This window comes from Rhodococcus sp. MPR-R1B, assembly GCF_058793255.1.
In genome coordinates, this window is the sequence record NZ_JBXAFO010000021.1 from 1 (window position 1) to 57,671 (window position 57,671).

Annotated in this window: 52 protein-coding genes (1 of these 52 running past the window's edge); 24 read left to right on the plus strand and 28 right to left on the minus strand. The window is 61.9% G+C overall.

All coding sequences use genetic code 11. The features are described 5' to 3' along the window. Nucleotides 1-60 precede the first annotated feature (60 nt). Together AC1Q61_RS24255 and AC1Q61_RS24260 are read right to left on the minus strand one after the other, a co-directional pair. Nucleotides 61-465: a hypothetical protein gene (locus tag AC1Q61_RS24255; protein ID WP_125052926.1), complete on the minus strand. Its 405-nt coding sequence runs from the start codon at nt 463-465 to the stop codon at nt 61-63. A gap of 146 nt (nt 466-611) precedes the next feature. Beyond that, nucleotides 612-1,646, minus strand: coding sequence for a hypothetical protein (locus tag AC1Q61_RS24260; protein ID WP_125052928.1), 1,035 nt, complete (start codon nt 1,644-1,646; stop codon nt 612-614). 415 nt (nt 1,647-2,061) lie between these two features. Between AC1Q61_RS24260 and AC1Q61_RS24265 the strand changes: the two genes are divergently transcribed. After that, nucleotides 2,062-2,436 (plus strand): hypothetical protein, encoded by a 375-nt coding sequence (locus tag AC1Q61_RS24265; RefSeq protein ID WP_241199193.1) that lies wholly within the window; start codon nt 2,062-2,064, stop codon nt 2,434-2,436. 449 nt (nt 2,437-2,885) lie between these two features. On the opposite strand, the gene AC1Q61_RS24270 is transcribed toward AC1Q61_RS24265, so the two are convergent. The 15 genes from AC1Q61_RS24270 to AC1Q61_RS24340 all read right to left on the minus strand — a co-directional run bounded on the left by AC1Q61_RS24270 (nt 2,886) and on the right by AC1Q61_RS24340 (nt 20,735). Beyond that, nucleotides 2,886-3,479 (minus strand): hypothetical protein, encoded by a 594-nt coding sequence (locus AC1Q61_RS24270; RefSeq protein ID WP_125052930.1) that lies wholly within the window; start codon nt 3,477-3,479, stop codon nt 2,886-2,888. Then, nucleotides 3,476-3,790, minus strand: coding sequence for a hypothetical protein (locus tag AC1Q61_RS24275; protein WP_125052932.1), 315 nt, complete (start codon nt 3,788-3,790; stop codon nt 3,476-3,478). Before AC1Q61_RS24275 ends, AC1Q61_RS24270 begins: the two co-directional genes overlap by 4 nt. Next, complete coding sequence (locus tag AC1Q61_RS24280; RefSeq protein ID WP_125052934.1) at nt 3,787-5,544, minus strand: type IV secretory system conjugative DNA transfer family protein; 1,758 nt, start codon at nt 5,542-5,544, stop codon at nt 3,787-3,789. Before AC1Q61_RS24280 ends, AC1Q61_RS24275 begins: the two co-directional genes overlap by 4 nt. Then, nucleotides 5,541-7,061 carry an ATP/GTP-binding protein gene (locus tag AC1Q61_RS24285; RefSeq protein WP_125052936.1) on the minus strand — a complete coding sequence of 507 codons (1,521 nt, stop codon included), beginning with the start codon at nt 7,059-7,061 and terminating at the stop codon, nt 5,541-5,543. Before AC1Q61_RS24285 ends, AC1Q61_RS24280 begins: the two co-directional genes overlap by 4 nt. Before the next feature lie 17 nt (nt 7,062-7,078). After that, entirely contained in the window at nt 7,079-8,653 is a 1,575-nt protein-coding gene (locus tag AC1Q61_RS24290; RefSeq protein WP_125052938.1) for a hypothetical protein, read from the minus strand. Beyond that, entirely contained in the window at nt 8,653-10,938 is a 2,286-nt protein-coding gene (locus tag AC1Q61_RS24295) for a hypothetical protein (protein WP_125052940.1), read from the minus strand. Before AC1Q61_RS24295 ends, AC1Q61_RS24290 begins: the two co-directional genes overlap by 1 nt. Nucleotides 10,939-10,954: 16 nt before the next feature. Continuing rightward, nucleotides 10,955-11,683, minus strand: coding sequence for a DUF8175 domain-containg protein (locus AC1Q61_RS24300; RefSeq protein ID WP_125052942.1), 729 nt, complete (start codon nt 11,681-11,683; stop codon nt 10,955-10,957). A gap of 62 nt (nt 11,684-11,745) precedes the next feature. Next, complete coding sequence (locus AC1Q61_RS24305; RefSeq protein ID WP_241199194.1) at nt 11,746-12,180, minus strand: hypothetical protein; 435 nt, start codon at nt 12,178-12,180, stop codon at nt 11,746-11,748. Beyond that, nucleotides 12,177-13,547 (minus strand): MinD/ParA family ATP-binding protein, encoded by a 1,371-nt coding sequence (locus AC1Q61_RS24310; protein WP_206434864.1) that lies wholly within the window; start codon nt 13,545-13,547, stop codon nt 12,177-12,179. Before AC1Q61_RS24310 ends, AC1Q61_RS24305 begins: the two co-directional genes overlap by 4 nt. Before the next feature lie 50 nt (nt 13,548-13,597). Then, on the minus strand, nt 13,598-14,209 hold the full coding sequence (locus tag AC1Q61_RS24315; RefSeq protein WP_125052944.1) for a hypothetical protein: 612 nt from the start codon (nt 14,207-14,209) through the stop codon (nt 13,598-13,600). Continuing rightward, the gene (locus tag AC1Q61_RS24320) at nt 14,206-14,853 is read right to left on the minus strand and encodes a hypothetical protein (protein WP_124568388.1); all 648 of its coding nucleotides are present in this window, start codon (nt 14,851-14,853) and stop codon (nt 14,206-14,208) included. The genes AC1Q61_RS24315 and AC1Q61_RS24320 overlap by 4 nt, the downstream gene beginning before the upstream one ends. Before the next feature lie 80 nt (nt 14,854-14,933). Beyond that, a complete protein-coding gene (locus AC1Q61_RS24325; protein ID WP_125052946.1) occupies nt 14,934-16,577 on the minus strand; it encodes a peptidoglycan DD-metalloendopeptidase family protein in 1,644 nt (547 codons plus the stop codon). A 155-nt stretch (nt 16,578-16,732) separates the two neighbouring features. Beyond that, nucleotides 16,733-18,820 carry a cutinase family protein gene (locus tag AC1Q61_RS24330; protein WP_125052948.1) on the minus strand — a complete coding sequence of 696 codons (2,088 nt, stop codon included), beginning with the start codon at nt 18,818-18,820 and terminating at the stop codon, nt 16,733-16,735. After that, the gene (locus AC1Q61_RS24335; RefSeq protein ID WP_125052950.1) at nt 18,820-19,320 is read right to left on the minus strand and encodes a DUF8176 domain-containing protein; all 501 of its coding nucleotides are present in this window, start codon (nt 19,318-19,320) and stop codon (nt 18,820-18,822) included. The genes AC1Q61_RS24330 and AC1Q61_RS24335 overlap by 1 nt, the downstream gene beginning before the upstream one ends. 224 nt (nt 19,321-19,544) lie before the next feature. Next, entirely contained in the window at nt 19,545-20,735 is a 1,191-nt protein-coding gene (locus tag AC1Q61_RS24340) for an insoluble domain protein (protein ID WP_125052952.1), read from the minus strand. Nucleotides 20,736-21,794: 1,059 nt separating this feature from the next. Between AC1Q61_RS24340 and AC1Q61_RS24345 the strand changes: the two genes are divergently transcribed. From AC1Q61_RS24345 to AC1Q61_RS24360, 4 genes are all read left to right on the plus strand, one after another. After that, nucleotides 21,795-22,295: a helix-turn-helix transcriptional regulator gene (locus tag AC1Q61_RS24345; protein ID WP_125052954.1), complete on the plus strand. Its 501-nt coding sequence runs from the start codon at nt 21,795-21,797 to the stop codon at nt 22,293-22,295. 145 nt (nt 22,296-22,440) lie between these two features. Beyond that, nucleotides 22,441-22,641, plus strand: coding sequence for a hypothetical protein (locus tag AC1Q61_RS24350; protein ID WP_020971495.1), 201 nt, complete (start codon nt 22,441-22,443; stop codon nt 22,639-22,641). A gap of 244 nt (nt 22,642-22,885) precedes the next feature. Beyond that, nucleotides 22,886-23,026 (plus strand): hypothetical protein, encoded by a 141-nt coding sequence (locus tag AC1Q61_RS24355; RefSeq protein WP_164490639.1) that lies wholly within the window; start codon nt 22,886-22,888, stop codon nt 23,024-23,026. 5 nt (nt 23,027-23,031) lie between these two features. Beyond that, a complete protein-coding gene (locus AC1Q61_RS24360; protein WP_241199195.1) occupies nt 23,032-24,207 on the plus strand; it encodes a replication protein in 1,176 nt (391 codons plus the stop codon). 4 nt (nt 24,208-24,211) lie between these two features. On the opposite strand, the gene AC1Q61_RS24365 is transcribed toward AC1Q61_RS24360, so the two are convergent. Further along, nucleotides 24,212-25,219 (minus strand): GAF domain-containing protein, encoded by a 1,008-nt coding sequence (locus AC1Q61_RS24365; protein WP_125052956.1) that lies wholly within the window; start codon nt 25,217-25,219, stop codon nt 24,212-24,214. Between the two features lie 129 nt (nt 25,220-25,348). Next, a complete protein-coding gene (locus tag AC1Q61_RS24370; protein ID WP_125052958.1) occupies nt 25,349-26,161 on the minus strand; it encodes an SDR family NAD(P)-dependent oxidoreductase in 813 nt (270 codons plus the stop codon). 1,106 nt (nt 26,162-27,267) lie between these two features. On the opposite strand from AC1Q61_RS24370, the gene AC1Q61_RS24375 reads away from it, so the two are divergent. After that, on the plus strand, nt 27,268-28,185 hold the full coding sequence (locus tag AC1Q61_RS24375; RefSeq protein WP_019750059.1) for a ParA family protein: 918 nt from the start codon (nt 27,268-27,270) through the stop codon (nt 28,183-28,185). Nucleotides 28,186-28,250: 65 nt separating this feature from the next. After that, on the plus strand, nt 28,251-28,550 hold the full coding sequence (locus tag AC1Q61_RS24380; protein WP_371746462.1) for a ParB family protein: 300 nt from the start codon (nt 28,251-28,253) through the stop codon (nt 28,548-28,550). Nucleotides 28,551-28,637: 87 nt separating this feature from the next. On the opposite strand, the gene AC1Q61_RS24385 is transcribed toward AC1Q61_RS24380, so the two are convergent. After that, nucleotides 28,638-29,867, minus strand: coding sequence for an IS110 family RNA-guided transposase (locus AC1Q61_RS24385; protein ID WP_125052960.1), 1,230 nt, complete (start codon nt 29,865-29,867; stop codon nt 28,638-28,640). 374 nt (nt 29,868-30,241) lie between these two features. Between AC1Q61_RS24385 and AC1Q61_RS24390 the strand changes: the two genes are divergently transcribed. The 3 genes from AC1Q61_RS24390 (at nt 30,242) to AC1Q61_RS24400 (ending at nt 32,758) form a co-directional block, all read left to right on the plus strand. Further along, the gene (locus AC1Q61_RS24390) at nt 30,242-31,336 is read left to right on the plus strand and encodes a DUF2637 domain-containing protein (RefSeq protein WP_125052962.1); all 1,095 of its coding nucleotides are present in this window, start codon (nt 30,242-30,244) and stop codon (nt 31,334-31,336) included. 82 nt (nt 31,337-31,418) lie between these two features. After that, nucleotides 31,419-32,081, plus strand: a complete 663-nt coding sequence (locus AC1Q61_RS24395; RefSeq protein ID WP_125052964.1) for a TetR family transcriptional regulator — start codon at nt 31,419-31,421, stop codon at nt 32,079-32,081. Continuing rightward, nucleotides 32,078-32,758 carry a TetR family transcriptional regulator gene (locus AC1Q61_RS24400; protein WP_125052966.1) on the plus strand — a complete coding sequence of 227 codons (681 nt, stop codon included), beginning with the start codon at nt 32,078-32,080 and terminating at the stop codon, nt 32,756-32,758. The genes AC1Q61_RS24395 and AC1Q61_RS24400 overlap by 4 nt, the downstream gene beginning before the upstream one ends. Here the strand turns inward: AC1Q61_RS24400 and AC1Q61_RS24405 are convergent. From AC1Q61_RS24405 to AC1Q61_RS24415, 3 genes are all read right to left on the minus strand, one after another. Continuing rightward, on the minus strand, nt 32,721-33,023 hold the full coding sequence (locus AC1Q61_RS24405) for an SMI1/KNR4 family protein (protein ID WP_125052968.1): 303 nt from the start codon (nt 33,021-33,023) through the stop codon (nt 32,721-32,723). The two genes, AC1Q61_RS24400 and AC1Q61_RS24405, sit on opposite strands and share 38 nt — an antisense overlap. Nucleotides 33,024-33,252: 229 nt before the next feature. After that, nucleotides 33,253-34,508 (minus strand): IS3 family transposase gene (locus AC1Q61_RS24410; protein ID WP_125052970.1). Its coding sequence is split into 2 segments (ribosomal slippage): nt 33,253-34,235 and nt 34,235-34,508, totalling 1,257 coding nucleotides; the frame shifts between segments, so codons are not numbered across the junction. 232 nt (nt 34,509-34,740) lie between these two features. Beyond that, a complete protein-coding gene (locus AC1Q61_RS24415) occupies nt 34,741-35,289 on the minus strand; it encodes a recombinase family protein (RefSeq protein WP_125052972.1) in 549 nt (182 codons plus the stop codon). 120 nt (nt 35,290-35,409) lie between these two features. Here AC1Q61_RS24415 and AC1Q61_RS24420 point away from each other — a divergent pair, with 120 nt between their 5' ends. From AC1Q61_RS24420 to AC1Q61_RS24440, 5 genes are all read left to right on the plus strand, one after another. Then, the gene (locus AC1Q61_RS24420) at nt 35,410-37,092 is read left to right on the plus strand and encodes a TnsB C-terminal domain-containing protein (protein WP_054827568.1); all 1,683 of its coding nucleotides are present in this window, start codon (nt 35,410-35,412) and stop codon (nt 37,090-37,092) included. A 4-nt stretch (nt 37,093-37,096) separates the two neighbouring features. Continuing rightward, the gene (locus tag AC1Q61_RS24425) at nt 37,097-38,062 is read left to right on the plus strand and encodes a TniB family NTP-binding protein (RefSeq protein WP_054827569.1); all 966 of its coding nucleotides are present in this window, start codon (nt 37,097-37,099) and stop codon (nt 38,060-38,062) included. Next, complete coding sequence (locus tag AC1Q61_RS24430) at nt 38,059-39,297, plus strand: TniQ family protein (protein WP_256670145.1); 1,239 nt, start codon at nt 38,059-38,061, stop codon at nt 39,295-39,297. The genes AC1Q61_RS24425 and AC1Q61_RS24430 overlap by 4 nt, the downstream gene beginning before the upstream one ends. A 193-nt stretch (nt 39,298-39,490) precedes the next feature. Next, nucleotides 39,491-40,660 (plus strand): site-specific integrase, encoded by a 1,170-nt coding sequence (locus AC1Q61_RS24435; protein WP_054827592.1) that lies wholly within the window; start codon nt 39,491-39,493, stop codon nt 40,658-40,660. A gap of 8 nt (nt 40,661-40,668) precedes the next feature. Further along, nucleotides 40,669-41,772 carry a recombinase gene (locus tag AC1Q61_RS24440; protein WP_256670144.1) on the plus strand — a complete coding sequence of 368 codons (1,104 nt, stop codon included), beginning with the start codon at nt 40,669-40,671 and terminating at the stop codon, nt 41,770-41,772. Between the two features lie 139 nt (nt 41,773-41,911). On the opposite strand, the gene AC1Q61_RS24445 is transcribed toward AC1Q61_RS24440, so the two are convergent. Next, a complete protein-coding gene (locus tag AC1Q61_RS24445) occupies nt 41,912-42,943 on the minus strand; it encodes a helix-turn-helix domain-containing protein (RefSeq protein ID WP_073513087.1) in 1,032 nt (343 codons plus the stop codon). A gap of 108 nt (nt 42,944-43,051) precedes the next feature. Between AC1Q61_RS24445 and AC1Q61_RS24450 the strand changes: the two genes are divergently transcribed. The 7 genes from AC1Q61_RS24450 to AC1Q61_RS24480 all read left to right on the plus strand — a co-directional run bounded on the left by AC1Q61_RS24450 (nt 43,052) and on the right by AC1Q61_RS24480 (nt 49,774). Further along, nucleotides 43,052-43,372, plus strand: coding sequence for a 2Fe-2S iron-sulfur cluster-binding protein (locus tag AC1Q61_RS24450; protein ID WP_073513084.1), 321 nt, complete (start codon nt 43,052-43,054; stop codon nt 43,370-43,372). A 24-nt stretch (nt 43,373-43,396) separates the two neighbouring features. Beyond that, a complete protein-coding gene (locus AC1Q61_RS24455) occupies nt 43,397-44,785 on the plus strand; it encodes a cytochrome P450 (RefSeq protein ID WP_027498265.1) in 1,389 nt (462 codons plus the stop codon). Then, nucleotides 44,782-45,990 (plus strand): NAD(P)/FAD-dependent oxidoreductase, encoded by a 1,209-nt coding sequence (locus tag AC1Q61_RS24460; protein ID WP_073513082.1) that lies wholly within the window; start codon nt 44,782-44,784, stop codon nt 45,988-45,990. Before AC1Q61_RS24455 ends, AC1Q61_RS24460 begins: the two co-directional genes overlap by 4 nt. A 62-nt stretch (nt 45,991-46,052) precedes the next feature. Then, a complete protein-coding gene (locus AC1Q61_RS24465) occupies nt 46,053-46,826 on the plus strand; it encodes a transglutaminase-like domain-containing protein (RefSeq protein ID WP_073513080.1) in 774 nt (257 codons plus the stop codon). Nucleotides 46,827-47,195: 369 nt separating this feature from the next. Then, nucleotides 47,196-48,032: an SDR family oxidoreductase gene (locus AC1Q61_RS24470; RefSeq protein ID WP_073513170.1), complete on the plus strand. Its 837-nt coding sequence runs from the start codon at nt 47,196-47,198 to the stop codon at nt 48,030-48,032. A 46-nt stretch (nt 48,033-48,078) separates the two neighbouring features. Next, a complete protein-coding gene (locus AC1Q61_RS24475; protein WP_054827593.1) occupies nt 48,079-49,143 on the plus strand; it encodes a BtrH N-terminal domain-containing protein in 1,065 nt (354 codons plus the stop codon). Nucleotides 49,144-49,219: 76 nt separating this feature from the next. Further along, nucleotides 49,220-49,774 (plus strand): PaaI family thioesterase, encoded by a 555-nt coding sequence (locus tag AC1Q61_RS24480; RefSeq protein WP_073513077.1) that lies wholly within the window; start codon nt 49,220-49,222, stop codon nt 49,772-49,774. A 15-nt stretch (nt 49,775-49,789) separates the two neighbouring features. On the opposite strand, the gene AC1Q61_RS24485 is transcribed toward AC1Q61_RS24480, so the two are convergent. Further along, a complete protein-coding gene (locus AC1Q61_RS24485) occupies nt 49,790-51,343 on the minus strand; it encodes an MFS transporter (protein WP_054827582.1) in 1,554 nt (517 codons plus the stop codon). A gap of 124 nt (nt 51,344-51,467) precedes the next feature. On the opposite strand from AC1Q61_RS24485, the gene AC1Q61_RS24490 reads away from it, so the two are divergent. Continuing rightward, a complete protein-coding gene (locus tag AC1Q61_RS24490) occupies nt 51,468-52,172 on the plus strand; it encodes a TetR/AcrR family transcriptional regulator (RefSeq protein WP_054827583.1) in 705 nt (234 codons plus the stop codon). A 464-nt stretch (nt 52,173-52,636) separates the two neighbouring features. Then, the gene (locus tag AC1Q61_RS24495; RefSeq protein WP_125052816.1) at nt 52,637-52,996 is read left to right on the plus strand and encodes a histone-like nucleoid-structuring protein Lsr2; all 360 of its coding nucleotides are present in this window, start codon (nt 52,637-52,639) and stop codon (nt 52,994-52,996) included. A gap of 82 nt (nt 52,997-53,078) precedes the next feature. Here AC1Q61_RS24495 and AC1Q61_RS24500 read toward each other — a convergent pair whose 3' ends face one another. The 3 genes from AC1Q61_RS24500 to AC1Q61_RS24510 all read right to left on the minus strand — a co-directional run. After that, complete coding sequence (locus tag AC1Q61_RS24500; RefSeq protein WP_125052819.1) at nt 53,079-53,327, minus strand: hypothetical protein; 249 nt, start codon at nt 53,325-53,327, stop codon at nt 53,079-53,081. A 242-nt stretch (nt 53,328-53,569) separates the two neighbouring features. Continuing rightward, nucleotides 53,570-55,597, minus strand: a complete 2,028-nt coding sequence (locus AC1Q61_RS24505; protein ID WP_164490640.1) for a DUF262 domain-containing protein — start codon at nt 55,595-55,597, stop codon at nt 53,570-53,572. Between the two features lie 433 nt (nt 55,598-56,030). Further along, nucleotides 56,031-57,671 carry the 3' portion of a restriction endonuclease gene (locus AC1Q61_RS24510; protein ID WP_125052825.1) on the minus strand. The gene runs 1,152 nt beyond the window's last position, so the window shows 1,641 of its 2,793 coding nt (coding positions 1,153-2,793); its start codon lies beyond the right edge, outside the window; its stop codon occupies nt 56,031-56,033.

The window sequence follows — 57,671 nt, forward strand, 5'->3', positions numbered from 1 at the left end:
CAGCAGGGACTAAATCCAAGCCGGGTGGTGAATTTTCGTCCGACGATCACCGATCACTTTTCATCCGACGTTGACAGTAACGATATTCAGCCACGACAGGACCAGGAACGTGCTGGAGATGGCTACGGTCGACCATCCGCTTTGAACCTCCGTACCTTGCCACCAGATCAGTAGAACCACTCCCCACAAGGTGGGAGCACCTACCGCCAAAGTTCCGATCACCCACTTGTCACGGCGGCTGTATCTGATCTGATGAGTAGCGGCCAGTTGGTTCGCAACGACCTCAGAATGCGCGGTCAGGATTTCCTTCGCACCCTCCCCTGTAGCTTTTTCGGCAGCCAGAGCCGTCGACAACATCCGCCGACGCAATGGCGCGGCGTCGAAGGTGTCAAACAGGAGCTTCGGGAGGCTCAGCAGTGCGAATGCGCCGGCAATGAGTATCCCGACCGACTGATACCAAGGCATCGGACGATCGTAGGGGACGGCCAGGAGCAAACGAGTCGGTGTCGTGAATCGTTTAGTGAGTCATACAGCGCAGATTGAATCCTCCCGCCCTTACGGACAGAGATTCCCCGGGAGCGCAGGCGGCCAATGTGGTTGTACGAGATCGCTCAGACCGCGCGGGGTGGAGCGGGGCTCTCTTCAAGGCATTTTATGACTACGTCGACAGCTGGACCCGGGATATCGGCAGTCGTGGACCAGTCCTCCGGCGGCCAGATCAGCCGATAGGCGCGCATGTCAGCCTTCTTCGGCTTCTTGATCTTTCCGGACCTGCGGCCGGGCATCGGATCGATGACATCGATCAACCCGAATTCTTGCAACTCGTGGATCGACCCGTACGCTTCGCCAGCTAGCCCGTAGTCGCCCCATCGAACTGTTCGAGACAGCCCAATCCCCAAATCTTCGACCTGTGTCGATCGACGCCAAGGGTGACGTTGCGAGTCCATCGCGATCACAAGAAATGTGGCGAGCTCCTCCTGGGTCAGCACGAGGTGCCACCCGTAGTAGAAGAATTGTGCAGGTAGGACCAGCGCCTCCTTGCCCGCCAGCGATAGGCCGGGAACCTTGTAGTTCTTGTCTCCTCGACCGTTCTCTCGCTTCAGCTGGAAGTTCTCGAACCGATTCCGGGTGCCAGGTTTGCCGATGGCGACCAAGTTGCAATCCGCAAGTTTCCCAAGAGCCCGGGTAGCCCGGAGATTGTTCTCCTTCGACGTGGCGGCCGGGTCGAGGAGCCCGCTGAGATCGGACCACCCATCGGCGAAGTTGTTGCGCCGGTTGTTGACGACCTTTTTGCCAGGCTCATTTTCGAGGTGTGCGACGTAAAAAGCTGTCATCAGCACAGCAAGTGCGTTGCTGGGCCGATGGATCAGTTTGGTCAGCGGGGGGCGAGTCTTGAGGTCGCGTTCTCTCGTTGAGGCATAGGGCTGTGAGGAATCGCGTGGCGCCCGTCGTTTGTCCAGTCGAATAAATGACGACCGGATCCGCACCTCGGGATGATCCCCGGAATCGAGTTCGGCATACAACGCAGTGGCCCGGGTTATCGATTCCTGGCGAGCCTTCAGCTCCGCGAGCCTCTTGGCGCGCACACCCTCCAGGGTTAATCGACGACGCTCCGCGTACTTACTTTGTTCCAGGCTCTTCGCCACGGAGGCTTCTATGTCCGCGGCTGATGTCCCTATGGGGAACACACGAAGTTTCGGCATTTTCCCTCATGGGGTAGGTCGGAGCAGGGTCTCTGCTGGCAGCATATACGGATACTAGTAACTTGTTACGATACGTCCCGCCAGTAGCTACCCAATGGTTTGCCAGTAGGCACCCAATCGTCCCGCGACAACGATCTCCCGGAGAGGCTTAGATTCGCCCATGGGTAAGAAACGAGAGCGGGCCGGCCAGCGCGACATGGTCGAGTCAACATCCACTAGCGACCGTCTTCACGCATTCATAGACGAGTCGAAGCGAGGCCGCTACGCCTTGTGCGTCGCCACAGTCGCGATCGGTGATTTGAGCTCACTCCGGGTTGGGCTCAATGCTTTGCGCCCGCAGGGGCACTCTCGTATCCACATGTCAGCTGTTGGTAACAAGTACGGACCCAGAATTGTCTCCGGAGTGGCCAAGCTGGAGGCCGTATCTCGGATCTACGTCATGGATTCCCGTAAGGCAACTGATCGACAAGCACGAGATGCAACGCTCGCGGCGGCGGTCATCGACCTCGCGCAGATGCCCGTTGCAAACGTAGTCATCGAGACCTGCGAACAAGACCGAGACGATCGGCGGCTGATCCGAAGTACGCTTCCCGACCCGCCGTTCGAGTACAGATTCGACTCGCCATCGAATCCTCTTCTGTGGCTACCGGATGTCCATGCCTGGGCATGGGGACGTGGCGGAAGTGTCAAGAAGGCGATCGCATCGCGTATCACGGTCATACCGGTGACATAAAACCGTGACCCCCACCGGCGGTGGGGGTCACGGTTGAGATTGCATGGGCGCGCAAGGCTGGAAACCATAATTGAGGCTGCCCGTAAGGGTGCTTACGCCTCGGAGACCTCCTACACGAACCACTTCCTGCGGCTACTGCCCCAGGCACTCACATTATGGATAGGGTCGCGCATTAGCGCAAGTCCACGACTCAATGGAAGGTGCCTCGGATAGCCGGTGAAGTCGACTTTTCGGAGCGCTGGGCCGACGGGCCATGGCCATGTGAAGCGCGAATCGCGCAGTGAATGGTGTGCCCGCCATAGTCGCGTCACGCTGATCCCAGGCGGGACAACCAGCGGACATCGACTGTGACGGGCACGAGAAGCATCAACCACCCGCCACCCGCATTCTCGAACGGTGGGCGAGACCGCCCGAAGGGTGCGGCGGTTGATACTTCGGCTTGTGAAGGGCTATTCGGCGGGCCGATACGTTTCGGTATCGTCGTCGAATTCCCAACGGGCACCGTCGATGTCGACGGCCGTGAAATCGTCGGCGGGATCTTCCGCGGATGCCCGACCGCTGTCGATCATCTCGAGAACCTGATCCATCGTCAGCACGCTCGTCGACGAGGCTGACTCAGCTGCCGGTTCCGGTTCGGTGCGTCGGTCAGCGTCGGTAGCGATGAACTCGGCGAAGTCGTCCGCGATCTCGGGTTCGTCGGGTTCGTAGCCGCACACTCCACTGCGGCATTCCTCGAAGCCGGCCATCGTCGGGATGCGCTGAACGAGCGGCCACAGCACTTGGTAGTGCCAGGCTGCCATTCCTCCGTGGTACGGATTCTTGCTCAGCTGCTGGTACACCTCACGATGCGCCCACATCGCCGCTGTCAGCTCCTCGACGAGCGGATCGTGTTTGAACCAGCACGAGAGGATCTGATTTCCCAGGTCATAGCGCCGACGTAGATGCTCCACCCACGGGCGGAGTTCGACCCACAGTTCGGCGGCCGCGAGCCGGTCCAGGTGCAACCAATCGACAGGACCAGGGTTGTACACCGGAATACTCACCGCCCACCGCCTTCCCGAGAATCCCAGGTGGACACGGCAGCGTGCTCACCGCGCCTGCGCAACGCCTCCACCGAGGGTGTGCACAATTCGCAGGAACTGCGGTGCCGCACATCGCGGAAGCCTTCGGAGAGCGTGAAGATTCCGCCGTTGTACGTCACTTCCGGATCGCACACGATGGCGCCGGCCGGCGAAACGATGATGATCGGCCGCTCGTACACCCCGTTGGTGCTGCGAAAGATCCACAGCGCGGAGTCCCCGGAGATCCAGTGATCGGCCCGCTCCCACACCGGGGTCATCGAGTCGCCGTTCATCGGCTGCCTTTCGTGCAGAAGTCGTCGAACGCCGCCTGGTTGGCCCGCACCCGCTTGGAGAGGTCGGGAACATCCCACACCGAGGGCAGACGCACTTTCATCGGCTTCGCGTTGCGGAACATCATCAGCGCTTGGTCTTCGGGCATCTCACGGATCTCGTTGAGCGCCATCACCGGCACCGAACGCGGAGCCGAACGCGGATCGTGGCTGATGTATTCGTCACGGCTACCCATCAGCCGAGACAGTGCCGCCAACTCGCTTTCGTCACCGAGACCCGGCAAGTACATACGGGCCGGCGAATCAGTCGAGAGTCGCTGGCCGCCGATGCGGCCCCAGCGCTTCTCGTTCTGCAAGGCACTGTGCACGAGCGCCCAGATCTGGATTCCGCGGCCGCCGGAGTCGGTGATCAGGTCTGGCATGTTCGGAATCGCCGCGACGTTGTTCATTTCGTCGAGGACCATCCGTAGCGGAGGGTCGATCTTGTCGTCCGGCCTGGTCAGGCCATGCGTTTTCGCCACGTGATACAGCTCGGCGGACAGGACGGTGGTGAACGCGGCCGCCGATGCGCTGTGTCCTTCCGAGACGAGATAGACGGTGTTCTTGCCTTCGGTCATCAGCGCATGAAGATCAGCGGATTCGCTGCGAGGGACGTTGATTGCGCCCATCAATTTCGGGGACGCCAACGGCTCGAGCAACCGTGCACATGCGCTGACCACGTCGTCGGAGGAGTCGGACTTCGAGTCCAACGCCTGGCCAAGTTCGGCGTGCCAGTCCGGCAGATCCTTTTTCAGGACGTCGCGCACCAGTTTGACGTTGCGGGAGGACGCCCAGATCCGCAGGTCCATCAAGTCCTTGTTCTTGACGGCCGCGGTGTAGAGGTAGCCGCGCATGAGCATCGCGGCTTTGCCGTTCCAGTAGCCGGCGTTGCTGGTGTCGTCCATCGGCATGGCCTGGACCAGCGCTTCTGCCCGTCGTTTGGCTACTTCCGGGTCATCGCATCCATCAAGGATCGACCACCGCATCGGGTTGGCGATCGCGGTCAACCCTTCCGGGTCGAAGACCTCGACGCGGCCCACTTCGCTGCGTTCTGCCCATGTAGAGCGGAGCAGGTCACCGCGGGTCGAGGTGGCAACCACGGGGCCGACGGCGTCGGTGACACCCTTCCAGCACACGCGCCATGTTTTACCGGCGCCGGTCGGTCCGGTGCAGGTCAGCCCGTCGCGGTACTGCAAGTAGACGCCGTCACCGCCGTTGTAGAGGGTGGCGATCTTCGTGGTTTCTGTCTCGGCGGCGATGCGGCGCACCGGAACATCCTTGAGTGAGAGGCGGGTTGCTTTCGCTTTACGTACCGCAGCCTTCTCGCTGACGCCGGCGCGGGCAAGTTCGGTGCGGTCCGCGAAACCGGACTCTCGAACCCGGCGTGCAGCGCGGCGGATCGTCATCTTCGACGAGATGAACATTCCCAGCCACAGGCACAATGCCGCCAGGACGGCGATGCATCCCCACGTCAGGACCGGACCGCCCGGACGCGAGCCTTCCGGCCAGGCCAGCGCTGGATCGGCCGGATGCAGGAACAGCCCTGTGAACACGTCGAGCACTCCGTACATCCCGGATGGCAAGGCGCCGCCGGTGCCGGCGAAGACCCCGGACAGATATCCGCCTCCGACCACGCTCAGCACCACGGCGAGCGCGGTCGCGGCCAGCGGGATCAAACCCGGTGTCACTATCGGCTTGGTAGGGCGCTGTGTGGTCATGCCGCTTCTCCCTTGATGACTTCGTCCGTGTCGGTGAGCGTGATTTCGATGTCCGAACGCACATGCTGGAGCAGGATTGGATCGGCGCTGCCGTATTTGACGAGGCAGTGGCCTTTGGCGAGGGACATGATGATTTCGGTCGAGCCGGGCGGCAGGTGGTACATGCGCGCGGTTTCTTCGGCGTCTTCGACTCGGTCCTGCCCGTAGAGGAAGACGATTCCGGCTTCCTTCATCAGCGCCCGGGCAGGGGAATCGGTCGGTAGGTCGGAGATGTGGTGGAACGCCGAGCAGGTCGAGAGGCCCAGGCCGCGAGAGAGTTTCATGTTCTCGCGGAACACCTTTCCGGTCGATCCGTCCGCTACGTGCCATCCTTCCTCGACGATCAACACGGTCTGCATGTGCTGTGCGGACCGGGAAGCAAGCACGTTCGCGAGCCAGGTGTTGATCACGGTCATGATCACCCGCAACGCGGGCCCCTTGTTCGGCAGTGCGGAGACGTCGAAGTGCACGAACGGGTGCTCGAGTGCCTCGCGAACCTCCGGTGAGGTGGCGCCGTCGACGAGGCCCTTGAGGTCGCCTTCGCACAGCTTGCGCAGCGCCAGACCTGGTGTCAGGCCCCAGCGCTTGGCGTCCTCGGCCCACAGCTGCCCGAATGTCGCTCCGCTACCGGGGGTTGATTCGAGTAGTTCGTTGGCGAGCTCGCGCAGAATCGGCTCACGTCCTTCCTTCGCAGCTCGTTCGTTGACGACCTGCAATGCCAAACGCAGTGCAGCGTCTTCTTTCTCGACCAATGGGCGGCCGATGGTGTCCTCGATGACGGCGCCGACGAGCGCTTCCTGCCCGGCCGGGGCGAGGCCGTCGGTGCGTTCGATTCCGCTGGCGATCGCGGGGTCCAGGAGGTTGAGGCGGACTCCGATTCCGTCGGCGCCGCCGGCGTGGAAACGGATCGACCGAGCACCGACAGAGTCGGCAATTCCGGAGTATTCGCCGCCCTTGTTTCCTTGGCGCTTTTTGTCGATGACCACGACCTGTCGGTTCGGCAGGGCGAGTTGGCGCAGGCAGAATGCGGTTTTGATGAGCGAGGACTTCGCTTTGCCGATGTCTCCGATGACGGCGATGTTGATGTTCTCAATTTCCGTTCCGTACAGCTCGAACGGGTCGACGATCTCCATCGTCTGGCTGATCTTGTTCAGCCCCGTCATCAGGCCCTCGTGACGGACCGAGCGGCGCATCGTGGCCAGGTTCAAGGCTTCACCTTGGCGGGTGGATGTCCAGGCACCTTCGGTGCGGATCTCGTACCAACCCCACCGGTCCAGCCATTTGTTGCGCTTGGGGGGCTGGCGCCGGACGGTGATCCGATCCGAAGCGACCACGGCGTCGATCGTTGCGTCGATAGCCGCGGTTTCCTCCGGACTCTCGATCCGGACCTTCTTCTTTCCGAGCGAGGGCGCGAAAGACCATCGGCTGGTCTTCTTGTGTCCGCGTCGGTACTCGGTGCGCTGCTGTGTGTTCGTCATGAGGTGTCCTTCGCTCGCTACTTGGCGCGGGTCCACTTGGTGGCCGCGAGTCCGCGGCCGAGCGGGAGGGTCAGCAAGGAGGCGACGTCGTGGCGGTTGTCCTGCCATTCGATTTCGCCGATACCGCAGTCCGCGGCAGCCTGTTCGACGCGAGTGCACGCACGCAGGGCATCGTCTTCACCGCGTCCGGTGACCGACACCGCGAGCGAATAGATCATTCCGTGGTGGCCGCTGCCCGGTTTGAGGTCGGAGCGCCGATGCGCGGACTCTGATGATGCGACCTCCGACGATCCGTCCGTGACCTTGCCCTTTCGGCCTTCGCGGATCTGCTGTGCGCGGTCCGAAGTGACGTCTTTGACGGCGGCAGTGCGGGCGTGGGCGGCTTCGACGAAGTCCATCCGCACCATCACCGTCCGGATCGTCGGGGCGGCGGCGATCTCGTCGTCACCCGGATCCGGTTCGACACCGGTAAGCAGGTCCGCCAGCCACAACGGACCGAGTTCGACCGGTTCGATAGCTCGCGGCGGGATAGTGCCCACTCGGGTGTTCCACTTGCCGGCGACCTCGACCGATTCCTCCCGGCCGACGTAGGACGGCCAGCAGTTGTCCCACCGGACACCCTTGTGGGCATCGAGCGGGAAGCTCGGGTCCTGGCACGAGCGGATGACCGCGCAGGTGCGCTGTTCGCCGTAGACCTGCACGCGGCCCATACCCGCTCGGGTCAGCGATGCCACGGCGCGTTCGGTTTCGTCGCGGATGACCTGCGCGACACCGGCGATGGTCTCAGCACCCTTACGGCGGGCGAGCCGGGCACCTTCCATCAGCAGAGCTGTGGACTTCGGGAAGATCAACACGGCGTACGAGTAGTGCCCTTCCGAGTACGGCTCCACCCGGTCGATGAGCTGCCCGTACGAGCGGATCGCCGGAAGGATCTGCATGGCCGGATCCCCGGCGGCGATCTTGGCTTCCATCCAGGTCTCGTGCGGGGTCATGTCCGCCGGCACCGACCGATTCATCAGTTCGATTCCGCGCACGAACGAGGAGCGTTTCGCGAACCCGGCCAGAGTGCGCCCGAACGCGGCCGAGGTCACTGCCCACGCCTGGTCGCCGCGCAATCCTTCGGCGAGGCCCTGCATCGCGATCAGCACCGTGTACTGGTCGTTGTCGCCAGGTGAGCGGGTTTCCAACACGAACAGATCGTCGAGACCGGTACCGATCAGATCCACTGGTGCCGTCCGGTACAGCGGCGGCGGGTTCGACCATCCCGGGTCTACTGCCGGGTCGCCGTAGTTCGGGTCGGTCGGCGAGACCCAGACGTGCTCACCGCGTTTGCGTCGCTGCTTGTTGCGGATCGCTTTCGCTTTGCGGCTCGCGTACGACTCACGGTGGTTGATGTCTGTCGTGGACACCAGTGCCCCGAGAAGAAGCAGCACATCGAACCCGAGTACCCAGATGTTCTGTCCGACGACGAACAATAAGAACACCGCGACGATCACTGCTCCGGCCCACGCGGCGACCACTGGTTCGGGGAACGGCAACAGCCCGCGACGTGCGATTTGGCGTCCGAGGATCGCTGTACGTTGCTCACTCATCAGTTCTCTCCATCCGCATGTTCGGGCGCACTCTGCGCGGCCGATCCGGCCTTGTTCATCGCGGCCCCGGCAGCAGCGAGGGCAATCGGTGCTGCCACGACGGCAGCTCCGGCCGCCAATCCGACGGTGCTGCCCGCTGCGGCCATCAACTTCGACTCCGCTCCCCCGGACTTGCCTGCCGACTTCGCCGCGGTCGCTGCCCCACCCCCTTGGTGATTGCCGTGGCCACCGGATGCAGCAGCGTGAGTGCTCGACGCCGAACTCTCGTGCGCGGGTGAAGATCCTCCGTAGTTTCCGGCGGCGCCGCGGACCGGACCGCCTTCGATCTGACGTCCGGGAGATCCGGCAGCTTCGGAGTTGTGCGCACCGGCCCCACCGGCTCCACCGCCTGCACGTTGCTGGAACATCTGCGCGCCTGACCCGATGGTCTGTCCGGTTTGAGATCCGCCACCGCCGAAGTCCGCCGAATCGGCGGAGGTCGGCAGGATCGGCGAGTACTTGAGCATGGAGAACGGCGCCAGGCCGATGATCACGAAGCAGACCGCGATCAACGAGAGTTGGCCGAGGGATTCGAGCTTGCCGTCGTCGGCGATCGAGCCCTTCGCGGCGATGTTGATCACTGCGAAGACTGCGGCAAGGATCAGGAACATCAGCGGCTTAGAGAGCACCACTCCGATGAACATCATCACCGGTCGCAGGGCTTTCTTGCGCCAGGTCGGATGGACCCACATGCCGAAGGCGATGCCGCACACGACCGCCAGGATCGGCAATGCTGCTGCGTGCATCAAGAATCCGAAGAACATCGCCATCGCGCCGAGGAACATCAATCCGAATCCGACGATCGCGGCGATCGAGCCGCCGACGAGGGTGGAGTCGGTCAGGGACCCCAGGACCGAGGAGATGTTGCCGATGACCTCATCGGTGCTCGTCCCGATCCAGTCGACCAGTGCCAGTGACATCTCGTGCATCAGGGAGATCAGCAGTTGTGCGATGGCGGGCGCGAACATCATCAGCATGATTCCGGCCGGCATGTACCCGAACAGTGACTTGGCCAGCTCCTCACCGGTCATGCCGCCGTCGGAGGATTTGTAGATCGCCAGGATCGTCATCAGCACCAACACCAACAAACCGATACCGGTCGAGACCGCGTACACGGCGACGAATTCGGCACGGGCTGGGTCGAACTCACCGATTCCGGCCAGGCCGGTCAGCACCGAGTTGGTGGTGCTGATGGCGCTGCTTTTGAGTTTGTTCGCCCAGGAGTCGATCACGTCGGACGGGTCCTTGACGAAGTCGATGAGGTCACCGAGCGGGGCTCCGAACGTATCCCACGCCCACGTGTAGCTGTCGACGATGTATTTGCCGCCCATATAGGCCGGCGTCGCCTTCATCATCCCGCCCAGGGTCTCGCCCAGGCGATCACTGAAACTGGTGTTCTGGTCGATCCAGTTCATGGTGCCGCCGAACAGTTTTCCGACCCTGGTGTTCCATTCCGTGCAGGCGGCGACGTCTTCGCGAACCGTTGCGCGCTCGCAGTTGACGAACATCGCGTGCATACACAGAACACTCGGAACGTCCCCGCCGCCGCAAGGAGCAGTCCACGCAGCATCGGGAACCTTGTCGGCGTTCGGTTGCTTCTTCATCACCGCGAGCGAGGCCGCATCCGGTGTCGGGCTCCACTCGAATCCCCAGGTGGTCGTCGTTTTCGTTGTCCACCGGGCCAGATCGTCCGCACACGTCGGAGACGGCGGGTACATGTCCGCAGCCTCATTGAGGGGGTAGGTGTTCGGGTAGACACCCTTGAGGATCGACTCGTCGGTAATGCTCAGGGCGGCCTTCTGGTTGGCCTCCACCCCCATGTCCACACCGGACATCTGTGTACCGGCGCCGCCGGCGGCGACCAGGGCGTCGATCAGAGCCGGGTTCTTCGACATCATCACCTGCGGTGCCCACGCGGCGATCCGCTCGGATTCCTTTGCCGTCCAGTACATCAACCGGTTTTCGTTGTGCATGACCTGTGTCGAGTACTGGCCCATGTCGCCGCCTTTGTCCTTGCAGACTCCGGTGAACCACGAGGCGGATTTGAATTCGTCTGTGCCAGCGACGAATTTCTTCAGATCATCCGGAAATCCTTTGGGGAGTTCCTTGCCCGACTGAGTGGCATTCTGCACGCCGGGAGCCGGGTCGGTGTTGGGGACAGCCGTCGGCTGCGCTGCCGCCGGCAACGCCAGTCCGAGCATCGCGAACAATGCCACGACCGCGGTCAGAATTAGTTTGCGCCACATCAGTCAGGCCCCCTTTCTAGTTGACGTAGAACGTGTAGAAGCCGTTCGCGCCGGGCTTCGAGAGCGGCGAATCAGTAGCGGGGAACTGCGCATCTTCGAGGGAAGGGCCGGTGACGAACTTCCAGTCCTGGACCTTCCAGTCCCCGTCTTCCCAGACCACGGTGATCGTGTCGGTTCCATAGACGGTCAGGATGCCGACCTTGTCGCTCCCCTCACTGACCGGACTCTGGCTGACTCCCATGCCCCACACGGAGACGGTGGCCGAATCCTGGGTGAAGTCGGTGACGGTGACGATCAGCGGCACGTTGTTGACGGTCTTCCCCAAGTCGGTGCGGCCGCTCGAGACGTCGATGACGGTGTTCAGAGCGTCGGTAGCCTTCGACGAGACGGCGACTTCCCGGAGTTTCGCAGCGTCGATCCGGCCCTGGTATGTCTGCCCGTTCGCCTGGCTGAAGTTCACTGCCGCGGTCTGCGCCCCGGCCTGATCGCGGGTGTATCCGGCCGGAACGCCGTCGATCGTGGTGGTCGGTCCGTGTGCGGCGCGGATCGCGTCGGCGCCGGAATTGGAGTCATCGTCACCGCCCGAGGTGAAGATCGCCACGATACCGACGATCAGCACGAGCACACTGAACCCGATCGCCAGTTTCACCCACATCGGAAGTCCGGATGCCGGGCCGCTGCTCGGGGATCCGGTCGCGTAGGACGGGCCGCTGCCCGATCCCACCTGTGAAAAATCTTTCGCCATGATCAGATCTCTTTCTCGTTAAAAGCGTTGGAAAGCAAAGGAGTACGCAGGGGATGCGTCGGCTAGCCGCCGACGACGAAGAGAATCGCGCCGGTGATGATGCCGACCGATGCCAGGCATCCGAATGCGATACCGGCGACTTTGAAGTCCTGACCAGCGTCGGCCATTTCCGCCGGCATTCCGGCGGCCTTCATCGAGCGCATTTTGTAGATCGCCATGATGAGTTTGACCACGCTCGCACCGAGCGCAACGGCCCAGATTCCGCCGATGACGCGAACCCACACGTTGTTGAATGCAGGCCCGAAGACGCTGAGATCCGGCTTGACTCCGTCGATGGGGTTCTGGATTTGTGCGCTGGCGGCGCCGGCGGAGAGCAGGAGCACGACCGCGGTTGCGGCAAGAGTGATCGCCACAGCGGATGCCCGCCGCACTAGCGGCGCCTTCGAGTAAGTGGTAGCCGATGTTGCTGAGCCAGCCTGTGCAGTAACGGTTTTCATCGCAAACGTCCTTTCGGTGAGGTGGGTTCGGGTGTTGGTTCGCGGTATCGCTCAGGGTCGAATTCGCGGTACGCCGCGACGCGCGGCGCAGGAGCACGGCGCGGCGCTTCCGGTGGTCGACGGATCTGTTCGGGGACGTACGCGTCGGCGTATTCGGCGGCGCGGCCGTACACACTCGCGGCGAGGGAATCCGCGATCTCGGCGGCAACGTTGGTGTATGCCTCGGTCGTCGACGGCAGGAGTCGGTCGTAGACGATGCGCTCCCCTGTCGCGAATGACGGCTCGTACGGCACTCGGATGATGTTCGTGACGCCGAGTCGGCCGAACTCTTCCTCGATGTCCGCTTCCAGGCTCGGGTCCGATCCGGGCGTGACGACGGTGAGGATGATCGCCGAGCGGACCAGATGTCCGTACCCTCGATCGGCTATTCCTTCGAGCATCTGCAACGCCATCTTCGCCATGTCCCTGCGGAGCGGCAGCGGTACGACCAGCAGGTTCGAGTGCTGCACCGCCCACAGCCAGTTCGGGGCGACGGGGTTGTTGCCGGTGTCGACGAAGATCAGATTCCGATGCCGTCGCAGCACCGCCATGATGGCGGCGCATTCGTCCCAGCCGATCCCTCGATCTCGCGTGGTGGAGATGTCGGCCGCCAGGACCTCATCGTGTGTGGGCTGCAAGCGCAGGTAGCGACCCAGCTCCCCCGAGACGGCATCAGATGACGCGAGCGCGTGGGCGTTCTCGAGGACGTCCCACGGACCGAGCTCCGGATCGGTGGTGCGGGCGGCGCGGTCTCCGAGGGAACCGGTGGATTCGTTGGCATCCCACGCGACGACGCCGTGACCGCGATGCCGGCCGAAGGTGTTCGCCAGGGCAATGGTCGTCGAGGTCTTCCCGGCATCACCTTTGAGGCTGATCACCGAGACGACCATGCAACCGGGCAACGTCTGTTGAATGCGGGTGACCGATTGCCGGAACCGTACTTCCGCCGAATCCGGCTTCGGCGCCATCTTCATTCCTGCGGCAGCATTGACGCGGCCACGCCATCCCCAGGTCGCGGGGCTGTTGTCGATGTCGTTTCCCGCGCGTTCGAACCTTCGCCCGGCATATCCGACCTCGGCGAGAGGGGCTGGTTCTTCGTTCGCGGCGAGCGCGTCCTGTCCCACCGCGTACGGATCGGCGTAACCGGCGTCGACTTCGTCGAGCGCTTCGGTGTCGGTCTCGTCGACCACAGGATCAGGTTCGACGGACTCGGTCGGCGCCGGTTCCGGAGCGGGGGCAGGCTGACGGCGCAGACGTTGGCTGCGCAGATTCACCGGGATCTCGGCGTCGTAGCTGCTCTGGGTTTCGTAGGGGTCAGGAGTGCTCACGGGAGTTCCTTTCGGGGCGGGGGTGGTTCCGGGGACGTTCTTCTCGCTGGTCATAGCTTTTTGAGGTCGTCGACGGCCCACAGGCCGCCGCGGCTGACGACCAGGACGGCGACGATGACGGTGTCGACGCCGGCGATGGAGCCGTCAGCGGCGATCGCGGTCTGTTCGACCTGATACATCCGGTGCACCGCAGTCGCGGTGTCCACGGCGCCCTGGTTCGGTACAGAGCTGACCGTCGGCCAGACCTGCGCGTCCTTCGCAGCCCATTCGAGCCACTGACCGCCAGGGCTTCCGGTCGGGGTGGTCCCGGTGACGTCGCCGAGGAAGCGTTCGGTAAGCAGGTCGCCGGTGCGGGCGGCCGCGTCGTTGGGTCCGCGATCGTCAGCGGTATTCCAGGTGAACCAAGTGGTGACCACGGCGTCGGCGACGGCAGCCGGATCGCTGCGGTCCACGATGGCGACCTGTTCGGGAGCGTGTTCCGGAACGGTGGCCGCGGGCCGTGTGGGCTCGACGGCGGACGTCTCGTTCGGGGACCACTGCTGCGCCCGTGCGCCCGTCGTGGTGGACGGGCCGGTTGCGGTGCCTTCCGTGCCCGACGAGCACCCAGCCAGGGCAATAGCGACGGCAGATGCAGCGGCGACAGCGGCGAGGTGGCGTTTCACGACTCGTCCTCGATGAACAGATCCGACAACCGAATCGCCTGCCACGCCTGGTAACCAGGCTCTTCGCACCAGTCCACGGCCCGGTTGTTGTCGGTGATGTCGAGGTCGAGTGCAACACCGTGCTTGGCTGCCATGCCGGCGAGGGAGTTGCCGTCGATCTCCGGATTGGAGATGTGCAGGAGCAACCGCACCGCGGGAACGTTCGCGTCCTCACGCGCTTTGCCGGCGAGGAATATCGCCTTACCGGCTGCCGAGTCGTCTGCCGAGCGCTGGTTGCCTTCCTTGAAGACCGTGTCGTTCTTGTGAAATGTCCCGTACCAGGCAGCGTCGTCGACCGGTCCGAGTACAGCGAAGCTGCCCCGCTCGTCACCGGCGGCGAACAGTTCCACCAACGGTGCGGTGGCGGCGGCCTCGGCGATCTCGTTCTTGCGCTTGGTCGCTTCCGCGTCGCGGAGGACGTCGTAGTCGAGATCGAGTTGCTTGACCAACTCGCGCTTGACCTTCGGCCACATGCTGCGCGAGAGCAGGTTGTTGCTCTTGGCCCACGCCCGCATCGCAGAGGAGTCGCTGGTGCGCAACTCGTCAGCGGCGGCGCGCACTGCGGCGGCGGCTTGTTCCCATTCGGTGGCTGCGGATGCCGTCATTGTCGGATCTACCTTTCTTCGGGTGAAACTTCATTCCGGGGTGGTCATCGGCTTGCGATGTTCTGGTCTGGGTTGTTCTGTCAGGCAAATCGTTTCGCTGCCAATCCCGAGGACGGTGGGGTCCAGTCGGAGACCTTGACGACATCGCCCGACTGCGGAGCTTCGACGACCTTGCCGCCGCCCATCCAGATGAAGATGTGGCCGCTGTGGGGTTGGATGATGTCGCCAGGGCGCAGGTCGGCGGGGTTGGTGATCGAGGTTCCGCGAGAGTCGCCTATCTGCATCTGATCTGAATGGGCGAGGACCGTTCGGCCGCCGGTGGCTTGCGCCACTGCGTATTTCACCAATCCAGAGCAGTCGAACCCGACCTTGTTGAAGTCGCCGAAACTGTCTGCCACTCCCCCGTCGCTGATCCCCTTGGTGGGTCCGTTCTCGTCGCCGCCGCCCCAGGCATACGGGGTGCCGAGCCACCGCAGAGCGGCATCGACGACCGCCGAGCCGGTGGACGGGCCACCCGGAATCGGACCCGCCGGGGCGGACGTATCGGTGAATTCCTCGATCGCGAACTTCTGAATGTTGCTGACGTAGCCGCGTGTTTCCTCGTTCTGGCAGACCTGGCCCTGCGACAAGGTGTTTCCCGGGCCGCAGTTGTACATGGACAACGTCAGCGGAATCAGCTCACCGTGCAGGCGGCCGTCAGCCATCGCCTTTTTCGTCAGCTCGAGCATCTTGCAGTCGTAGGACGCCATCGACATCGCAGCGTCGGCCGGTGAGCGCATGTCGAGCTTTCCGTCCCCGTCCCCGTCCACGCCTTCCTGTGCAGCAGTTGAGGGAAGGAACTGTGCCGGGCCGTCCGCGCCGGAGTCGTTGTTGTGCGCGTTGACGTTGAAGCCGCTTTCCTGCTTGAACTGCCCGGCCAGCAGCGGAGCGGTGATCTCGGGGCAGGTACCGGCGGCTTTGAGGATCCACGGTTCGAACTCCGCAGGCACACTGCCCGGCTTGAGTCCCCCGCCGCCCAGGCTCGGCCCACCGCACCCGGCACCTGCCGGAAGTGGAGTGATCGCGGCAGCGTTGACGATCGCGGGAGACGGAACACCCGTACCGGGCGCGGGAGCGGGAGCGGGTCCGGACGGCTCGGCAGCACCGGCGAGCCACGGTGCGGGATCGGTCGGCGTCCCGGCGCCGTCGGGAAGTCGGCCACCCTCCCACACCTCGAAATGCAGGTGCGGGCCGGAGGAATCGGCTTCATTTCCGACAGCGGCGATCTCCTGACCGGCAGTGACCTGATCACCGGACTTGACCTTGATCGCCCCGGCCGACATGTGGCCGTAGACGGTGGAAATCCGCTTCCCGTCGACGTCGGTGTCGATGATGACCCAGTTCCCGAACCCCGACGCGGGGCCGGCCTCTGCGACGACACCGGAGGTAGCGGCATAAATCGGAGTACCGAGCGGACCGGCGAAGTCGGTCCCGCGGTGCATGGAACCACCGCGAGGACCGAAACCCGACGTCAGTTGATAGGTACCGGCCTTGAGCGGCTGCGTCGTGGTCCCCGGAGACGGTGCCACCGAACCGGTCGTAGACGAGGTGGGGAGGCAGTCGACGCTTGCTTTGGGGTTGTTGTCGGTACCGAACATGACGAAACCGAGCATCAGGACCACTGCGGCGATAACGCCGCCAGTGGCCTTGAGGCCGGTCTTGTTCGAGCTGGGTGAATCACCCATCGCCGGTGTCCTTGTCGTTGTGTCGCGTTCGTGCCCGCCTGGGCAACGTGTGGGGACCTATCGCGGCCGCGAGGCCGCGAGCGAGTGCGAGTAGTGGCAGGTGAACGTCAAAAGCTCTCGCCCAAGAGCGTTTTCGGCTCATCCATCGTCAGGCGCTAGCCGCCGATCGCTTGTCGGTAGATGTCGACCATCGCGTCCAGAGCGGTTCGCTTTCCGTCGATCAACCACTGCCCGTAGGACTCGTGAACGCGGGAACCGAGGAAACTCGCGGCGGTAAATCCGGCGTCGACGACCGAGGTCAGTGCTTGCGCATCCTGGGAGGTCACCGTCGCCAGGACCGAGTTACCGAGACCGACGAAGTCGGAGTTCTGCGCCTGCGCACCCATCAACGTGGTCATCGAATCGGCCGGTTCGTGGAGCTGATCGGCGGTCATCTTCTGCCCCGGTGTCAGGACACCGAGCGCGACGTTCGCCAGGTCAACACCGATCGGGAGGAGCTGACCGAGGGCCAGGACGTTCCCGGTTTCGGCGACTTGCCACGCGACTTCCTGGAGCTGCCCGACGTCGCGGGCGAGGCGGATGATGTCGACGTTGCCCAGCAGGTTCGCCACCAGCGCCGCCGAGGCGGCTGTGCCGGACGGATCGGGGATCAGTGCCAAGATCCGTGACACCGATTTCAGATCGACCCCGGCCGCCATCTTCACCAAAGGCGAGAGTTGGTTGTTCAGCTCCCCCGCGACCCGGTGCGCTTCTTTGACGTTGCCGGCCAACAGATGGCCGGGAAGTATTTGCAGGTTGGCCGCGACGGCGTTGTAATCCACCGAGGTCACACCCGAGACGACGCCGAGGATCTGATTGATGATCGTCACCGGTTGGATCGCGGAGAGGATCGACGTGGCGGTGGTGAGTTGATCGGTCGGTGTATCCGCCAGTGGAGCCACACCGTTCGACAAGCTCTGTGCGGGACCGGTCAGGCCCGCGTAGGTGCCGCCGGTACCGGTGCCACCACCCGAGAGGATGCTGTTCGCCAACGTCACCACCTGGTCAGCGGCACCCAGAACCTGCGAAACGTCGACCTTGTCGAGCACGTCGACGACCGAGTTCGTGGCGGCCTCAGGAGAATCAGCCGGAGCGTTGCGCAACCCGTCGCGAGCGGCCGGGTTCGCCGCCATCCACGCCTGTGTCTGTTGGACCGGCTTGAAGGTTCCGGCCAGCAGTTGCGCTTGCTGACGAACCGCGGCGACATCGACCGCCGCCGACGTCGAGGTGGGAGCGCCCGCGCTTTGCAGCTTGTCCACCGAGGTCGCCAACGCCGACGCTGCCCCCGGAGCAGCCGCGAGATCCGCGTAACCGTAGTTCGAGGTCACCGCGCCCAAGAACTCCGACGCGTTCGCGGTTCCGGCACCTGCCGAGGTATTCGCAGTTCCGGCGGCCGCCGGAGTCGACGTCGGCTTCGCGACCGTGTCAGTCGGGGTGATCGCGGTCTGACCGGCGACGGCCGGAGTCGTTGTTGCCGAGACAGCAGTCGCGGTGGTCGGCGCGACTGTTCCGGGCGGGTTGGCAAGCACTCGTCCCAACGACGCCAGGAACGAATCCTTGCCGGTGTTGGTGTTGCAGTACTTGTCTTCCGGGTGGCAGATGTCGAAGACCCGACCCGACAGAGCGCCGTAGCCTTCCGCCGCCGGACCGGCGATGCCCTGCCCGTCGAGCTTGGGGCCGACGACCTGCGAACCGGCGGTGCCGAGCTTCGGATTGGCGAGCATGACCGCAGCGAGAACGGACGAAGCGGGAACGGGACCGCTGCCTGCCCCGATGTTGACGGCGACATCGTTGGCGACCTGCGCGCCCTGTGAATAGCCGCCGATGACGAACTTCGAGTTCGGGCACTGCTCCATCGCGGTCGCCATTGCCTGATCACCGGCGGTCTTCGAAGCCGAGTAGGTCATGCCGGACTGCAAAAACGCTTCGGCCGGGTACGACGGATAGATGGCACGGAAGGTGTTAGGCCCGTACATCGTTTCGAGCTTCTCCCCCACCTGGCCCAACATTCCGGCAGGCTTCGACGGATCGGCGTCGGCGCGGGTCTCGGTCGTTCCGGGAGCGAAGACACCGATGTATCTGGTGCAGCCCGCCGCAGCGGACGGTGCGGCGTTGGCCAGGAGCGGTGCGGCCGCGAGGCCCGCGACCAGCGTCGAAATGATGGCGAACGCCGACGCGAAGCGGGCGGTGGAAGAGATGTTCATCAGATTCCCTCTGCATCAGTGATGGACGTGATGAAATGCCGACCGTCGATCTCGGCAGTCGTGATGCGCTGAAAGAGCGAAGCGCCCTTGCCGGAAGGCCTGGTCTCGGTCAGCTCCAGTGCGTACGTCCCAGCAGTCACGCCGGTTACCGTCATGCAGTACGTCGTTCCTGCGGGAATCGAGTCGATCCCTGCCTGCACTTCGGCCGGCGAATAGCTCACGGCCCCAGGAGCCATGACAGCGATCACCGCATCAGCCGAGCGCAATGAGTAGTACGCATGCTCGAACGCTGCGATCACGCCCTCGCCGCTGCTCTGGTCACCGGCTGTGACAGGGCATCCGGCAGGTTCCGGAGAAGGTGTAGTCGACGGTGTTGCAACAGAGTTGACGATCTCGCTGATGTTCGACGGCTCGTCGTCGGTAACCCGGCCGATGACCGACGCAGCGCCCACGACGACCCCGACCAACAACACCAGCACCGCGATCGCCAGTGCCGTCACCGCTGCGACCTGACGTCGAGGCGTTCGGGCGCGTGGCACACGAGGGCGCTTCGGAAGACGAGACCCGCGCGGCGGCGCACTGCCGGTCCCACCTGTCGCACTACGCACTGCGGACCTGGTGTCAGATCCTTTCGGCCCAAGCATCTTTTCCAAACTCCTTCTTCGACAGGGCAAGCCGTGGCAGTGGGCCGGGGCGAGCGCACGCCCGCCCCGGCCTGCGAGTGCTACGCAGCAGCGGGGATACCGGCGCCGATAGCGTCGGCGATCATCCCGAGCGGAAGACCCGGAACCTCTGTCGCGGCCTGGAAATCACTTACTGCCTGGTCGAATGCAGCGACAACACCATCGCCGCCTGGAATGGACGAGACGGCGCTGCGGATCTGCGCGTCGACGACAGGAGCATTCGCGGCCGTGTCACGAACGAACGTGGCGGCAGCGGTGCCGACTGGGCCGGACTGCTCCCATGAGGTGAGCGTGTCCTGCGTTTCGGTGGTGATGGCAGGCTGGTCGATGTCCGGAACGTCGATCGTGGTGGGTACACCGTTCGTGCCGTCGCCGTAGGCCGTGGCAAGAGCGAAACCTCCGAAGCCGCCGAGGATTCCGGCACCCAAGCCCACCGGAACACCAACCAGACCAGCACCGATGGCAGCGCCGGCCGCCGTGGCAACCGTTCCCACCGGAATCACGCCCCACGGGGTCAAAGCAGGTGCAGCCAACACGACGCCGGACGTGCCGCCGATCGTGCCGCCCAGCAGGGCGCCCAACGTCGCGGCGGTTCCGCCCGCTGTCACGGCCGCAATGATCGCCCCACCAGCGGTTCCGGCGAGCTGCGCCGCTGCGAGCTGCTGCGCCTGATCGGCCGGGATGTGGTGACTGATCCAGAAGTCGGTGACCGCAGCCAACGCCGCATTCGTGGTGGCATTCGTGCGGGCGGCAGTGTTGTCACTCATCCAGTTCGGCTGAGTGAAATGCAGGTTTCCGACCATCACCGTGTTACGCGGCGCGATGAACACCTCGGTCGGCGTCGTGATCGGGTCAGCAGGCAAACGGATCTGCGAGTAGTCGATCGGCGGTGTGTACGTCGGAGTCGCCGGGGCCACGTACTGATTCGAGTCGTAATCCCAGTTCGGGATCGGCTTCGTCGGCTGCGAGTACTGCGGCGGAACCGGAACCCAGGCCTCTACCGGCGCCTCGGGAACAGACGGCGCCGGTGCAGGAACGGTCGGCGTCGACGGCGCCGGTGAGGTCACGCCGGGCTGTACCGGTGCGGGGCCGGTAATACCGGGCTGCGGTGCTGCGACCGCGAGACCACCGTTTGCGAACGTAGCAGCGACCAGAAGTGAGAACGTCCCCGCTGCCACCGCGGACGACTTGACTGCGCGATGCTTACCGCGCCCGGACTTGTGATGCTTCATCGTGTGGAACCTTCCAATTGGGTTGTAAATACGGGGAATTGATGCGGACTGAGGGTGGCCCGTACGCGGCCACAGGGTTCGCTTCGACAAGCGGTGCCGCCCTAAGCGGGCAGACGCTTGTCCACGAAACGGCGGAATACCGTTGATGCAGTGGGAAGTACGGTGTGGCCCATCGGGCAAACGCGGGAAAAGCTGGGGATGGGGACGCTCACACAGACAGTGCCGGGAGTCCTCGCCGAGCACTGAATCACGCTCGCGAACAAGGGAATGCAGCGTGGAGTAGGTGCACCCACCCGCTCCCCGGGCGGGAGGAGCGGGGTGGGCGCTTCACGGACCGTGTTGCCGACCACCGCGAGGGGTGTGGCACGACGGACCGGGTTCGGGGCGGCATGGCCGCACGCAGGGTCCACAGGGCGCCCGAGTTCGCGGTCAGCGAATCCGCGTTTGAGAGTGTCCTGTTCTACCCAGCTGGAATAGGTATTTTGCGCAGAGTTGTTCCCCACGACTGCCTCCGGCTAGTTGCGTTTTCAACTTCACCGCATAGGCTCGAAGGCCTGCGGTCTGGTCGCTTTGGTGCGTGCAGCACCGCAGACATGAAAGAACCCCAGGTGCGTGAGGGGACGCCAATCACCAACGCACCTGGGGCTTTCGAGACAGCACGACGCTCGGCAGTAGCCGAAGTCCTTGTGTTCGTGCTTGAAGTAGAACGGTCACTGAGAGTGACCTGGGATGTTGCATCGCGCATTGCGTGAAACCAGTTCATCCAAATCGCCTGCCCGTACTCAGAAGGCACACGCAGATAGACGTGTGCAAATTCTTCTGCGCTACAAGCGGTACCGACGTCGACAAGTACCGAGGAATCCCAGGCTGGGCACGCTGTTGCAGGGTAGACCGCGCGGTTTGTGTTCGGCAACTCATTCAATCGTCTCACGGCCCCCCCTTTTCCGCCTATAGGTCCCTTGACCTCGACTCTTTCTTGGTAACCTTTTATGCGAAACCAATATAACACCCTATTATTTTAAACACTAGTGCGAGTTGGCGAGGTGAAGGAGCGACACAATGACTCACGGGGATGGTTCTCGAGAGCTTGGAGTAGGCGTGTCGCGGAGTGCTGTTCGAGGCTTTAGTGCTGCTAGGTTGCGGCGCTATCGACTGGCGCGCAAGGCGAATATTGCAGACCTGGCTGACGCCGCTGGTGTCTCCGAGCAGACCGTCTCTGCATGGGAAACGGGTCGTGCGGCACCAACTCCCGAGCTGCTAGCCAAGGTTGCGGCCGAATTGCGACTGACCGTTGCTGACCTTGTGCCGATTCCGAATGACCAACTTAGCCTCAGTGATCTGCGCGCCCAAGCCGGCATGACTCAAGGGCGAGCTGCCGAAGCTCTCGGAATTTCGGCGACGCTTCTCGGCCGAATCGAAAAAGGGCGCAAAGAGTACGACGAGACCAGGGCTGCGCAGCTTGCGGAGCTGTACAAGGTCACGCCCGAGCTGGTCGCTGAGGTCTGGCAGCGCGATCGCGACAACCGTCAAGCGCGTGCGACACGCTTCCGCGATTCTTAAAAAATCTCCCCATAATTCCACCCAAACATCGAAGTTCGGCACTTCTTCGGCGTGTCACCGTGACGATTGCGCGATCTTGGCACAGGATGAACGGGAACCTGGCACTGCATCGCTAGGAGCAAGGTCGGGCCGAAGGGAGAAGAGCATGCCCACACCAAGCAAGGGTGATCGAACCCGGGTTGTGAGTCGCGTTCCAGATCCGGTGTACGCAGAGCTGGAAAAGCGGCGGAAGGCGGCCGGAGTCAGCTCCGTCAGCCAATACGTCGCAGATCTGCTGGCGGCCACCACTGGCCATAAGAATCTTGTCGTCGAACTTGACCAGGAGGTTTTGCAGCTCACCGCGTAACGAACGTCGCGTAGACGGCAAACCCGGGCGGGGGATGCCGTGACAACCACACATCGTTAGCTGTAGCGCACCGACTACAACAAAAAACCCCCGAACCGGGCGGGGTCGAGGGTTTTTCGAAGTTGGTGAGATTCGAGTTAGACGCTCGTTTCTCAGCGGTACTGCTATATCCCCGAAGGGACTGTCTTGGCGGACAGGTCTCAGGCTACATCGTGGCCTGATGAAGTTTCAATGATTTCTCTGCGTGTCGCTGTTCACGAGCACGCGCCTACATCCGTACTACGCCCGTACTGCGGTAGCAGCCCCAGGCGGCGCCGGTACGGCACAGCTCGTACGCCTCGCGCTGTATCTGGCCATGTGCACGGGCACCAATGCCATTCACTGACCCCGATGTTCGTCAACGCGCTCGGTGGCCCGGAGGCAGCTTGCCGAAGGTACTGCCAGGTCACGCTCGAATTGGAGCCCGGCGCATACGGCGGTATCGCCTCATGGCGCGGAGCCCAGCACTGGGTCGAGATCGTCGTCCGCTGCGCCTACACCGCGGAGTACAACCGCATCCGCCCCGAGCTCGTCAAGACGTCGAAGGCAGGCAGTGTCGCCGGCGGAGGGATCAGTCTTAAGTCGTTGTTGGCGGTCGCGAAAGTCATGGCCGGTGCTGCTGATTTCGATTCCGGCCGCAGCTCGCGTCTATCCATTGCCACACTCGTCGAGCGAACAGGGCTCGGAGAGCGGACCGTTCAGCGAGCCCGTCAAACGCTCAAACTACTTCGGGTAGCCACGGAGGTATTGCGTGGCCGACTACGCCGCAAAGGTGAACGTATGGCGTCGTGGAGATTTGATGACAAGTCGCGTGGCTGGGCATCTGTCTGGGCGCTGCACCCACGTAAGCCTGTGGATAACACCCGCATCGTCGTCGACGGATCTATACAAATGGCACCCCACCCCCGCAGGGGTCAGTTTTCTATCCCTACCTCTCGTAGAGAGGTACTTACTACAAAACGATCTGTGGATAAACGAGCCGCTTCGCGGCGCAAGGAATCCAAGGCAGACGTCGAGAAGGCCGAAGCCATCCGGAAGGGCCTGTTGCTCGCATCCAAGTGGCTCGGAAACCCACGAACTCCCGCTTGGGCTCGCCAACACAGGGCCCGAGGTTGGGCACCCGCACTGGCCGAACCAGCCGCACACGGTTGGACCGCAGCGGATCTCAACGACACGATCGACGCATGGGGCAAGTCCAGGAGGATGGCACCGGACCCGAAGTATCCAATTGCGTTTATCCGTTGGCTCATGAAGGAGCAGGATCTCGCTTTCTCACCGCATGTTCTCGCTCAAATTGCCGCTGAGCAGGCAAAAGCTGAACGTGAACGACAGTCCTCGCAGTTCGAGGCCGAACGTGCGCGTTACGCAATGGCCGCGACCGAGGACTCCCCCGGCCGCCGGGCAGCGATGGCAGCTGTTCCGGATGCTGCGGAAGTCCGCCGCCGCAGACAGATCGCTGAGCGGAAAACTGCCGCTGACGCGCGCGCAGAACTGTGCGCGCGTCAGCGCCGCATCGACAACTGGTGAAAAGCTACGAATCCGCAGCAGCGCGGACCATGACCAGGCCAGCGGTGGTGTGCTGGTCGAGCATCATCAATGTCGCCCGCACATCACAGGCTTTCCACTTCCCATCGAGCTGTCTGAACCGGACGGTGCCTTGCGTTTTGCCCCGCGCCAAACCCGCAGACATCTCTAGCGCCACAGGCAAGTCCTCGGGATGCATACCAGGTTTAACCTGGTCATCCACTGATTCCCACGCCAAGTCTGGCATCGGATCGCCTACCCACCGAATGAGTTGCAGCGTCTTGAGGTTGACGATCGCTCGGTACTCCCCCTCCTCCGTCGCAGCCTCGAGGACCCGGTATTCAAGAACCACAGGGGGCGGAGCCGCCGCAACGTCGATCGCGGGGCCGATGTCTTGCGTTATTCCTCGCAAAATGACCTCTGACCTGCCGGACGCAGGATCGATTTCTTCAAGCATTCGGCACGAAAAGTGGGCGGCACGCAGCTCGTCGTCATCTCGCCTCACTGTCCACACCGCTTGGTGAATGGTCCCGGGAGCCGAGTGGATGATCTTCGACAAAGCCTCGCCCTCATCGCGATTGGTCACGAGACGGGTGAAGGCGCCGGCCATTGCTTTCTCGGTATGTCGCTCATCCTCAGGAACGCCGTACAAGTCGAGCAGATCGTTGCTTCCGCTGGCTTTGCTCGCCGTCAGGTTGAACAACCAAGCTCCGGCCGGGTCCCTGTCGGGAACGACTTCGTCTGGTCCGCCAGTCCATAGGTACATGCCATGGAGGCGTCCTGAGAACGTCACCAACGGCTCCACAACGACACGCCGGCGGCCATCAGCCGTGACCCTGTCTACGCGGTCAGGCGACGCCATGACCTCGGCAATCACGCTGTAAACCTCGTCGAGGGAATCCTTGCTTTTGAAGAATTTGTCCAACGGTGTGAACTTTCGAGGAGTACTCCCCAGACCGATGATCGACGGTGTCGCGCCGCCGATCGACTCAATCAACAACCACTTTGTTGCCACTACGTAGTTCCTCTCCCCGCGGATGCGAACAGAGGAACACTACTCGACAAAACAAACTTAACGTAACTTCCCGTTACAGGTATTTAGTCCTTCAGCGGACGGCGCTGACCTGGGCATCCGCCAAAAGTACTAGCCGGACTTCAGTGCTGGAATGATCCGTTGGTAGCCCGAACTGGCAGTCCTAGTTAGTAGATCGACGATGCGGGCATCTTTACCGATCAGCACTCGAGGTCGGCGCCGTTCCGCACCGCGCAAAATCGTTTTGGCAGCGGCCGCTGGATCCGTTCTCGCGATGGAACCCTCAAAGGATTCGACGACTTCCGAATGGTCGAGAGTTGTCGCCACACGCGCTGTACGTGCAATTGAAGTCTTGATTCCTCCGGGAAACACACAAATCACAGTTACCTGCCGGTGATGAAGAAGCATCTCCTGGCGGAGCGACTCGGTGAACCCGCGGACCGCGAACTTCGCGGAGTTGTAGGCCGAGTAACCAGGCGCGGCCATGAGACCGAAGGCCGATGAGATGTTGACGATGGACCCACGATCCGACGCAATAATGTACGGCAAGAAGGCTTTCGACCCATTAACTACGCCCCAGAAGTCGACATTCATCACGTGCTCGATGTCTGGGTAGTCGGAATCCTCCACGGTTCCGGAATACAGAACGCCAGCGTTATTGAAGATCGCATCAACATGCCCGAACTGGGCGAGCGTTGCCGCGGCACACTCCCCCATCGCTTCTCGGTCCGTGACATCCGTCGCCGAGATCATCACCGAGTCGGCGCTGATTCCAGCCAGCTCGACCGTTTCCTCTAGGGCACCTTGGTTGACGTCGATTAGCGCGAGCTTTGCGCCTTGGGCGGCCAGTTGGATGCTTAGTTGCCGCCCGATTCCCGCTCCCGCGCCGGTAACGACCACAACGCGTCCTATGAAATACCCCATGGCGCAAGTATTCCTCGTGAGAACGGTGGTTTCGCGGAACGGGCTTAGTTGGGTGGGTGCGCAAAATTGACTCATGCTGACGTTGCTCGATTGAAATGTCGAGTGAGAGGTGCGACCTACGTGCGGGCCGCGGAGGTGCGGTCGAACGGGTGGTGTAGTCGTCGAGCCGTGGCGTTCTCCGCCTCACGTCCAGGCATTTTGCGCCATTGCGCCAAACTGAAGAAATGCCAGCATTACTGTCAATAGCAGTGAAGAGCTGAGGGTGAGCTCGGGCGACCTGTAATCCCAGTAACACCAGTAATGCCGTCAATGTTGGCGTGGCAGTCTCGGCTTGTTTCGATTCTCTGCGCACCCCGCCTGCCGTAATGACAGTAATACTGCTATTGAAAACATGCAGTTCAAGGCGCTGCCACGGCGAAACCGTGTGTAATGCCAGCATTGCTGCTATTGCTGCTATTGCTGGTTTTGGGGCCAGAGGTGTTGCTACGACCTGGCCGATGGCCGATAGCAGCAATACTGGCATTATGCGAGAACGGTGGTTTCGCGGAACGGGCTTAGTTGGGTGGGTGCGCAAAATTGACTCATGCTGACGTTGCTCGATTGAAATGTCGAGTGAGAGGTGCGACCTACGTGCGGGCCGCGGAGGTGCGGTCGAACGGGTGGTGTAGTCGTCGAGCCGTGGCGTTCTCCGCCTCACGTCCAGGCATTTTGCGCCATTGCGCCAAACTGAAGAAATGCCAGCATTACTGTCAATAGCAGTGAAGAGCTGAGGGTGAGCTCGGGCGACCTGTAATCCCAGTAACACCAGTAATGCCGTCAATGTTGGCGTGGCAGTCTCGGCTTGTTTCGATTCTCTGCGCACCCCGCCTGCCGTAATGACAGTAATACTGCTATTGAAAACATGCAGTTCAAGGCGCTGCCACGGCGAAACCGTGTGTAATGCCAGCATTGCTGCTATTGCTGGTTTTGAGGCCAGAGGTGTTGCTACGACCTGGCCGATGGTCGATAGCAGCAATACTGGCATTACTGCTATTGATTGCATTGCTGGCGATGGCGTGGAATGCTGATAATACCGTCAAATGTGCCAGCGATGTCGAGGGAGAGCAATGCAGACCGACTTTCACGAAACACGCAAAAGGGTGATCGCCGTAATCAACGGCAAGGGTGGTGTCCTAAAGACGACCCTGACAGCTAACGTCGGTGGAGAACTGGCAGCGTCGGGGCAGAAAATTCTGCTCGTCGACCTCGACCCTCAGGGGAACCTCGCCGAAGACCTCGGGTACACCAGTGAAACCGGCGATGACCAGGGAAGGTCGCTTGCTAGCGCAATCGCTTTCGGCGGTGACGCAAAACCCATCGAAAATGTTCGCGCTAATCTCGATGTTCTCCCTGGGGGAGTTCACCTCGAACAAGCAACAGCAGCGCTTGCCGCTATGGCATCCAAAGATCCCGATGGCGCAAAACTTGCCCTCGCGAGGGTTCTTGCTCCAATGGCGCCCGCATACGACATGATCCTCATCGACTGCCCCCCCGGCGACGAAACCTTGCAGACAGCAGCGCTAGCCGCCGCAAAATGGGCATTCGTGCCCGTCAAATCCGATGCGTCCAGCCGAAAAGGGATGGCAGCCGTTGCACTACGCATCGACGCTGTCGCTGCAATCAACCCCGACCTCGACCTACTAGGCGTCGTTCTCGTAGCCGTCGGTACATCAGCGAAAACCGTGCTCAAGCAAGCCAGGTCTGCAATTGCAGAGGCGTTCGGCAACGACGACGTCGTTTTCACTGCCACCGTTCGTCACTCAGAAGCGACAGCCCAAGCAACACGCGAGCGAGGCATGCTCGCAGCCGAACTCGACGCAGTCGTCCGAAGCGGCCCGAAATGGTACGACGTCATCAAAGGCAACGCCGAGCCTCAGACTCTCGCACCGAAATCGTCCAAATCCGTTGCAGACGACCTCTTTGCAGTTGCGCAAGAAGTTGTCACCCGTGTTGCAACAGCGGAAAGAGAGGAAGCACGGGTATGAATGACCGGCCCGAACGAAAGCTCACGGCGCTACCTCCGCGGAACGTGACTGGTGACCTGTCTCGAATGCAGAGGTCCAACCGCACGGCCACACAGGTCCCGCCGCCTCCACAGCCCACGCCGACAGCTGTGGAAAAGCCCAAGCCCAAACGTATTACGGTCTACGTCGATCAAGTCGTATTCAGTCGCGCCCGAGGCGCTTACCGAAACACCAGCCACCTTGAGGACGACAAATCCTGGTCGCAATTCGTAGAGAAAGCACTAGCGGCCGAGGCAGAACGCCGGGAAACCGCGCACAACAGCGGAAACCAGTACGAAGCAGAGACCGGCGCACTTCCCAGCGGGCGCCCCATCTCAGACGACTGACCCTCACATCGAAGGAGCCTCGCCGGTTGCACCCGACGAGGCTCCAGACCGGGAAACCCCTGGAAGACATCTCACGGGGTGTAGGAGTCAAGCCGCGATCGGGAGGGGAGGTGGAAATGCGTGCAATTCGTCGAAGAATTCGCGGGTGATGAGGCAGTGGTGGAGTTGGCCGAGGAATCGGTTGAACAGGTGTCGTTGAGCTTGGTGGTTCCAGTCCCCGCCTGCGCGTCGGGCATCGAAATGTCGCCTGGCTCCGGGGGACGCTTGGAGGGCGCTGAACGCCCAGATCGTTCCTGCTGCAGCCAGTCTTCGGTTCTTGACGTGCCGGTGCAGGACGAAGGTCTTTTTCCCGCTGGCACGGGTGATCGGGGCGGCGCCGGCGTAGGCCTTGAGGCCACGCGCGGTGGCGAACCTGTTCCGGTCGTCACCGATCTCGGCGAGAACTCGGGCCCCGGCCAGTGGCCCCAGCCCGGGGAAGCTGGTGATGATCTTCGCATCGGGGTGTTCGGAGAAGAGCACGCTGACGTGTGCGGCGAGGGTCTCGGCGGCTGCGCAGGCAGCGTCGAACTGCCGCAACAGGGCCATCAGACTGATTCCCATCGCTGCTTCGATCTGCGGTGGCTGGCGAAGCGCCGGGGTGCGCAGGATGCCCCGCAGTCGTTCGACGTCTCGGTCGAGGAATCGGGAGCGTCCCGCCCTCTTGAGCGCCGCCCGAAGTTGGGGCCGGGTCAGGGCGGCAGCTGCGGTCGGGGTCGGAGCCGCAGCGAGCACGCTTCGGGCATCAGGGCGGGTCAGTCCGTCTTCGAGGGATTGAAACGCGGTCAACGCTGCCGGGAAATATTCTTTGAGGAGCGAGCGGACCTCGTTGCCGAAGCGTTGCCTGGACCAGACCGCGTCTTGCTGGGCGCGGGCGAGAACCCGGATGGCCAGAGCGCTGTCGGTGTCGGCCGGCAACGGACGGTGTGCGGTGGCGTCGGTGCGCACGATATTCGCGAGCATGACCGCGTCGGCGGAATCGGATTTCGATCCGGAGACCGAATGCCGGGACCGGTACCGGGAGGCGGCGAGTGGGTTGATCGGGTAGATCACCCGGCCACTTGCTCGGAGTGCGGCGACCCACAGGCCGTGGTCGGTTTCGATCCCGACCGGGATCAGGTTTTCGGCGGTGTCGCCGGCTTCGGCGAATGCCTCGAGCAGTCGGGCGAACCCGGCGGCGTCGTTGTCGACTCGTCCCCGGCTCACGACTTCGCCCAGGTCGTTGAGGATTGCGAAGTCGTGATGGTTTTCGGCCCAATCGATTCCGCAGTACAGTCCCACCGCGCCTCCCAGTGTCGATGTGCAGGTTGCGAACCCGTGTGGTGCACGCGGCGACCTAATTGCAGGACTCGACGGTCCGTCATCTCACCAGCCGTTCGTGTCACCAGCGCACCGCAGGGCACTCGATCTGCCGAAGAGCTCACGGCTCGGGAATGCAGAAGAAGAGATCGACCCTGTGGCGGGCTCGTACCACGACATTTCACCACGTCGAATGGTGCACTGCCTGGCGCTGTCTCTCTTCCAGAGGGCGTCGTGTGCGCCGGGAAAAAACCGGGAGTCGGCCGGGCAGTGCACCGGCAGAAACATCAGACCAGCGTGAGCGTTGCAGCCCGTCGGTCCGTGCTTCTACACACCAATTAGGAAAGAACCCAGTCATGACCGACTTTAGCCTTCGGGCAGCTCGTATTCAGCTAGGCGCATTGCTCGCCGCACTCGCCCTCGCGATCGTCATTGCGCTCGGTATCACCACCGGCGCATTCGTACTTTCCTTCGCCGTGCAACGCGACCTCGCACGGCAAGCGCTGATCCCCGAACACCTGACTTGGATCTTCCCTGCGATCGTCGACAGCGCCATCCTCGGCGCCACCATCGCGATCGTCATCATCAGCAAGCTCAACATGAACAAGCGCGACAGAGGCTTCTACATCGCCCTCGCAGTCAGCGTCGTCGTGATCAGCATCCTCGGAAACGCCTATCACGCCTATCACGCAGCAATCGCCGCGCAGGAGTCGATCGATGGTGGGGGAGACCTTGGTTTCATTCCACTGGCACCGGCCATTGCGGCGGCGATAGCGATCATTCCGCCGGCCCTGGTCTTGGCGTTCACGCACGGAATCACGATCTTGGTGAAGGCAGTCGGAATGGCGTACGCCGCTTACCGTGCGATCGTCGAAAGTGCCACCGACAGTGAGGATGCAACGAGTATTGCGTCTGACCTCACCGTAGGTCGGGGACCGATTCGCGTCCCTCCGCCTCGCGAGAAGTTCGCCCCCAATATTGCGGAGCATCGGGAGTCGGATCTAGACGTAGATGCAACAACGGCGGATGCGAAGGCCGGCCACGAGGACGCTGTTGCGGACTTTGCGGAACCTTTTTTCGTGGACGAAACGATGAACGACCTGGACGAGATCCTCGACTCCCAAGACACCGCTGCGGAGTCCCCAGACCGCCGCGACGCCGAAGAAGCACAGGCCGACACGGATGCCGACATAGACGACCTCATGGCCTTCATCGCCCGGTCGAATCTCGCGAAGAACGTGAAAGATACAGCAGTCCGCAAGCTCACGAACCCGAACCTCACGTGGGAGACCATCGCTTTGGAATCGAAGCCGCCTGTCGCGACATCGACCGCATGGCGCCGGTACGAGAAGTTCGATACCGCAGCCCGAGAAGCAGGCTTCGACAGTCCACCATTGCCCGACCTGCGAGCCGCCGAGAACCCGATGCGCAGCGAACTCACCACCGTTTGACCCGCACGCACCAATAAAAGGGTGGCCCTGGCGGTGCTGTAACACCGTCAGGGCCGATGACCACAGAAAGCATCTGTGACCAATGAACGATCATAACGAGCTATCCGAAGGCATCGACCACGGAAAAACAGGCCGCCCACCGATGCAGCCGCGAGCGAAAATCACCCGAGAAGCGATCCTCGAAGCGTCCGCAACCCTGTTCAGCCAAACGGGATACGCGGGCACCACCATCGACGACATCGTCACACTCGCCCCGGTCACCAAGGGAGCGATGTACTTCCACTTCTCGAAGAAAGAATCCATCGCGAGGGAGATGCTTCGCCGCTGGTCCGACGCAGTCACTACGACAGTCGGGAAAGCGATCGCAACCGGTCAACCCGCCGACCGGCAAGTACTGATGATCTACCGCGAACTCGCCCGCCGCACCCAAAACGAGGCGATCATCCGCGCCGGCCTCATCCTGTCCGTCGATCAGTCGCTCAGCGGCGCCCGCGCCACCTACGAAGCGTGGACCGCTGCGATCGAACCGATCGTCGTCGACGCGAGTCGTTCCGGCGCCCTCGACTGCGCGAAAAGCATGTCCAGGCTCGCAGACACACTCGGTGCCGGATTCGTCGGCGCTGTGCAGGTTGCCGCCAGTTTCGACGAGAACCAGACCATCAGCAGGCGGGTCGATGATCTACTGCTGATGTGGCGTGGAACGGACCCGGCCGCCGTCCGCATGGTCGAAGGAGCATCTCTGTGAACAGCCCCAACGAACCGGCAGATACCCCGGAAAACGCTGCCACCACGACAACCCACCGGATAGGTCGCGTCCCCGGCAGTAAGAACTCGACAATGCAGGACCGCGCAGTGCGAACACGGGAAGCGATCATCTCCGTCGCAGCCCGGCATTTCGACACCGACGGCTACGGCAACACCAGCATCAACACCATCAGCGCTACCGGAAAATTCGCCAAAGGCGCGATGTACTACCACTTCCCATCCAAAGAAGCGATCGCAGAACACCTCATCTCGGACTGGAACCGCACCCTCGACGACACCATCAGTGAAGCACTGACATGCGGTTCGAGCAGCACGGCAGGGGAGAAGCTGGCAGCGATCTTCACGTCCCTCGCTCGTCGGATTGCCGAGGACACCAACGTGCGGGCCGGAATGAAACTCACCCTCGAACCCACCATCGACAACGCGGCCGGCTTCGCACACTGGGTCGACGCCGTCAATGACATCATCGACACCGCCATCACCGACGGCGAACTCACCAACACGCCCACCACACACCGACTCGCCTGGAACCTGTGCGCCGGCACCCTCGGAGCCGTCAACGCATCAGCGATCCTGCACGAAAACGTCGACCTCACAACCCGCATCGAGGACGTGCTCACTAACGTCTTATCCGCCAGTCGATTTCGCCATCGGTGACAGACGACAGCCACATGCGATCGAAGACGGTCTCACCCGCCAGGCTGTCGGCGAGGTCTGTCAGCATGGCACTGATAGACACCCACTTGGGGCCGTCCTCGTCGCTCGAGTCGCGGCTGTATTCGGTAACGCACCCGTGTATCGGACCCGGGCGGGTGTCGACGAACCAGAAGTATCCATCCAATCCAGCGAACGGAATGTACTCGTCGATGAAGGAGTAAGCAGGTGTTCCCGCGGGTTGCGCTGACGCATTCGCGTCGACCATCTCGGGTTCTTGCGACCTGTGAAATTCTGCCGTGCACCTTTTCTGGATAGTTGCCCTCGTATTCGGCGGACTTGTTGTTGGTTTCTTGATTTTTGCCTTCAGCTACGAAAAGTGGACAACGTCCAAGATGATTCGCGAGCGCCGTGCCAGGAACGAAAGACTGCTTGCCCACCACAAAGCAGAACGGGAGAATCGCGCGTTCTGAACCGTGCCGGGTTTCTTGCCGCTCCTATGCTGGCGACATCTCCGGCTGGAGAATCGATAATTGAGAGTAATAGACGGCCTCGAACTCGTCCGGAGTGACATAGTCCAAGGTGCTGTGCAGACGGCGGGTATTGAACCAATCCACCCACTCCATCGTCGCGAATTCGATGTCGTCGATCGTCTTGATCGGGCCCTGCAGAAAGGGACTACTCTTGGAAACCGCTTCTGTCTTGAACAGTCCGATCGTCGACTCCGCGAGGGCATTGTCGTAGGCGTCGCCGACACTTCCAATTGAAGCTGCAATCCCTTCCAACACAAGCGTTTCCGCGAAGGAAATAGATGCATATTGGCTACCGGCATCGCTGTGATGGATCAACCCATCACCGACCCGATGTCCACCGTGATCGCGTCGCCACAACGCCATCTTCAAGGCCGTGGTGACCATGCCCGTGTCCTTCACTGTCGAGGCATGCCAGCCGACGATTGCCCGGGAGAAGCAGTCGATCACGAAAGCGACGTAGACGAACCCCGCCCACGTTCGGCAATAAGTGAAATCGGTAACCCATGTGCGGTTCGGAGCTTCAGCGGTGAAATCGCGATCGAGCAGGTCTGGTGCCCGCCGGCTGTCCTTGCCGCCTGGAATCGTGGTTCGGTGCTGTCTGCCTCTGACCACCCCGTTCAGTCCTTCGTCGCGCATCAAACGGTCGACGGTGCAGGCAGCGACGTGGTGGCCTTTGCGGCGCAGATAAGCCGTCATCTTTCGTCGGCCGTAGAGCCCTTCGGCAGTGCCGATCGTGGACCGCAGTTCCTTGGTGAGGTGGGCGTCGGTGATCGTCCTTGCAGATGGTGGTGAGGTTTTCCAGTTGCGGTATGTGCGTGGGGCGACCTGGATTCCTTGTGTGGTGAGCACTCGGCAGATCGACTCGACCCTGAAATTTTGTGCACGCATGTCGTCGATGAACTGGACTATCAGCGGCGGCGAGGGTCGAGTTCCCTCGCGAAGAAAATCGATGCCGACTTCAGAATTTCGTTGGCTTCCTTGAGTTCTCGGTTCTCACGCTCGAGTTCCTTGATCCGCATTTGCTCCGCGGTGCTCGCTCCGGGCACCTCCTGAGCATCGACCTGGGCTTGCCTGGTCCAGTTCCGCAGCGATTCGGCACCAATGCCGAGTTTCGGGCCTATCACCTGGCATGCGGAGTAGACGGACCGATATTCGTCGAGGTGATCGAGGACCATCTTGACGGCTCGCTCACGCTGCTCGAGTGGGTAACGCTTGGGCATGATCTGCATCCTTCACAAAAACGGATGCGGCATCAAACCCGGCACGGTTCATTCTCGTCCGGGCACGATTCAGGGGTGTACGGCGACTACATTCCGGTTGATCCTGACACTGGCGAGCCGATACGAGTGACGCGACCCGACCGAATCAAGCTCACAACCGACCAGTTCAAGCAGGAGCATCGTAGGCCCGGTAATCTCACCGAGTAGCCGCGCGAACGAACGCTGCAGTAGTTCACTTCAGGTGCCTGTACAGAGTGGTTCGGCCGACACCGATGATTTCGGCGATGTCGGTCAGATGCATGCCGTTCTCCCGCATCCGTTGTGCCTGTGCGAGTTTCGTGGAGGTCATCTTCGGCGGCCGGCCGCCGGTACGGCCACGCGCCCTGGCTGCGGCGAGACCGACCTGAGTCCGTTCCCGGATCAGATTGCGTTCGAATTCTGCCAGTGCTCCGAAGATGGAGAAGATGAGTTTCCCGCCGGAGGTGGTGGTGTCGATCGCTTCGGTCAACGATTTGAAGCCGACTCCGCGGGCGGCAAGATCTTCGACGGTCTGCAGTAGATGGGGGAGTGAGCGCCCCAACCGGTCCAGGCGCCAGACGACCAGGGTGTCTCCGTCGCGTAGGTGGGAGAGTAGATCCGTCAGTTGCGGCCGGGTGGTGGTTGCACCGGACGCGGTTTCGGTCCAGACCTTGAAACAGCCGGCAGCGCTCAGAGCGTCGCTCTGCGGATCGACGCTCTGATCGGTAGTCGAGACCCTCGCGTAGCCCAATGTCAGTTTCAGAAGTGGGCGTCATAATTTCCTGGGGTTTTACCTCCGATTGCAGTCGTCTTCTGACATTCTGACTGCAGAAGTGGACTGCACAATCGGTCGATCACACAGGCCTGGCGTTCGGAGGCTGCGATGGACGCGGACAAGTTCGACGTCGCAGAGACTGGTGTGCTGACCGCGTCGGCCGAGCAGTGGGAGCAGGCACGGTCACGGTTCGCAGTGCTCAGCGAACTAGCGGATCGATCCTCGATCGGCACCGCAGTGGTCGAGGATGCAGCACAGCAGTTGGGGGTCTCGCCCCGGCGTGTGTACGTGCTGTTGTCCAAGCTCCGGAATGGGGGAGGGTCGGTCACAGATCTGTTGGTCTCCGCTCCTGCAGGCGGGCGCGGCCGTTCCCGCGTGCCGGCCGAGGTGGAAGAAGTGATCGCCGAGCACATCAACCGCGAGTTTCTGGCTCGCCAGAAGCTCAGTGTCGCCGCACTGCATCGACATATCGCGCTGGCCTGTCACCGTGCGGGACTCCCTATTCCAGCCCGCAACACAGTCGCCGCGCGGATCGCAGCAATGCACCCGGGCCGCGTCGCACGGTCACGTGGCGGACCGGATGCCGCTCGATCGCGGCAATCCGCTGGCGATGTCCCGCCGCCGGTGACGGCGGTTCTCCAGCAAGTCCAGATCGATCACACCGTGGTCGATCTGATGATCGTCGACGAATACGACCGGGTGCCGATCGGACGTCCTTATCTCACGATTGCTATCGATGTCTTCAGCCGCTGCGTGCCGGGCTTCGTGGTCACACTCGACTCGCCGTCCGCAGTGTCGGTCGGGTTGTGTCTGGGCCGGGTGTGCTCGGACAAAAGCGTATGGATCGACGCTCTGGGGCTCGGCGCGGATGTGCGGTGGCCGATGGCCGGAAAGCCGCGCGCCTTGTACGTCGACAACGCCGCCGAGTTCAAAAGTGAAGCGCTACGGCGGGGTTGCGAGCAACACGGTATCGACCTCGGCTACCGCCCACCCGGCAGGCCGCAATACGGCGGGATTGTCGAACGCATCATCGGCACCGTCATGACCCAGGTTCACGAGCTCCCTGGCACCACGTTCTCGAATCCAACGCAGCGGGGCAGCTACGACTCGGAGGGCGCGGCAGCTCTGACGTTACGAGAACTGGAACGCTGGCTGATTTTGGCGATCGCGGCCTATCACGCGGACGTGCACACCGGCCTGAGCCGGAGCCCGGCTGCGCAGTGGACCAGCAGCACCGACGCCGATACCGCTCTGGCGAGCTCGACAGTGGTGGATGAGACCGCATTCTTAGTGGACTTCCTCCCCGTCATCCGGCGCCGACTGACCCGGACAGGGTTCGTCATCGACCACATCCAGTACTTCTCGAACGCGCTGAAACCATGGATCGCCAGGCGAGAGAAGTTGGGTCAGTTCGTTATCCGGCGTGATCCACGTGATCTGAGCAGGGTGTGGGTCCTGGACCCCGACAGCGGCGGCGGGTACGTCGAGGTGCCATACCGGACGATGTCACATCCGGCCGTGACAGCGTGGGAACACCGGGCAGCGGTGGTGCGCCTTCGAGAACAAGGCCGAGCAAGTATCGACGAACACGCTCTGTTCGCGATGATCGAGCAGATGCGTCAGATAGCCACGTCCGCACAGAGGTACACCAAGCGGGCCCGCCGTAATCGCACTCGCCGTTCTCATCTGAGCAGCATCACCACACCACCGGACACGCAGAGCCCGCCCGAGCTCGGCCCAGGCACCGACGACGTGCCGGTTCCGATCTTCGACGACATCGAAGAGTGGTGAATGGATGAACCACGACCCCCGAAACGCTCCCGCCGGCGACGATGACGACCGTAGTTGCGAAGACATCGACGTCGTTCGTGCGGACCTCACCCACCTGCGAAGTTCGGTCAGATCGATTGCGGTTCTTCCTGCCGCGCAACGCATCAGGCATATTCGTACTGAACGGTGGATCGGGTATCCGCGTGCACGGTCGGTGATCGAGCATCTTGAGACGTTGCTGGTGTGGCCGGATCGGCAACGTATGCCGAACGTGCTTCTGATCGGACCGACGAACAACGGCAAGTCGATGATCATCGAGAAGTTCCGGCGTGCGCACCCTGCTGTCAGCTTGCCCGATCGCGAGCAGATACCGGTGTTGTGTATGCAGATGCCTCCAGACCCAGCACCCGCACGGTTCTACCTGGCGATGCTTGCTGCACTCGGAACGCCGATCCGCCCGCGGAGCCGAGTCCACGAACTCGAACAGCAAGCAATCTCGCTGCTGCGAGCGACCGGGGTTCGGATGCTGATCATCGACGAGCTCCACAATGTTCTCGCCGGCCGCGACAACGTGCGCCGAGAATTCCTGAACCTGTTGCGGTTTCTAGGCAACGAACTGCGGATTCCTCTTGTCGGAGTGGGCACCCGAGAGGCGTACCTCGCGATCCGTAGTGATGCACAGTTGGAGAACCGTTTTCACCCCATGACGCTGCCGATCTGGACCAACGACATCGACACCCGCTCCCTGCTGGCGAGCTTCACCGCCAGCTTCCCGTTGCGTGCGCCCTCGCACCTGACGTCGGCGGAGATGACCGATTACCTCCTCACCCGGTGTGAGGGCACCATCGGCGAACTGGCCACGCTGTTGACCGCGGCCGCAGTGACCGCAATAGAGGCTGGCGAGGAAGCGATCACCTCGCAGGTGCTGACGCAGACTGCCTACTCCGGGCCCACCGAACGCCGTCGCCACTTCGAACGGCATCTGGCATGACATCAGCCGATGCCTCGCCAGCGCCTACAGCGTTCGACCACAGTGGGCATCCGCGGTGGCCGCTGCACCCGCAACCATTACCTGGTGAGACTCTGATGTCGTGGCTTGCCCGGACTAGCAGACTGTATTCGTTGATCGGTACAGCGGATCTTCTCGACGGGCTCGGTGTCGACACTTCGGGCGTGGACCTCGACCGCTACACACCCGAGCCGGTGCTATCCGCGCTTGCCCAGAGGAGCACCTGCACAGCGGAACGGCTGCGTGAGATGACGTTGGCGGGCGGTACGCCCTGGCTGCTCGACAGCACCGACCCCGGCGGATGCGACTTCGACACCTACGTCCATCAGTTCTCTGTCCTACTACCGGCGGGTCTGGCAAGGTCAGATCGACGTCGACGCGCACCGCCCGCCGGCACGTGGCTTCCCTGGGTGAGCAAGCTCGATACGCGGGCATGCCCCTTGTGTATCGACGACCTCGACACAGACGCCGACATCGCGGTCATGATGGCTCATCAGTACCCGATGCTGACCAGCTGCACGAAACACCTCTGCCGGCTCGAATTCTGTGCTGTCATACCCGGCCGACTGGTCTTTTGGGACAGGACACCGCCAGGCTCGGACGAACACGCACCACCGATACCCGTACCGGCAGTCGTCGCAGAAATCGACAGACGCACCGCCGTCGCGTTGACGTGCGGGTCGGTCGAGCTCGGCGGAGGCCGTGTTCATGCCGGAGTGTGGTTCAGGCTGCTGCGTACCGTCGTCGACGAGGTATCGACACCGCTGGTCCGCACCGGATGGTGGGCGAAGCCACTGAGCGCGATCTGGAAGTCCACCGGCCATTCTCGCCCGCTGCGGACATCGTGGGTTCCGTTCGAGCAACTGCGGTGTGACGAGCAAGCGAAGGTTTTGTTTGCTGCCGCGACCGCGATCAATGCGGTCGAGAACGATGAGATAGCCGCGAGCGGTGCTGATGCCTGCTTGCTGCGGCCGCGACGGTACGAGCCGGTCGATCCGGGGGCCGCTCCGACGAGGTCTCGCAGTCCGGTACCCGCCCGCAGCGCTTGGGACGGTGTGATTGCGGCGATCGATGCCGCTGTCGCCGCCGCCCGCGTCGACAGCGATGCCGCCCGATCTTTGTTCGGATTCGCTCGAACGGGGTGCCGCACCGAAGATGACGTCGATGAGCTGGCCTATGCCTTCGTCGAGCTCGGTATTCGACTGGACTGGGACTGAAGCGCGCTAGATCGCAATCGCCACACGTTTCTCTGCGCTTTCAGGCGGAATTCGATCGCACCCTGTAGTCACCCACGGTTTGTGTGCGGTGACCCACGAGAATTTTCCTTCCCGCACCGTCTTCGATGAATCGCCAGGTGAGCGTGTTTTGAATCCGAAAACTGTGTCGGAGGTGCCCGATACAGTTCTGCCCATGACAGAACGCCAGCTCACCGGCGGCTCGGCCGCGATTCCAGCTGTCTTGCCGGGCGGTACTGCGGCCGTGTTTCCGGATTTGCCGCCCGAGGTTGCGGCTCGGATCGAGCGATCGATGGCCGCGTCACGCTCCGCGGGGACCCGGCGGGCCTACGCTTCGGCGTGGCGACGCTTCGAGACCTGGTGCGCCGCCACCGGACATATCTCGTTGCCGGCGCACCCTGCGACGGTGGCTGCCTATCTCGTTGGAGCGGCCGACACACTCACAGTCGAGGGAACGCGGGCATATGCACCGTCGACGTTCGGTAAATGGGTTGCCGCGATCGCCGATAGTCACCGCGCTACTGGCCACGACAACCCGTGCGGCCACGAGATGGTGCGCGCCACCGTTTCCGGTATCCGACGGGATTACGCGTCGGCGGGGGAGCGACCCCGCAATCCGCGTGCGCCTCTGTTGACTTCCGACATCACCACGATCGTCGACCACGCGCGTCGCAGTTCGATCGGGTGGGCGTCGGAGGTCCTCGAACGGCGTGACACCGCGCTGCTGCTGATGGGCTACACCGGCGCGTTTCGGCGGGGTGAACTCGTCGCTCTCGAGTGTCGTGATATCCGCCGCGACCGTCTCGACGGCGCGCACGTACGTATCCGCAAATCGAAGACAGACCAGGACGGTGCCGGTGCAGTGAAGGCATTACCGTTCACTGGCCGCCACGAGTCATGTCCGGTCTGTGCGTGGGTGCGGTGGCTTCAGGTCGTCGCCGCGTTCGACTCCGGGGGCAGAGTCGAGGTCATTCGACTGCTCTCTCGCGCAGTGGAATTCGAGTCTCATATCTGCCTCGGCACCCTTCCTGCAGCCGAGAAACGGTCCCCTCTGTTTCGGTCTGTCCGCAAGAACGGAAACATCTCCGATACGCCGCTGTCCGGGGCTGCGGTACATGCGGCGATCCGTCGACGAGCTACTCGAGCTGGATACGACCCCGACACCGTCGCCCAATTCGGCGGGCATTCTCTGCGTGCAGGATTCGTCACGCAAGCCTTTCGCAACGGTGCCGATGCGCACACGATCATGCGCCAGACCGGGCACACCACACCCGCAATGGTCGAAACATATGCCCGCGAGCACGCACCTCTGGTCGGCAACGCGGTCACCGAACTCGGTCTATGACCGGGCGCGTGACTGCATCTGTGAGCGGCGACGGGGCGACCGAGGCAGATGCTGACCACGATGACCGCGCCGGTTCGATACGGCCAGCGGATATCGCGAACGCGGCGGTGCCGAAGCGCGATCGGCACACGTGGTCACTGTTCGAGGACTGGTGCACCGCCCATGACGAACCACCACTGGCGGCCTCTCCGGAGTCACTTGCTCGGTTCCTCCACGCGCACCCCGCCGCGTCGACGACCCAACGCCGCCGGATCGCGGTGATCGACGCCGCCCATTCCCGGCACCTGTTACCCCCTCCGGGGCGCGCGGAGGCTGTCCGGGCTGCGCTGGACGTGGCGCGCACGGCGCGCCTGCACGAGCTGGCAGCCGTGATCGGCGGAATCATCGCGCGTCTCCCCGAATCCGGTTGGCCGTCAGCACTGTTCGCGCGGCGAGATGCCCTCGTCCTGGTCGTTGCCTCGACCGGCCTGCCGTACACCCAGATCGCGGCCCTGCGGGCATGCGACGTCACCGCCGATCCGAGGATCGACGCCCTTCGTATCGACTCAGGCCGCGGCGTTCATATCCTCACCTCCCTCGCACTGACGGGGACGGGTATCTCGCCGCGGATGGTGTACCAGCGCTGGTTGGAGGTGCTCGGCCATCACGCGCGGTATCCGAGCACCCGAATGCTCGCCGACGCTCTCGATGCCGTGGGCGGCACCGGAATCGGAGGATACGACCGGTACGTCGATTCGGCCGATCGACAGCCGCTGTCGACTGCGATCGACCGGTGGGGTCACACCCCGTTGACTGCGACCCCGCTCACGTCGCGTGCGGTCGCCGACATCGTGCGAGCGCACCTGGACGGACGTGCGCCCACCCGCCTGCAGCCCACTGCGCGGTCACAACAGCCGGAGCGGATCGCGGCATCGGATCCAGTACCGCGGCTCGTGCTCGACCCCGGCTACTACGAACGCGGAACGCTTGCACGTAGACACGCCCACGGTCTTCTCGATGACGTGGACTCTGTCCTCGCTGATGTCGAAACCCGCGCGGACAGCCTGTTGGAAGCACTCGTCGACTTTCTCGAATCGGAGACCACACGCGTGCCGGCCGACATCGTCGAGTGACAAGTGGTTCGTACTCGGGTTTGCACAAACTCTTCTTTCTCACGGCAGGGAGGCGGCGACGTCTCCGAACTCTCCGCGATGAAGATCGATCAGTCCGCGGACGAACGGAGGCACCGATCTCGACCCCGTTCTGTGGGATCTACGTCGAATCCGCGTCGTCCGAGAGTGGTGGGTTTCGGAAATCTTTCGGAGAGCGTCCGGTCCAGCGTTTGAAGGCGTGAGAGAAGTTGGCGAGGTCGCTGTATCCGAGTTCAGTAGCGATCTCGCTGACCGAAACCGATCGGTCGAGGAGCCGTAGCATCGCGTGCTCGTACAGCAGCGATTGGCGCACCTTGCTGTAGGTGGTTCCTTCTTCGGCAAGCCGCCGTTTCAACGTGCTGCTCGACATCGACAATGCTTGTGCAACATCATGGTTGGTTCGCTGTCCGAGGTCCTTCTCCAACAGTTGCCTCACCTTCTCCGTAGATGACATGGACCCACTTCGCTGGGCGAGTGTTCGCTGCAGATCAGCGATAGCGAGTCGATATGCGAGAGGGTCCGAGAACCGACAAGCCTTGTTGAGGGTGTCCTCGGGTACGTGGACGAAGGAAATCGGAGCGTCGAAGAATCGGCGATTCGACCCCGGACCTTCGTCGTGGCTCACCACCTCGGCCGGCTCCGGCCAGCTCAGATGGAGTGTCACCGGCGATATGTCACCGGCGAGCATGTCCAGCAGTCGTAGTAACGCCGACCCACCGTAGGTGATGACCAAGCAGTCCAGTGCGGAATCGCCTGTATGCGCAGTGAGCCCGGCGATCAGACCGTAGTCGCCAGTATGGAACTGCGACTTCAACGCCGTGGAGATCAATGGCAGGTATGTCAGGAGATCGACGATCTCGGCGACCGAACCAGCGCTGATCAAAGGTGAACTCAGAGGCCCGAACGATGTCAACTGGGCCTGCTCGGCAAACGCAAATCCGAGTCGAGTGGCCTGGGCAATATCGAGTTCGGGGTAGACCTCCCGAAACCACCGTATCGGTGCCTGAACGTCATGCTGAATGAGCGTCGCTTCACTGGTTCCTTCGCGGTGCATGATCGCACGAAGCCGCGCGGCGGCGTCCGGGTCGAGTGCGCGGCGTTCGAGCAACTGCACGAACGCAAGCGGCGGCACACCCTCGTCGCTCAGCTTCACGGTGACCCCTTTGACCCGAATTCACAAGTTTATGACTCCACCGAACATAGCCGTCACCCGCGTTCGCGACGACACTTTCCTCAATCACGCCGGAAACGAGGAGTTGACATGGCAGCTGTAACTTTCGTCGCCCACGATGGTGAGAAGCACGAGGCGGCTCTGGTCGAAGGTCGATCGCTGATGCAGATTGCAACCGACAATGCTGTGCCGGGGATCGATGGAGACTGTGGGGGGGAAACGGCCTGTGGCACCTGCCATGTGATCGTCGACCCGCAGTGGTCAACAGAGGTGGGTCTGTCCGGCGCCGACGAGGAGGAGATGCTGGCGATGAACCCCGAGCGTGAACCCACTTCTCGGTTGTCGTGCCAGATGGTGGCCTCGCAAGCGTGGGATGGCCTGATCGTTCGAACACCCGAATTCCAACTGTGATGTGCGAAAGGCAGGCACGACAGCATGAAAGTTTCTGAGTCGATCACCGACAAGGTCCAGTCGACCATCCCGATAGGCCTGCAGATCCAGGGCGCTCATCTCTACGACAAGACCCGACGATGGGTGACTGGAACGAATGGCAAGAAGATCTTCGTCGAAAGTCCCATCCCACCGGTCGAGGATGTCGAGCTCGCCGACATCGACCTCAGTAACCCCTTTCTCTACAGACAAGGGCGGTGGCAGTCGTACTTCGAGCGCGTGCGTAACGAGGCCCCGGTTCACTACCAACCCAACAGTCCGTTCGGCCCGTTCTGGTCGGTCACGCGCCACGCCGATATCGTGGCCGTCGACAAGAACCACGCTGTGTTCTCGGCCGAACCGTTCATCGTCATCGGCGTCCCGCCCCGGTTTCTCGATATCGAGATGTTCATCGCGATGGACCCACCACGCCACGACAAGCAGCGCGCTGCCGTCCAAGGGGTCGTCGCACCGAAGAACCTCCGGGAGATGGAGGGACTGATCCGATCGCGCGTACGGGAGGTACTGGACGACCTCCCCTTGAACGAGCCGTTCGACTGGGTGCAGAATGTCTCGATCGAGTTGACAGCTCGGATGCTCGCAACTCTTCTGGATTTCCCCTACGAGCAGCGCCGCAAACTCGTGTACTGGTCTGATCTGGCGACCTCGATGGAGCAAGCCAACGGTGGGCCCTCGGACAACGACGAGGTGTTCGAGGGCATGCGTGACATGGCCCGGGGTCTCAGTGCTCTCTGGCATGACAAGGCAGCCAGGAGGTCTGCAGGGGAAGAGTCCGGTTTCGATCTGATCACCATGTTGCAGAGCAACGAGGACACCAAGGATCTGATCGATCGTCCGATGGAATTTCTGGGCAACCTCGTACTGCTGATCGTCGGTGGCAACGACACGACGCGAAACTCGATGAGCGGTGGCGTTCTTGCGTTGAATCAATTCCCCGACCAGTTCGAGAAATTGAAGGCCAATCCCGATTTGATCCCCAACATGAATTCGGAAATCATCCGATGGCAAACACCCTTGGCGTACATGCGCCGAATCGCCAAAGCCGACACCGTTCTGAACGGACAGTTCATCCGCAAGGGCGACAAACTGGTGATGTGGTACGCCTCGGGTAACCGCGACGAACGCGTTTTCGAGAATCCTGATGATTTCATCATCGATCGCGCCAATGCGCGCAATCACATCGCGTTCGGATTCGGTGTACACCGGTGTATGGGCAATCGACTGGCCGAAATGCAGCTGCGGATTCTGTGGGAGGAGTTGCTTCCCCGCTTCGAGAACATCGAGGTCGTCGGCGACCCCGAGTACGTTCAGTCGAATTTCGTGCGGGGCATCAGCAAGATGATGGTGCGCCTGACGCCTACTTCCAGCGCATGACATCGCAACGGGCGATCATCGTCGGAGCAAGCCATGCTGGGGCACAGCTGGCAGCAAGTTTGCGCCAAGAAGGTTGGACAGGCGACATCGTCCTCATCGGTAACGAGTCTGCCACTCCCTATCAACGCCCCCCGCTGTCGAAGACATACCTGGCGGGCAAATGCGTACTCGACGACATCGCCATTCGCAGCACGGACTTCTACTCCAAGCAAGGTATTCAGCTCCTGAACGCGCAGGTGGAGGCCATCGCTCGATCGGACGGCAACGTCGTTCTCGACACCGGGGAGAAGCTGGCCTACGACAAGCTCGCGCTGTGCACGGGAGCCCGCCCTCGTCGGCTCACCGTTCCCGGGGCCGATCTCCACGGAGTGTACTACCTGCGCACCGCAGCGGACGTCGAGAGGATCCGTATGGCCACCGGCCCTGGTCGGCGGGTGGTGATCGTCGGAGGCGGCTATATCGGACTCGAGACAGCGGCATCGCTGCGCGCACTGGGCTTACAGGTCACCGTCCTCGAGGCAACTGCGCGTGTCCTCGAGCGGGTCACTGCTCCCGAGGTATCGACGTTCTTCGAGCGGATACATCGCGAGCAGGAAGTCGACATCAGAACGAACGCCATGGTCGAGGGCCTGTCCGGTGACCGTGAGGTTCGTGAAGTCAGCTTGGCCAGCGGAGAATCGATCCCCGCAGATCTGGTCATCGTCGGTGTCGGCGTCGAGCCGAACACCGACCTCGCCGCCGATGCGGGTCTTGCCATCGACAACGGCATCGTGATCGACGATCACACTCGGACCAGCGACCCCGACATCATGGCGGCGGGGGACTGCGCGAGCCACGACATGGCCCGTTATGGCCGTCGACTACGGTTGGAGTCCGTCTCGAGCGCAGGAGAGCAGGCCAAAGTCGCTGCCTCGACCGCCTGCGGGAAGTCCAGGAAAATCGAAGCGTTGCCGTGGTTCTGGTCAGATCAATATCACTTCAAGCTGCAGATCGCCGGCCTCAACACCGGATACGACGAAGTGGTTCTCAGCGGTGACCCCACCCGCGACAGTGACTTCAGTTGCTTCTATCTCCAGGCCGGTGAGCTCATTGCCGCCGACTGCATAGGTCGCCCGCGCGAGTTCATGTACAGCAAACGGGTGATCGCCCAGCGACTCCCCGTCCAACGCGCCGACCTGATGCTCGGCGGACTCGCGCGCAACTGACCGATCCTTCGGTCGTTGTGCACACAACAGCAACCGGTTGCTCACAGAAGGAAACATCAGCGATGACCCTGACAGACCGCCCGCCCGGGGCACATACGAAGCAGCCACCACACGCGTACCTGGGAGCAACTGACTTCCTCGACATCGAGCACGACTCCGTGCGGGAGTTCACCGCCGCGGCAATCGGGGATGCGAGCAGCGACCGTGACAAGGCCAGACGCCTCTTCGCCGCCGTCCGCGACCAGATCTGGTACGACCCGTACACCGTGTCGGACGATCCGGCCCACTACCGAGCGAGCTTCGTCCTCGAGACCGGGCGCGCTTACTGCGTCCCGAAAGCGGTGCTCTTGACCGCAGTGTGCCGGGCGGCGGGTATCCCGGCACTGCTCGGCTTCGCCGACGTCCGAAATCACCTGCAGACCGAGGCGTTGCGCGCGCTGATGGGCGGCACCGACCTGTTCGTCTACCACGGCTACAGTCGCCTCTACATCGAGGGCCGGTGGTTGAAGGCCACGCCGGCTTTCAATGTCGAGTTGTGCGCTCGTTTCGGCGTACCGCCAGTGGAATTCGACGGCGATCGCGATGCTCTCATGCATGCCTTCACCGCAGACGGAGCCCAGCACATGGAGTATGTCCGCGAGCGAGGAGTCTTCGACGACCTACCCTTGGACGCGATCTTGACGGTGCTTCGGCACGCCTACGGCCCCACGATCTTCACGGGCGCTCACCTACTCGATGATGTGTTCACCGGCCGCACCCGATCACCGCACCCGGCCGTACGAAACTCCGGGGGATCGAAACCCCGCCGCGGGAGTCTCGATGAACCCAAACGGTGAGAACATACGCCCTGAACCCCGTATCGCGGCCGACTGCCGATCGGTCGGAGCCCTCTCCGCGACAACCGTCGGTCGTGAACACTCGGACTACCTCGGACACCCTCGAATCGGGTGAGCCGATACCTGCTGGCAGAGCTGTGCCTCGTCGGCGTGGCCGTGTTCTGGCCGACACCGGAAGTAACCCGAACTAGACGAGACCCGCTCTTCCTCTGGGGTTGTGGCTGCACGCGATCACCGACCGATCCGAACGCCTCCCCAGGCACGAGACGCCGCGCGATACCCATATCCCTCTTCCGTGTGCGCAGCTACTACCGCGAGAGCGGGCCGAACGGCGTATCCCGATGTCGCATATCTATGCAAGGAGCGCAGATGACGAACAACTCACCTCACACCCCCGCCAGGACGGTGGCGATCACCGGTGGAGCTCGCGGCATCGGGTATCAGACAGCGAAGGAGTTGATTCGACGAGGCCACCGGGTCGCCATCGGCGACATCGACGAGGCACGTGCGAAGGAGGCCGCCGCCGAACTCGGGGTGAAGGTCGTCACCCGACTCGACGTCACCGAACCTGACTCGTTCACAACGTTTCTGGACCTGGTCGAACGTGAACTCGGACCCCTCGACATCCTGATCAACAACGCGGGCATCATGCCTACCGGCCACGCCCACGAAGAGGACGATGCAGTAACCCGGAGGCAAGTCGAGATCAACGTCCTGGGTGTCATCTTCGGGACCAAACTGGCTCTTCAGCGAATGCTGCCGCGCCGCACCGGACACATCATCAACACTGCGTCATTGGCCGGCGAGCTCGCGGTACCTGGCTTGGCGACCTACTGCGCTACCAAGTTCGCAGTCATCGGATTCACAGAGGCCGCACGACTGGAGTACCGCAAGTCAGGGGTTCGACTGTCCACAGTCCGGCCGACGTTCACCAACACCGAACTCGTCGCCGGAACCGCCGGCGCAAAGGGATTACGCAACGCCGAGCCGGAGGAGATCGCCCGCGCGACAGCGGATCTGATCGAGAATCCACGCCCCTTCGTCCGCGTCACCCGTCTCGCAGGCGCAATGGTCGCGGCGGTGAAATTCGTCCCCCGGCGGTTGGCGACCGGACTGGGTGCGGCCCTGAACACAGATTCGGTGTTCCTCGCGGACGTGGACATGGATGCTCGCCGAACGTATCTCGACAGAATCCAGAACAGCTGAGTGTGCCGACACGCGCGCTCGACCATCCACCCGAAAGGCAGTCACAGTGACCCACACGACTCTGATCGAGAACTATCCCCACCGGATGGGAGGGCACTGCGGGTCAGGTGCAATGCGAGACCTTCTCCATTGGCACGGTCTGGGATGGGACGGACCACCCGACGAGGGGTTGGTGTTCGCACTGGGTGGTGATCTCGGTTTGTCCTACCTGCGATCGAACGACCTGGTCCCACCGATGTACTTGGTCGGCCGCGGCGCCGACTTCGAGATCGACTTGCCGCGCAGGCTCGGCGGACAAGTCGAGGTTCTCACGACCGACGATCCCGGTGAGGGATGGTCATGGGTTCGCGACGACATCGATGCGGGACGACCCAGTCTGGTATGGGCCGATATCGCTGAGCTGCCCTACTTACGGGTGAAACTGCAGATGAGTCGCCACGACATCGTGGTGATCGGCTACGACGAGATCGGGGGGACTGCCTCGGTCGTCGACAACGATCGGGCCGACGTGCAGGAGATCCCGCTCGACGCGCTGGCTCGGGCGCGATCTTCCACCTCGTTCCCACAACCGACACGTCACTGCACGTACCGAATCGCATGGCCGCAGACACTGCCGCCCGTGTCGACTGCCGCGGCTGCGGCCTTTGCCCGATCCGCCGCCAGCATGCGCTCCCCATCGACACCGGGAATAGCCGACCACGTACCAGCGGCCAGTGCCGAAGGATTGGCCGCGGTCGACCAGCTGGCAACCGACGTGAGGAGCTGGGTCGACCTTCCGCCCGATGACCTCGAGACGCTGCTGTTCAGTCTCGGTGTCTTCATCGAAAAGGCCGGAACCGGAGGCGGGCTCTTTCGTCGGCTTCTCGCCGACGGCTGTACCGAAATTGCACGTCTGACCGGTGATCCCGCTACCGCAGACCTCGCGGCGGCCGCCGATCACTGCGCCCAGGCCTGGACCGAAACTGCCCGCGCCGGAACACAACGCGGTCTCGATGCACGAACACGCGCAGCTGCGGTGGCCGTGTCGGCTGCCAGACTGCCTGCACTCGAGCTGATCCTGGCGGAGTCCCTGGAGTCTGCTTCACGCTCGCTGTCCGCCATCACGAGATGATGCCCACCGTCGTTCGATGGCGCGCGAAGACGCGACAGACTCGGCACAGTTTTTCTCACGACAGAGAGGTCCGACCATGAAGAGAATTCCGGACGAGGTCAGCGGGTCGGCCGGCCCCACTATCGAGAACTGGGTGCGCTCGTTCTGGGGCACGACTTCCGAGTCGCCTGATTTACCGCCCCACCACCCCGACTGTCTTGGTTGTGGGCCGCAGAACCCGCACGGCCACGCCCTGTCGGTCCAGCGTGACGAGAACGGCGTGGTGGCTCACCATGTGTTCGATCAGCGTCACGTCGGGGCACCCGGGATAGCACACGGCGGCGCGGTGGCGACCGTTCTCGATGATCTGTTCGGCTTCCTGCTCTACACAGTGGGTGAGCTCGCCGTGACGCGGCGTCTCGAGCTCGACTATCTAGCGCCGGTTCTGCTCGGCACTCCCTACGTGTTGCGTGCTGCCGTTCGGTCTCGTGATGGGCGCAAACTGGATCTCACGGCCACGATGGACGATGCGCAGGGCCGCTCGGCCGCCACCGCTACTGCCCTGTTCGTGGTGGTCGAGGTCGAACACTTCATGCAGTCCCAAGCCCGAGCTCAACTCCGGGCCACAGACACGAATCACACCGAAGAATAGACACCCTGGCCGACCTCATCGACGTCCATCACCCGCGGTGGCTGTCGTTCGGCTGCGTCTACCTGGCGCAACGACGGCGAGCACGAGTGCCCCAGCGGCGGTCAGGGCCGCCAACGCCAGTGTCGCCTGACCACTTCCATGTACGAATGCGGCTTTGGCGAACTCGGCCAGCGGCTGGCCAGCTGGTCCTGCGCGGTCGGCGACCTGCAATGCGGCGGCCAGAGAATCGGCCACCGGACCACGGGCTGGCTCGGGTAGCTGGGGCAGAGCCGGCTGGATGTGCTGAACGTAACCGGCCGCGAGCACGCTACCGGCTACCGCAATCCCAATCGCGGCACCGATTTCGCGAGCCGCGTCGTTGACCGCGGCAGCCACCCCGTGCTTGGCCTCTGGAGTGTCCGAGACGATGGCGAAAGTTGCAGGAGCGGTACACAACCCCAAACCCGCGCTCATGATGAGCAGGGGCCACAGCAGGTCAGGGTAAGTCGCCGCGACGGTCAGTCTGCTCACCATCACCAGTCCCGCCGCGATGGTGAGCAGACCTACAGTGGTCATCACCCGCAGCCCGACAATGTTCGACAGCCAGGGTGCAATCACCGAGATCACGATGAGCGGCACGACCATAGGGGTCAACGCCAACGCGGCGGTGAGCGGTCCATAACCAAGAATCAACTGCAGATACTGCACCAACAGCAAGAACACCCCGAAGGTCACCAGAAATTGGATACAGACAGACAGCGCGCCGGCACCGAAACCACGGCGGGCGAACAACCGGACATCGAGTAGGGGTGCCGAGGAACGTAGTTCTACGACGACGAACACCACAACTGCGAACAAGCCCACCGCAGTGCTGATGGCGACGAGCGAATCCGACCAGCCACGGGCCGGAACCTCGATCACAGCGAAGACGATCGCCCCGACTGCCACAACTACGGTCACAGCGCCCACCCAATCGACCGGTGGATGCTCCTGCTGGCGGGACTCCGCGATACTGCATGCCAACCCGGCCAGAACCGCTCCGGCGACGGTCAACCCGACGAACACCGAGGTCCACGACCACTGCTCGAGCAGCACTCCAGCCCCGAGGATGCCCAGGACCGCCCCGGATCCAGCAACCCCGGCCCACACCCCTACAGCGCGACCGCGATGCGCCGGTGGAAATCCCGCGGTCAGTATCGACAGCGTCGAGGGCATGACCAGCGCCGCACCCGCCCCAGCCAACGCGCGAGCAGCGATCAGCCACGCCGGGTCAGCAAGAAACAAGGGCAATGCCGACGCGAAAGCGAACAACGCCAACCCCGCCACGAGCACCCCCCGGCGACCGTAACGATCACCGATCGCACCGGCAGGCAGAACGAAGCACGCCAATACCAACGTATAACCGTCGACTATCCAGGTAAGTTGAGCTTGCGTCGCCCCTGTCGCGACCGCGATCTGTGGCAACGCTGAATACAATGCCGCCATTGCGGCCACCACCAACGCGACCGCCATGCACGACACAATCAACATCCACCACTGGGCGCCGCTCCATCGAGCGACGCCGGCAGAGTCGGATCCACGTTCGTTCATGGCCAGCCTCCCAGTTCGAGACCGGTCGTCTCGGTACGAGACTATTAGTATCATAACTCTGTGGGTGTGACAGAATGGTCATGCGAGGAGATATTTTGTCAGTCAAATGGAGCGGAGCCCGTTCATGGTCGACCCTCTCGTTGCAGCCGAGGGCCCGGCCGATCCCCGGCTGGCGCGCTCACGTAACCGGTTACTCGAAGCTGCCGGTCAGCTGCTGTCCACCGGCGGTGTCGAGGCGGTCACCGTGGAGGCGGTCACCCGCATGTCGAAGGTTGCGCGTGCCACGCTGTACCGACACTTCGGAAGTACCACCGACCTGCTCGCGGCAACCTTCGAGCGACTACTACCCCCAGTCGACACCGATATCGATACCGGTCCGCTACGCGAACGTCTGATTTCGTTGCTCACCACCCAAGCCGACCTCATCGACCAAGCTCCGGTGCAGATGACCACGCTGGCGTGGCTGGCAATGGGACCCGTCAACAGCGGCGACGCCAGTCGGCGCGATCTCGATCCTGGCGCGGTGGTCTCACTTCGGGCACGTGTCATAGAGCAATACCGCAAGTCCCTGGATCAGATCCTGACGGCCCCTGACGCCCGCGATGTGCTCGGCGAGCTCGACACCACCTTCGCCCTCATTCAGCTCCTCGGACCGATAGTGTTCGCTCGCCTTACAGGACTGCGTCACATCCACACCGACGACTGCATCCGCATCGTCGACAACTTTCTCGCCGCCCATGCCACAAGTGTCGGATCGAGCACTTCGCGCGACAATAGTCGTACGTGGCCGGCCACGACGCCAGACCCGCAGTTCAACGAAGGCCAGTAAGGCTTGACGGAAAACCACACCATCACTGCGCTAACCAGTCAGGGATCGCGGCGCTCATCGGATGCAACCTAACGTGGGCATAAGAACTCAGAGTTGCAGGAGACTTCTGAAATCGTGCAGCCGACTTCTGAAACTGACACCCAAAAGTTCACCCATGAGGCAGCAGTGTTCCAGAACTCACCGACAGGCTACATATTGAACCATCGGTTTCGGACACGAGTTTCGGAACGGATCTTCGACCAGCTCACAGAAAATTGCCTTCGACGTTTCAAATACGAGCGTTTATGAAACATGGTTAGGTGACGCCGAAAATCGGACCGATCGACTGACGAGACCGCCTGGGGACGCTCCAGCTCGCGTGCGAGGGGATGATCCGCGGGCGACAGCAGGATGGCCACGATTATTCGATACTTCGGATAACATGAACGCGATATTCATTCGGCATGCAACGAAGAGGAATCCCTGTGGCTGAAATATTCATTCGCCAACTTATCGACGATCTCGACGGGAAACCCATCGACACCGGATTAGGGCACGAGGTCACCTTCTCTTATCAGGGTGCCGATTATCGAATTGATCTTCGGCCCACCAACGCCGACAAGATTGAAGCTGCATTCGCCCCATATATCAAGGTCGCAGAGAAAGTCTCCACTGCCGGCAAATCCCGTGTGAAAACCTCGACTGCGACTAAGCCATCAGGCTCCGGACGCTCAGTCGAACAGTTGAAAGCGATTCGGGACTGGGCTGGCAAGAACGGCTTCGACGTCTCCCCGCGCGGGCGGATCAAAGCTGACATCATCGATGCTTTCGACGCCGCGCACTGAGCCTTGAGGACAGTGTCGACTCTCACTGGCATCTGCGAGTAGCGCACTGCTACTCGTAATTCTGGCCCGTGAGACGGACGGATCAAGCGAGCTCGAGATCACCCTCGGCGGCGAAGACCAAACGCCCGTCGTCGAGGGCGATCGCCCACCGCAGCACCGGTGCCCAATCCCGACCCAGGTCAGTGTGGTCGATGACAGTGTCGGCGAAGTCCTCGACCACGACACCTACCTGCGGCTCGGTATGGCTGGACTGTGATCCGGAGGTCCGGATCACAGTGACCCGGGAGCCGACGGCGATGGGATTGATGGAGTGAGCGTCAGAATCGTGCATAGGCCTGATTGTGGCAGAGGAACCCCTACGTCACCTCCTCGCCCAGCGATCGCTGGTGTTCCAAATACGGTCGTTTATGAAACATGTGTCGGACGGTTCGAAAATCGGGACCGATCGAGTGCAGGGGTCGAGAGTTGTTCCGGGGAGGACCGGAATGTGGTCATTAAATGTGGGCACTTCGGGCATGCACTGCCGGTCCTGTCGGACGCCTCCATTGGTTATGACGAACTCCCGACTCGGCGTCAGTCGGCGGACTTTCGTGCGCCACGCACCCCGGTCTCATTTTTAGCAGGCCGGACGCCAGTCACGGTACAGCTTCCGGATGTAGGGAATAGCCGAGCGCTAATAGCACCAGCTGAAGGGTTTGTGGGATTGTCTACACCGTATCCGGTGCTCCTGTGATTCCTTATCTCCTGAATCGTCAGAAAATCTCCTAACCTTTTGTCTTCAAAAGCGGATTGTATGTGAGATGCGATATCTCCTCTTTTGCTATTTGAATCTTTAAGGAGGTCTCGGGAGGTGAAGATATTTTCATGATCGTACTCTTCGACTCCAAGTAGATTCCTCAGGCGTTCGCGCAATTCGGTACGGCGATTCTCGTAGAAATTTAAGAAATCTCTTTCGTCGGCCCCGATATTATGGAGATCGTTCGCGTCGGCGTATCGTTGCCTTGCTTGGTCATTGGCGAAGGATATGCTCATCCACTGAGAAGGAAGCATGGCGCGCTTATTGATATTTTCTGCACCATCAAGAAGTTGAAGATTTGGCAGTCTGTCGACGAGCTTTGCCCCTATTTCTGCATCTTCTTTGGATAATCCAGCTTTTCGAAGTTTGGCAGGGGTGAACAGGCTCTTCGGATAGACGTGGTCCATATGAACGCCATTTCGTGTATTCACGCCGGGATAAAGAAGTGAAAGTACGGGAAAAGATTTTGCGCCATATTTGGTGTCGAGGAGATCTTCTAGTTGTTCGGGTCCGAAGGCGAGTTGCTTTCCTTGTCGCGCCATTTCACGTTCCAGTGCCAGGCGAGGGAAACCGTTATGTGACTCCGTCTCCAGAACTGTGCGTAGTCCACTGATCAGTGTGTCGAGTCCACTGCCCCATACTCCGGATTGTATGAGTGATCGAATGATCCAGAGTCGGAGTTGCTCGCGGTCGTCAGCGTGCTCTTTCGATGACAGATATGAGTCATCGAGTCCACGTACGTGCAGGTAAAACACTACTGGAATGAGGATATTCGAAGCCGAGAGCGTGGCTGAGTGGAAACCGAAGTGAGCGAGCGTAGTTACTCCGAGGCGCAAGGCTGACTCGATCCCATCCCACTGGGCTTCCATCGCCTGCATCGTGTCCCTGTCGAAGTTTGACACGTTGAATCGGATATCACGTTTACCGAGTAGTACCAGGCCGGTCTTGAGTATGGTGTTCTTATCGAATGAAAATCCTTGACCGGTGTCGTTCAAATCGTCGACAAGATCATGGATTACCGCTCGGGCGTCACGTTCTTTCCACTGTGAGGTGGCGATACTGAGTAGCAAATCGCTGAAGGAAAGTGGTACTGCGCCACTGTTCACTCTCACGAATATTTTCAGAACCTTTTCCAGGTCTTGTTCAGGTTCTTCGTAGTAGTTTATGGTGAGATCTTTATGCACTATATCGAACAGTCGAACCAGGTGATTCATTGATTCTGCTGGGAGGCCGGAACTGGTAATGTAGTGGACGGCACCCATGGTGTCTTTGAAGTCCAGAACTTTTGAAATTTCGAACCAGTGTTGCTCGGTAGTTTGAGATATTTCAGGGCGGGTTTTGAAGGCGAACCGGTAAGCAAGATCTAGCTCTGAATCGTCGATTTCCGAGAGTAAATCCAGACATAAAAATTTTTCAGGGTATGCCGACGGATTTTCTGCACGAAGTCTGGGAAGCTTGTCGGCATGAGAGCCGCGCAGACCAATATTTAGCGATGACAAACGTTGTTGGCCATCAAGGATTGCAGTGATTGGTTTCGCTCGATCTACTTCGAGTACATCGCAGTGCGGATGATTTTTGCGGTGGTATGTGCGCATGAAGTCATAGAACGTGAGTGTGCCGATTGTCTCGGGTTCAACTTGCCAGAAAAGGAAGGAACCAATCGGATATCCGCGCATAAGGCTGTCGAAAAGCTGACAAATGCGATCCGTTCCCCACACGAACTCTCGCTGGATAGCGGGAAGGACGAAGTCGTGTTTGCGTATCTTGCCGATGGCGTCGTTGATGGTGATCGTCTTGAATGGCACGGTGTCTTCTCCTGTGTCGGTACGTGTCCGGGCTAGTGCCCTTTCCTGTGCCTCCGAAATTTCATGCGACTGCGAGATGCGTTCGAACTGGGTATCGACAGTGCCCCGAGTTGAAAGGCCTCGCAGGTTTGTCTGTGAGAAGAATATAGAGTCCGCTATCTGTGAGGGTCTCAGGCCCATATTTGTTGAAAAATGAAGACCAGTGATCCCTAACGAGGAGGATCGACCACGACGATGGAGTGCCGGTCGTGGTCGATCCCCGCTGCCGGACGCTATTCCTGGCACTCGATCAGCGTTCGTAGGTGCACCGCGTACGACTTCTCAGGCTCTTCAGGATCAGAAGATCCTGACCTTTGCTACACAGGACGGTACATGCGTCTTCGGCGGCGGCGAATTGGCGAAAGTTTCAATTCGTATTTCGGACAGGTGCAACTCAGGTGCCGCTCTGGTCGATTTTTGACGGAGGGCGGATACCGTGGAGGTCATCTGTGTGCCTGTAGTCGACCGGGCCCTCCGGCGCGGCGGCGAAGTGCTTCTGGGCAAAGCGGATTCGCATTGCTTCGTTCCAGTCGAGGTCATCGAGGTTGAGCGTGTCCTTGGTTTCCCGCACGAGGTAAAGCCGCTGTACCCCATCCTCGTCGTACACGATCGCCCAGTCTGGCGAATAATCACCGACAGGAGTTCGAACGCGGAACCGTCGGGGGAGTTTAGTGAACAGCTTGACGTGCTCACTGTCGTTCTCCAACAATCCGGAAAAATTCCGCTCGACATGGCTGTCATAGATGGTGTGATCGAAGAGGTTCGAGCCGCCGGCGGGAGCGGCAATGACGCCGTAGCTTGGGTCGATATCAACAGTTGAAGCGGGCGGGTTCGTCGTCTCGGCTTCGACGAACACCACCTCGGCATCCCACCAATCTTCCTCAGGAACTGGTTCATAGCCAATATGCTTGACCATTTCCTCGATGGTGACGGTGCGGATTGCCACTGCGACCAGACGCGCCCAACGCTCTGGATCGTCGATTGCCCGTCGCTGAACCTTGAATGGCAGCGCTGCCAGAATGCTGCAGACCGTCGGGCGGGTGAGCTGAAGCGGATACTTGGTCGCCAGTAGCTGATCTTCAACCAGCCGCACTAGGTCCGGAAGTCGGTGCCCGACAATCGTCAGCAATTCGCCCTTGTCCTGTGAGACGACTGCGTCACTGGTGATCGCCTTTCCTGCATCGTCGTAGACGAGATCAGCAGCCTGTACGACATTGGCGCGACGCGCAAGATCTGCGATGGGCTCTAGGTGCTCGGAGCGCGCGATGGCGTCAGGCAAGACGGAAGGATCGAGCGCCACCCGATAGCGTGCCTTGTAGCGGATACGTCTCCACAACTGAGCGAATTCGGAGCTTGCGAACTTGTCGTTGCGTCGACGTACGATGACTTCTTGATCTGCATCGTCAGGCTCAGGGCCGCCACCGTCGCCATTTCCACCTGATGCGACGTACTCCTGGTTGAGGCCATCGCGGAACTCTGCGAAAGACTCATCGACAACGAGCGTCAACCGACACGTGGCAGGATCCGCGACCCGGCGCCCGGATACATCAACAGGCAGACGCAGTCCACGTCCGATCTGCTGTCGTCGCTCAAGATCAGACCGTGTGTGCCGTAGAAAGCCGACTTGGAAGACGTTCGGATTGTCCCAACCTTCCTTCAAAGCCGAGTGCGAGAAGATGAAAGCACGAGGATTGTCCTTGGTCAGGATCAGTTCCTTGTTGGCGATGATCTCCTCATACGCCCGTGCCTCAAACTCGGCATCGGAAGCGTTGCCCTTGGTGTCCTTGTAGATTCCGGTCTTTGTCGAGGGAAAGTAGTGGACACGCAGGGTCTCGGGGTCAGGGCAATTGTCTTCGGGGCGTCCCGCCCACGCCCATTCCTCTCTGAACAGAGCGTCGAACATGGCCGGCACGATTGGGTCAGGCTGCTTGGCGACTGGCACGTAGTCGGCGACGTGCTCGACGAAGAACAAGGAAAGAACCTTGACCTCACGTCCAGTTGCGTCGATCTGCGCCTCACGCGCAAGATGCTGACG

Excerpts from the sequence above, each read along its gene's own strand:
- AC1Q61_RS24465 (WP_073513080.1), top strand. The coding sequence starts at position 46,053 with ATGACCCTGACAGACCGCCCGCCCGGGGCACATACGAAGCAGCCACCA.
- AC1Q61_RS24480 (WP_073513077.1), top strand. The coding sequence starts at position 49,220 with ATGAAGAGAATTCCGGACGAGGTCAGCGGGTCGGCCGGCCCCACTATC.
- AC1Q61_RS24450 (WP_073513084.1), top strand. The coding sequence starts at position 43,052 with ATGGCAGCTGTAACTTTCGTCGCCCACGATGGTGAGAAGCACGAGGCG.
- AC1Q61_RS24420 (WP_054827568.1), top strand. The coding sequence starts at position 35,410 with ATGGACGCGGACAAGTTCGACGTCGCAGAGACTGGTGTGCTGACCGCG.
- AC1Q61_RS24375 (WP_019750059.1), top strand. The coding sequence starts at position 27,268 with ATGCAGACCGACTTTCACGAAACACGCAAAAGGGTGATCGCCGTAATC.
- AC1Q61_RS24370 (WP_125052958.1), bottom strand. The coding sequence starts at position 26,161 with ATGGGGTATTTCATAGGACGCGTTGTGGTCGTTACCGGCGCGGGAGCG.
- AC1Q61_RS24485 (WP_054827582.1), bottom strand. The coding sequence starts at position 51,343 with ATGAACGAACGTGGATCCGACTCTGCCGGCGTCGCTCGATGGAGCGGC.
- AC1Q61_RS24360 (WP_241199195.1), top strand. The coding sequence starts at position 23,032 with ATGTTCGTCAACGCGCTCGGTGGCCCGGAGGCAGCTTGCCGAAGGTAC.
- AC1Q61_RS24300 (WP_125052942.1), bottom strand. The coding sequence starts at position 11,683 with ATGGCGAAAGATTTTTCACAGGTGGGATCGGGCAGCGGCCCGTCCTAC.
- AC1Q61_RS24470 (WP_073513170.1), top strand. The coding sequence starts at position 47,196 with ATGACGAACAACTCACCTCACACCCCCGCCAGGACGGTGGCGATCACC.
- AC1Q61_RS24430 (WP_256670145.1), top strand. The coding sequence starts at position 38,059 with ATGACATCAGCCGATGCCTCGCCAGCGCCTACAGCGTTCGACCACAGT.
- AC1Q61_RS24425 (WP_054827569.1), top strand. The coding sequence starts at position 37,097 with ATGAACCACGACCCCCGAAACGCTCCCGCCGGCGACGATGACGACCGT.
- AC1Q61_RS24275 (WP_125052932.1), bottom strand. The coding sequence starts at position 3,790 with ATGAACGGCGACTCGATGACCCCGGTGTGGGAGCGGGCCGATCACTGG.
- AC1Q61_RS24285 (WP_125052936.1), bottom strand. The coding sequence starts at position 7,061 with ATGACGAACACACAGCAGCGCACCGAGTACCGACGCGGACACAAGAAG.
- AC1Q61_RS24320 (WP_124568388.1), bottom strand. The coding sequence starts at position 14,853 with ATGACGGCATCCGCAGCCACCGAATGGGAACAAGCCGCCGCCGCAGTG.
- AC1Q61_RS24435 (WP_054827592.1), top strand. The coding sequence starts at position 39,491 with ATGACAGAACGCCAGCTCACCGGCGGCTCGGCCGCGATTCCAGCTGTC.
- AC1Q61_RS24405 (WP_125052968.1), bottom strand. The coding sequence starts at position 33,023 with ATGGTCGACGCGAATGCGTCAGCGCAACCCGCGGGAACACCTGCTTAC.
- AC1Q61_RS24455 (WP_027498265.1), top strand. The coding sequence starts at position 43,397 with ATGAAAGTTTCTGAGTCGATCACCGACAAGGTCCAGTCGACCATCCCG.
- AC1Q61_RS24490 (WP_054827583.1), top strand. The coding sequence starts at position 51,468 with ATGGTCGACCCTCTCGTTGCAGCCGAGGGCCCGGCCGATCCCCGGCTG.
- AC1Q61_RS24340 (WP_125052952.1), bottom strand. The coding sequence starts at position 20,735 with ATGAAGCATCACAAGTCCGGGCGCGGTAAGCATCGCGCAGTCAAGTCG.
- AC1Q61_RS24290 (WP_125052938.1), bottom strand. The coding sequence starts at position 8,653 with ATGAGTGAGCAACGTACAGCGATCCTCGGACGCCAAATCGCACGTCGC.
- AC1Q61_RS24255 (WP_125052926.1), bottom strand. The coding sequence starts at position 465 with ATGCCTTGGTATCAGTCGGTCGGGATACTCATTGCCGGCGCATTCGCA.
- AC1Q61_RS24390 (WP_125052962.1), top strand. The coding sequence starts at position 30,242 with ATGACCGACTTTAGCCTTCGGGCAGCTCGTATTCAGCTAGGCGCATTG.
- AC1Q61_RS24460 (WP_073513082.1), top strand. The coding sequence starts at position 44,782 with ATGACATCGCAACGGGCGATCATCGTCGGAGCAAGCCATGCTGGGGCA.
- AC1Q61_RS24380 (WP_371746462.1), top strand. The coding sequence starts at position 28,251 with ATGCAGAGGTCCAACCGCACGGCCACACAGGTCCCGCCGCCTCCACAG.
- AC1Q61_RS24330 (WP_125052948.1), bottom strand. The coding sequence starts at position 18,820 with ATGAACATCTCTTCCACCGCCCGCTTCGCGTCGGCGTTCGCCATCATT.
- AC1Q61_RS24265 (WP_241199193.1), top strand. The coding sequence starts at position 2,062 with ATGTCAGCTGTTGGTAACAAGTACGGACCCAGAATTGTCTCCGGAGTG.
- AC1Q61_RS24295 (WP_125052940.1), bottom strand. The coding sequence starts at position 10,938 with ATGTGGCGCAAACTAATTCTGACCGCGGTCGTGGCATTGTTCGCGATG.
- AC1Q61_RS24345 (WP_125052954.1), top strand. The coding sequence starts at position 21,795 with ATGACTCACGGGGATGGTTCTCGAGAGCTTGGAGTAGGCGTGTCGCGG.
- AC1Q61_RS24350 (WP_020971495.1), top strand. The coding sequence starts at position 22,441 with ATGCCCACACCAAGCAAGGGTGATCGAACCCGGGTTGTGAGTCGCGTT.
- AC1Q61_RS24395 (WP_125052964.1), top strand. The coding sequence starts at position 31,419 with ATGAACGATCATAACGAGCTATCCGAAGGCATCGACCACGGAAAAACA.
- AC1Q61_RS24325 (WP_125052946.1), bottom strand. The coding sequence starts at position 16,577 with ATGGGTGATTCACCCAGCTCGAACAAGACCGGCCTCAAGGCCACTGGC.
- AC1Q61_RS24305 (WP_241199194.1), bottom strand. The coding sequence starts at position 12,180 with ATGAAAACCGTTACTGCACAGGCTGGCTCAGCAACATCGGCTACCACT.
- AC1Q61_RS24500 (WP_125052819.1), bottom strand. The coding sequence starts at position 53,327 with ATGCACGATTCTGACGCTCACTCCATCAATCCCATCGCCGTCGGCTCC.
- AC1Q61_RS24280 (WP_125052934.1), bottom strand. The coding sequence starts at position 5,544 with ATGACCACACAGCGCCCTACCAAGCCGATAGTGACACCGGGTTTGATC.